Source organism: Nitrosovibrio tenuis (assembly GCF_900109785.1).
In the GTDB taxonomy this organism is placed as follows: domain Bacteria; phylum Pseudomonadota; class Gammaproteobacteria; order Burkholderiales; family Nitrosomonadaceae; genus Nitrosospira; species Nitrosospira tenuis_A.
In genome coordinates this window covers 1-57,671 of the sequence record NZ_FOBH01000008.1, presented here as the reverse complement: position 1 = coordinate 57,671, position 57,671 = coordinate 1, and the positions used below count along the sequence as shown (strand labels likewise).

The 57,671-nt window shown below is 52.6% G+C and carries 53 protein-coding genes and 1 tRNA gene (1 of these 54 running past the window's edge); 20 read left to right on the top strand and 34 right to left on the bottom strand.

All coding sequences use genetic code 11. The features are described 5' to 3' along the window. The 11 genes from BMX00_RS10510 to BMX00_RS10465 all read right to left on the bottom strand — a co-directional run. Window positions 1-1,782 carry the 5' portion of a type I restriction endonuclease subunit R gene (locus tag BMX00_RS10510; protein WP_090829022.1) on the bottom strand. Its footprint begins 1,074 nt before the window's first position, so the window shows 1,782 of its 2,856 coding nt (coding positions 1-1,782); it begins with the start codon at window positions 1,780-1,782; the stop codon falls past the left edge of the window. 10 nt (window positions 1,783-1,792) lie between these two features. Then, the gene (locus BMX00_RS10505; RefSeq protein ID WP_090828978.1) at window positions 1,793-3,028 is read right to left on the bottom strand and encodes a restriction endonuclease subunit S; all 1,236 of its coding nucleotides are present in this window, start codon (window positions 3,026-3,028) and stop codon (window positions 1,793-1,795) included. Next, complete coding sequence (locus tag BMX00_RS10500) at window positions 3,025-4,050, bottom strand: virulence RhuM family protein (RefSeq protein WP_090828977.1); 1,026 nt, start codon at window positions 4,048-4,050, stop codon at window positions 3,025-3,027. Before BMX00_RS10500 ends, BMX00_RS10505 begins: the two co-directional genes overlap by 4 nt. Before the next feature lie 9 nt (window positions 4,051-4,059). Further along, window positions 4,060-4,257, bottom strand: coding sequence for a hypothetical protein (locus tag BMX00_RS15140; protein WP_425433894.1), 198 nt, complete (start codon window positions 4,255-4,257; stop codon window positions 4,060-4,062). Beyond that, on the bottom strand, window positions 4,187-5,653 hold the full coding sequence (locus BMX00_RS10495) for a type I restriction-modification system subunit M (RefSeq protein ID WP_425433893.1): 1,467 nt from the start codon (window positions 5,651-5,653) through the stop codon (window positions 4,187-4,189). The genes BMX00_RS15140 and BMX00_RS10495 overlap by 71 nt, the downstream gene beginning before the upstream one ends. 62 nt (window positions 5,654-5,715) lie before the next feature. Beyond that, window positions 5,716-6,837 carry a tyrosine-type recombinase/integrase gene (locus BMX00_RS10490; RefSeq protein WP_090828976.1) on the bottom strand — a complete coding sequence of 374 codons (1,122 nt, stop codon included), beginning with the start codon at window positions 6,835-6,837 and terminating at the stop codon, window positions 5,716-5,718. Further along, window positions 6,834-7,319 (bottom strand): helix-turn-helix domain-containing protein, encoded by a 486-nt coding sequence (locus BMX00_RS10485; protein WP_090828975.1) that lies wholly within the window; start codon window positions 7,317-7,319, stop codon window positions 6,834-6,836. The genes BMX00_RS10490 and BMX00_RS10485 overlap by 4 nt, the downstream gene beginning before the upstream one ends. A gap of 5 nt (window positions 7,320-7,324) precedes the next feature. After that, entirely contained in the window at window positions 7,325-7,552 is a 228-nt protein-coding gene (locus BMX00_RS10480; protein ID WP_090828974.1) for a helix-turn-helix transcriptional regulator, read from the bottom strand. A 107-nt stretch (window positions 7,553-7,659) separates the two neighbouring features. Next, window positions 7,660-8,367 carry a hypothetical protein gene (locus tag BMX00_RS10475; protein ID WP_143053092.1) on the bottom strand — a complete coding sequence of 236 codons (708 nt, stop codon included), beginning with the start codon at window positions 8,365-8,367 and terminating at the stop codon, window positions 7,660-7,662. 168 nt (window positions 8,368-8,535) lie between these two features. Next, complete coding sequence (locus tag BMX00_RS10470; RefSeq protein ID WP_090828972.1) at window positions 8,536-9,804, bottom strand: tyrosine-type recombinase/integrase; 1,269 nt, start codon at window positions 9,802-9,804, stop codon at window positions 8,536-8,538. A 179-nt stretch (window positions 9,805-9,983) separates the two neighbouring features. Continuing rightward, window positions 9,984-10,838 (bottom strand): YicC/YloC family endoribonuclease, encoded by an 855-nt coding sequence (locus tag BMX00_RS10465; RefSeq protein WP_090828971.1) that lies wholly within the window; start codon window positions 10,836-10,838, stop codon window positions 9,984-9,986. A 198-nt stretch (window positions 10,839-11,036) separates the two neighbouring features. On the opposite strand from BMX00_RS10465, the gene rph reads away from it, so the two are divergent. The 3 genes from rph (at window position 11,037) to hemW (ending at window position 13,686) form a co-directional block, all read left to right on the top strand. Next, window positions 11,037-11,756: a ribonuclease PH gene (gene rph / locus BMX00_RS10460; protein WP_090828970.1), complete on the top strand. Its 720-nt coding sequence runs from the start codon at window positions 11,037-11,039 to the stop codon at window positions 11,754-11,756. Window positions 11,757-11,766: 10 nt separating this feature from the next. Next, a complete protein-coding gene (gene rdgB, locus BMX00_RS10455; protein WP_090828969.1) occupies window positions 11,767-12,360 on the top strand; it encodes an RdgB/HAM1 family non-canonical purine NTP pyrophosphatase in 594 nt (197 codons plus the stop codon). Window positions 12,361-12,456: 96 nt separating this feature from the next. Then, window positions 12,457-13,686 (top strand): radical SAM family heme chaperone HemW, encoded by a 1,230-nt coding sequence (gene hemW / locus BMX00_RS10450; protein WP_090828968.1) that lies wholly within the window; start codon window positions 12,457-12,459, stop codon window positions 13,684-13,686. A 22-nt stretch (window positions 13,687-13,708) separates the two neighbouring features. Here hemW and trmB read toward each other — a convergent pair whose 3' ends face one another. The 3 genes from trmB to thiS all read right to left on the bottom strand — a co-directional run bounded on the left by trmB (window position 13,709) and on the right by thiS (window position 15,723). After that, a complete protein-coding gene (gene trmB / locus BMX00_RS10445; RefSeq protein WP_090828967.1) occupies window positions 13,709-14,380 on the bottom strand; it encodes a tRNA (guanosine(46)-N7)-methyltransferase TrmB in 672 nt (223 codons plus the stop codon). A 265-nt stretch (window positions 14,381-14,645) separates the two neighbouring features. Further along, on the bottom strand, window positions 14,646-15,461 hold the full coding sequence (locus BMX00_RS10440; protein WP_090829021.1) for a thiazole synthase: 816 nt from the start codon (window positions 15,459-15,461) through the stop codon (window positions 14,646-14,648). A 16-nt stretch (window positions 15,462-15,477) separates the two neighbouring features. Next, window positions 15,478-15,723 carry a sulfur carrier protein ThiS gene (thiS, locus tag BMX00_RS10435; RefSeq protein WP_090828966.1) on the bottom strand — a complete coding sequence of 82 codons (246 nt, stop codon included), beginning with the start codon at window positions 15,721-15,723 and terminating at the stop codon, window positions 15,478-15,480. A 316-nt stretch (window positions 15,724-16,039) separates the two neighbouring features. On the opposite strand from thiS, the gene BMX00_RS10430 reads away from it, so the two are divergent. From BMX00_RS10430 to BMX00_RS10420, 3 genes are all read left to right on the top strand, one after another. Next, a tRNA-Gly gene (locus BMX00_RS10430) sits at window positions 16,040-16,113 on the top strand. A gap of 41 nt (window positions 16,114-16,154) precedes the next feature. After that, window positions 16,155-17,240: an A/G-specific adenine glycosylase gene (gene mutY / locus BMX00_RS10425; protein ID WP_090828965.1), complete on the top strand. Its 1,086-nt coding sequence runs from the start codon at window positions 16,155-16,157 to the stop codon at window positions 17,238-17,240. Window positions 17,241-17,245: 5 nt separating this feature from the next. After that, entirely contained in the window at window positions 17,246-17,917 is a 672-nt protein-coding gene (locus tag BMX00_RS10420; RefSeq protein WP_090828964.1) for a 5-formyltetrahydrofolate cyclo-ligase, read from the top strand. Here BMX00_RS10420 and BMX00_RS10415 read toward each other — a convergent pair. The 12 genes from BMX00_RS10415 to BMX00_RS10360 all read right to left on the bottom strand — a co-directional run bounded on the left by BMX00_RS10415 (window position 17,866) and on the right by BMX00_RS10360 (window position 28,812). Then, complete coding sequence (locus BMX00_RS10415) at window positions 17,866-18,480, bottom strand: flavin prenyltransferase UbiX (protein ID WP_090828963.1); 615 nt, start codon at window positions 18,478-18,480, stop codon at window positions 17,866-17,868. The genes BMX00_RS10420 and BMX00_RS10415 overlap by 52 nt on opposite strands. Window positions 18,481-18,495: 15 nt before the next feature. Continuing rightward, window positions 18,496-19,335: an RNase adapter RapZ gene (gene rapZ, locus BMX00_RS10410; RefSeq protein ID WP_090828962.1), complete on the bottom strand. Its 840-nt coding sequence runs from the start codon at window positions 19,333-19,335 to the stop codon at window positions 18,496-18,498. Between the two features lie 79 nt (window positions 19,336-19,414). Further along, on the bottom strand, window positions 19,415-20,362 hold the full coding sequence (gene hprK / locus BMX00_RS10405; RefSeq protein WP_090828961.1) for an HPr(Ser) kinase/phosphatase: 948 nt from the start codon (window positions 20,360-20,362) through the stop codon (window positions 19,415-19,417). Window positions 20,363-20,585: 223 nt separating this feature from the next. Next, window positions 20,586-20,921 (bottom strand): ribosome hibernation-promoting factor, HPF/YfiA family, encoded by a 336-nt coding sequence (gene hpf, locus BMX00_RS10400; protein ID WP_090828960.1) that lies wholly within the window; start codon window positions 20,919-20,921, stop codon window positions 20,586-20,588. Between the two features lie 19 nt (window positions 20,922-20,940). After that, on the bottom strand, window positions 20,941-22,413 hold the full coding sequence (locus BMX00_RS10395; protein ID WP_090828959.1) for an RNA polymerase factor sigma-54: 1,473 nt from the start codon (window positions 22,411-22,413) through the stop codon (window positions 20,941-20,943). A 45-nt stretch (window positions 22,414-22,458) separates the two neighbouring features. Further along, window positions 22,459-23,181 (bottom strand): LPS export ABC transporter ATP-binding protein, encoded by a 723-nt coding sequence (gene lptB / locus BMX00_RS10390; RefSeq protein ID WP_090829020.1) that lies wholly within the window; start codon window positions 23,179-23,181, stop codon window positions 22,459-22,461. A 38-nt stretch (window positions 23,182-23,219) separates the two neighbouring features. Further along, the gene (lptA, locus tag BMX00_RS10385) at window positions 23,220-23,759 is read right to left on the bottom strand and encodes a lipopolysaccharide transport periplasmic protein LptA (RefSeq protein ID WP_090828958.1); all 540 of its coding nucleotides are present in this window, start codon (window positions 23,757-23,759) and stop codon (window positions 23,220-23,222) included. A 45-nt stretch (window positions 23,760-23,804) separates the two neighbouring features. Beyond that, the gene (lptC, locus tag BMX00_RS10380; RefSeq protein WP_090828957.1) at window positions 23,805-24,380 is read right to left on the bottom strand and encodes an LPS export ABC transporter periplasmic protein LptC; all 576 of its coding nucleotides are present in this window, start codon (window positions 24,378-24,380) and stop codon (window positions 23,805-23,807) included. Continuing rightward, complete coding sequence (kdsC, locus tag BMX00_RS10375; protein ID WP_090828956.1) at window positions 24,377-24,901, bottom strand: 3-deoxy-manno-octulosonate-8-phosphatase KdsC; 525 nt, start codon at window positions 24,899-24,901, stop codon at window positions 24,377-24,379. Before kdsC ends, lptC begins: the two co-directional genes overlap by 4 nt. Window positions 24,902-25,350: 449 nt before the next feature. Then, entirely contained in the window at window positions 25,351-26,295 is a 945-nt protein-coding gene (gene ispH, locus BMX00_RS10370) for a 4-hydroxy-3-methylbut-2-enyl diphosphate reductase (RefSeq protein ID WP_090828955.1), read from the bottom strand. Window positions 26,296-26,525: 230 nt separating this feature from the next. After that, window positions 26,526-27,500, bottom strand: a complete 975-nt coding sequence (locus BMX00_RS10365; RefSeq protein WP_245728014.1) for a cobalamin-binding protein — start codon at window positions 27,498-27,500, stop codon at window positions 26,526-26,528. Window positions 27,501-27,687: 187 nt separating this feature from the next. Next, window positions 27,688-28,812, bottom strand: coding sequence for a 3-deoxy-7-phosphoheptulonate synthase (locus tag BMX00_RS10360; protein WP_090828954.1), 1,125 nt, complete (start codon window positions 28,810-28,812; stop codon window positions 27,688-27,690). Window positions 28,813-29,001: 189 nt separating this feature from the next. Between BMX00_RS10360 and miaA the strand changes: the two genes are divergently transcribed. The 7 genes from miaA (at window position 29,002) to BMX00_RS10325 (ending at window position 39,333) form a co-directional block, all read left to right on the top strand. Beyond that, window positions 29,002-29,967 carry a tRNA (adenosine(37)-N6)-dimethylallyltransferase MiaA gene (gene miaA / locus BMX00_RS10355; RefSeq protein ID WP_090828953.1) on the top strand — a complete coding sequence of 322 codons (966 nt, stop codon included), beginning with the start codon at window positions 29,002-29,004 and terminating at the stop codon, window positions 29,965-29,967. A 95-nt stretch (window positions 29,968-30,062) separates the two neighbouring features. Then, window positions 30,063-30,422, top strand: a complete 360-nt coding sequence (locus tag BMX00_RS10350) for a BON domain-containing protein (RefSeq protein WP_245728013.1) — start codon at window positions 30,063-30,065, stop codon at window positions 30,420-30,422. Between the two features lie 80 nt (window positions 30,423-30,502). Continuing rightward, complete coding sequence (locus BMX00_RS10345; protein ID WP_090828951.1) at window positions 30,503-32,833, top strand: acyl-CoA dehydrogenase; 2,331 nt, start codon at window positions 30,503-30,505, stop codon at window positions 32,831-32,833. Between the two features lie 152 nt (window positions 32,834-32,985). Next, window positions 32,986-34,827: an AMP-dependent synthetase/ligase gene (locus tag BMX00_RS10340; RefSeq protein ID WP_090828950.1), complete on the top strand. Its 1,842-nt coding sequence runs from the start codon at window positions 32,986-32,988 to the stop codon at window positions 34,825-34,827. A gap of 80 nt (window positions 34,828-34,907) precedes the next feature. Beyond that, the gene (locus tag BMX00_RS10335) at window positions 34,908-35,321 is read left to right on the top strand and encodes an acyl-CoA thioesterase (RefSeq protein ID WP_090828949.1); all 414 of its coding nucleotides are present in this window, start codon (window positions 34,908-34,910) and stop codon (window positions 35,319-35,321) included. 49 nt (window positions 35,322-35,370) lie between these two features. Further along, window positions 35,371-37,884: a 3-hydroxyacyl-CoA dehydrogenase/enoyl-CoA hydratase family protein gene (locus BMX00_RS10330; RefSeq protein WP_177171843.1), complete on the top strand. Its 2,514-nt coding sequence runs from the start codon at window positions 35,371-35,373 to the stop codon at window positions 37,882-37,884. Window positions 37,885-38,130: 246 nt separating this feature from the next. Next, window positions 38,131-39,333, top strand: a complete 1,203-nt coding sequence (locus BMX00_RS10325) for an acetyl-CoA C-acyltransferase (protein ID WP_090828948.1) — start codon at window positions 38,131-38,133, stop codon at window positions 39,331-39,333. Window positions 39,334-39,362: 29 nt separating this feature from the next. On the opposite strand, the gene BMX00_RS10320 is transcribed toward BMX00_RS10325, so the two are convergent. Then, window positions 39,363-39,548, bottom strand: coding sequence for a DUF3460 family protein (locus BMX00_RS10320; RefSeq protein WP_090828947.1), 186 nt, complete (start codon window positions 39,546-39,548; stop codon window positions 39,363-39,365). Between the two features lie 290 nt (window positions 39,549-39,838). Further along, a complete protein-coding gene (locus tag BMX00_RS10315) occupies window positions 39,839-40,606 on the bottom strand; it encodes a polyamine aminopropyltransferase (RefSeq protein ID WP_090828946.1) in 768 nt (255 codons plus the stop codon). 227 nt (window positions 40,607-40,833) lie between these two features. Here BMX00_RS10315 and BMX00_RS10310 point away from each other — a divergent pair, with 227 nt between their 5' ends. Together BMX00_RS10310 and BMX00_RS10305 are read left to right on the top strand one after the other, a co-directional pair. Next, entirely contained in the window at window positions 40,834-41,325 is a 492-nt protein-coding gene (locus BMX00_RS10310) for a hypothetical protein (protein ID WP_090828945.1), read from the top strand. 300 nt (window positions 41,326-41,625) lie between these two features. Further along, window positions 41,626-42,993 (top strand): SEL1-like repeat protein, encoded by a 1,368-nt coding sequence (locus BMX00_RS10305; protein ID WP_245728012.1) that lies wholly within the window; start codon window positions 41,626-41,628, stop codon window positions 42,991-42,993. Between the two features lie 194 nt (window positions 42,994-43,187). Here the strand turns inward: BMX00_RS10305 and BMX00_RS10300 are convergent, their stop codons facing one another. Beyond that, window positions 43,188-43,373 (bottom strand): hypothetical protein, encoded by a 186-nt coding sequence (locus BMX00_RS10300; protein WP_090828943.1) that lies wholly within the window; start codon window positions 43,371-43,373, stop codon window positions 43,188-43,190. A 212-nt stretch (window positions 43,374-43,585) separates the two neighbouring features. Here BMX00_RS10300 and BMX00_RS10295 point away from each other — a divergent pair, with 212 nt between their 5' ends. Together BMX00_RS10295 and BMX00_RS10290 are read left to right on the top strand one after the other, a co-directional pair. Next, on the top strand, window positions 43,586-44,053 hold the full coding sequence (locus BMX00_RS10295) for a hypothetical protein (RefSeq protein WP_245728011.1): 468 nt from the start codon (window positions 43,586-43,588) through the stop codon (window positions 44,051-44,053). A 351-nt stretch (window positions 44,054-44,404) separates the two neighbouring features. Then, window positions 44,405-44,899, top strand: coding sequence for a hypothetical protein (locus tag BMX00_RS10290; RefSeq protein WP_090828942.1), 495 nt, complete (start codon window positions 44,405-44,407; stop codon window positions 44,897-44,899). A gap of 129 nt (window positions 44,900-45,028) precedes the next feature. On the opposite strand, the gene chaB is transcribed toward BMX00_RS10290, so the two are convergent. Both chaB and BMX00_RS14395 read right to left on the bottom strand, forming a co-directional pair. After that, window positions 45,029-45,256: a putative cation transport regulator ChaB gene (gene chaB / locus BMX00_RS10285; RefSeq protein WP_090828941.1), complete on the bottom strand. Its 228-nt coding sequence runs from the start codon at window positions 45,254-45,256 to the stop codon at window positions 45,029-45,031. Window positions 45,257-47,068: 1,812 nt separating this feature from the next. After that, window positions 47,069-47,452, bottom strand: a complete 384-nt coding sequence (locus BMX00_RS14395; protein WP_143053091.1) for a hypothetical protein — start codon at window positions 47,450-47,452, stop codon at window positions 47,069-47,071. 622 nt (window positions 47,453-48,074) lie between these two features. On the opposite strand from BMX00_RS14395, the gene BMX00_RS10270 reads away from it, so the two are divergent. Then, window positions 48,075-49,697: a dihydroxyacetone kinase subunit DhaK gene (locus tag BMX00_RS10270; protein WP_090829016.1), complete on the top strand. Its 1,623-nt coding sequence runs from the start codon at window positions 48,075-48,077 to the stop codon at window positions 49,695-49,697. A gap of 290 nt (window positions 49,698-49,987) precedes the next feature. Here BMX00_RS10270 and BMX00_RS10265 read toward each other — a convergent pair whose 3' ends face one another. From BMX00_RS10265 to BMX00_RS10255, 3 genes are read right to left on the bottom strand one after another with little or no spacing between them, the layout of a single operon-like run. Continuing rightward, window positions 49,988-53,296, bottom strand: a complete 3,309-nt coding sequence (locus BMX00_RS10265; protein ID WP_218141537.1) for a P-loop NTPase fold protein — start codon at window positions 53,294-53,296, stop codon at window positions 49,988-49,990. After that, on the bottom strand, window positions 53,220-53,693 hold the full coding sequence (locus BMX00_RS15135; protein ID WP_090828937.1) for a TIR domain-containing protein: 474 nt from the start codon (window positions 53,691-53,693) through the stop codon (window positions 53,220-53,222). Before BMX00_RS15135 ends, BMX00_RS10265 begins: the two co-directional genes overlap by 77 nt. A 50-nt stretch (window positions 53,694-53,743) precedes the next feature. Next, window positions 53,744-54,304 (bottom strand): recombinase family protein, encoded by a 561-nt coding sequence (locus BMX00_RS10255; RefSeq protein WP_090828936.1) that lies wholly within the window; start codon window positions 54,302-54,304, stop codon window positions 53,744-53,746. A gap of 418 nt (window positions 54,305-54,722) precedes the next feature. Between BMX00_RS10255 and BMX00_RS10250 the strand changes: the two genes are divergently transcribed. Further along, complete coding sequence (locus tag BMX00_RS10250) at window positions 54,723-56,714, top strand: tetratricopeptide repeat protein (protein ID WP_090828935.1); 1,992 nt, start codon at window positions 54,723-54,725, stop codon at window positions 56,712-56,714. Between the two features lie 10 nt (window positions 56,715-56,724). Next, window positions 56,725-57,327, top strand: a complete 603-nt coding sequence (locus BMX00_RS10245) for a hypothetical protein (protein ID WP_143053090.1) — start codon at window positions 56,725-56,727, stop codon at window positions 57,325-57,327. Window positions 57,328-57,671 lie beyond the last annotated feature (344 nt).

Genomic DNA, 57,671 nt, shown 5'->3' with positions numbered 1-57,671 from the left:
ATACGTCTGGCTATCGCTGGTGCTGTATTTCGTGCCGAACATCGCGTTATAGTCGCCGATAAATTCGTCTAGCTTGTCGCGACTACGTTTGTCTATTTTTGCGCCTTCAGGTATCGGGTTTTCTTCCGGGATCAAGCCATTGGCCAGACCGTTTGCGTTGGGATCTTCTTCGTTGGCGGCATAGCTGAAGATCGTGGCAACCTTAAGCGGCTTGTCTGCGCCTTTCTGCTTATCCTTAAACAGCTCGTAATACTTGATTAAGGTCTCAACACTGCTGACGCAAAACATCGCCGTAAAGTCCGGTGCTTTGGTTTTCTGGGCATGGTAGGCCAGAATGTAATCAGTGATCTTCCCAAGCCGTTGCGGGCTATCCAATAGCGCTTTGGTATCAATCGCCTCGACTTCTATATCCATCTCGTTGAGGCTGTCCTTGCGCTTGTATTTGCCCACATACTCCACGGCAAAGCGCAGCACATTCTCATCCTTGATGGCATCCACGATCACATATTTGTGCAGGCATTCGCCAAATAAGTCTTTGGTGGTTTTCTGCTGGCCGGTGCTGCCCGTCGCGTTATCCGCAAAGATAGGCGTTCCGGTAAAGCCAAACATCTGCGCGTTCTTGAAGAACTGCTTGATGTTCTGGTGCGTATCGCCGAACTGGCTGCGGTGACATTCATCAAAGATAAACACAAACTTCTTGTCTTGCAGGTGGGTGACCTTGCTCAAATAATGCTCTTTAACAATGGCATTGTTGAGCTTTTGAATCGTGGTCAGGATCAGCTTGGTACTGTCGTCATTAAGCTGCTTGACCAGCTTGCGGGTGTTGGTGGTCTCATCCACACTGCCCTTGGCAAAACCATTAAATTCCCTCGCGGTCTGGTAGTCCAGGTCTTTCCTATCTACCACGAACACCACCTTATGCACCTTGGGTATACGCTGGATGATCTGGCTGGCCTTAAATGAGGTCAGCGTCTTGCCTGAGCCGGTGGTATGCCAGATGTAGGCATTGTCATTACTGTTCTTGACCCGATCCACCAGTTCTTCCGTGGCATAAAACTGATAAGGCCGCAATACTTTAATCACCTGCTCTTCAGTCATCACCATGTAATGCGTCATCATCTTGGCGATATGACAAGGCTTCAGAAACTCTGCACTGAATTCGTGCAAATCCGATAAGCGTTTATTCTCTTTGTCCGTCCAGAAAAAGGCTTGCTTGAATGACTGCTGCTTGTTGTTGGCAAAATACTTGGTATTCACCCCGTTACTGATGATGAACAACTGCACGTATTGAAACAGCCCAACGCCTGCATCGTAAGAATCGTGGTGATAGCGGTTCACCTGATTAAATACCACCTTAAGCTCTGCGCCACGGCGCTTGAGTTCTATCTGCACCAGCGGCAGGCCATTGATAAGCACAGTTACGTCGTAGCGGTTTTTGCGCTTGTTCTGCATGGTGACTTGGCTCGTCACCTGAAACTCATTCAGGCACCAGTCGTCGCAGTTCAAGAAGCTGATATATACCGTCTCGTTGTTATCACGCTTCAGCGCAAATTTGTCGCGCAGTATTTTTGCCCGCTCGAACACACTGCCGGTATTGAGATGGTTGAGAACGCGTTCAAACTCGGTCTGGGTGAGCGTGATGCCCTTGTTATGAATTTCCAGCTGGTACTTGAGATTGGCGAGCATTGCCGCTTCATCTTCAATCGCCACACAGGCGTATTCCAAGCCCTTGAGTTGGTCGATCAGGGCGGCTTCCAAGGCATATTCAGATTGCCTATTCATGGCGGAATGGTTAAACAAACATCTGTTGTAACAAGCCTTGCTTGTATTGTTTCGCGGCGTCGAGCTGGATTTGGGTAGCGGTGATTTTATCGTCGATGGCGGTCAGGAAGTTAGCAATTTTGGCTTGCTCGGCCAGAGTGGGCGCAGCAATTGGCAGTTTTTCTATTTCCTTCTTACTAATCTCCATGAAGGTTGAACCGCTCGCCTTTTCCAAGAACAGCATTTTATTGTTTAGTATCCAATAGTAGATGAACACGTTATTGTTCTCTTTATTCACAAGTAGGGACTGGAATCCTTGATTGGTAGTGCATTCATTCGATGCAATACTCACATCCCCGACGGTGGCTCTTGAAGAAAAGAGGATCGTACCCGCAGGAAGTATCTTGGCGGATGAATTCTTAAAACCTGCTTCTGTAATTGTTCGCCGACTGTAAGTTACATATTTCGTCTTGAGTTCGGTCGGGGTGAACCATTGAATGTTTCCTCCCCAGTATTCTTTTACTCCCGTTTTTGGAGTTCCGCCCCCAACTATTTGGGCGACGTCCTTTAATTTTCGCTCTTTCCACTCCGGAAACTCCCGCCCCTCATCATCCTTAAACCGCAGTTCTTGGCTGAAAATCTGCTGTATCACGCCTTTTTTGTATTGCGCAAGCAGCTCGTATTTTTGCGTGAGCTGGGAGATTTTTTCATCGACCACCGTGAGGAAGTTGGCGATTTTGGTTTGTTCATCAAGCGAAGGAAACGCAACCATCACGGCAGCGATGTCTGCCTGACCAATTGTAGTCATCGTTGCGGTTTTACCCCTAGCTACCAACTGCTTTCTTACTTTTGAGGTTCTTAGCAGGTAGTTCGCAAATATCGAGTTGAGCACGTTTTTCCTTGGACTCATCCTTATCAGATGCCCGTCGAATGTAATATCTTGAGAGTGCCCAAGATAAACATTTGAATATGCGATTCCCTCTTTGACCAAAGATGAACGGGTAAAGAAGATTTCACCGTGTTCAACTTTGTTTTTCTTGAACTCCGCCTCACTCAACTCGACAAGAAATAATCTTTTTTCATCAATAGTTGAGTCAATGTACATGTCCAGCACATTGACTAACTTGTAACCCCGCCCGGTTTTATTCGGGTCGTTAAATACGCCATTAGTGAAGCCGTTCTCGCTTAGGTTGAGTAATGTATTCTCACACCAATCTGGTTGCAACCGTCCATCCTCATCCTTGAACCGTAACTGCGGCGCGCTCACTTTTTGCCCCTCTTTTTCTGCGTGACAGCTTTAGCCACATCATTCAACTCTTCCAAATCCTGCGCATCGGCGGCAATGGCTTGCTCGGTTTTCCGCCGCGCATCAAATTGGTCATACAGCGCGTTGACCTGTTGTTCCATTTGCGCGTGGCTGATGCGCCCTGTGCCGGTGAGGATGGGCTTGTCGTTGAAGGTGAGGAGCTTGTCCACGTTGCCGCGCCAAAACGGCAAGGTGAGGTCTTTGCGCTCTTTGACTCGCAGTTCTGCGGTTTCCAGAAAGATAATGGTCAGGCGGTTGAGGCTATCCACTTCATCGGCATTCAGGTAGTTCTTGGCGGTGGTGATGTCGCCCTTGCGCACGACGCGCCCCTTCCATGAGAGGAGGTTCATATTGGGGGCGTTGGCGTCGGCGCGCTGCGTAATGATTTCGGCGGCAGTGTGGCGGGTTACGGCGTACAGCAGTTTGTTTTGCGTTTCGGCAAAGAACATCTGCGTGGCTTTATCGGTAGCATCGTAGTCGCTCGACAAGGCGAGCAAGTCGCGCACTTTTTGATAAAAGCGCAGCTCGGAGGCGCGTATGTCGCGGATGCGCGCCAGCAGTTCATCGAAGTAGTCGGCGCGGCCATCGGGGTTTTTGAGCCGTTCGTCATCCATCACAAAACCTTTAATCAGGTATTGTTTAAGATGGGTGTTTGCCCACTTTCTGAACTCTGTCCCGCGTGGGCTGCGCACGCGGAAGCCTATCGCCAGAATCATATCCAGTGCATAAAAAGTGATGTTGTACTGCTTGCCATCGGCGGCAGTTGTCAAGTAATCCTTGATAACTGAATCCGCCTGCAATTCTTTTTCCTTCAATATATTATTGATGTGTAGGCTAATGTTTTGCTTTGAGGTGTTAAAAAGTTCTGCCAACTGGCTTTGGTTCATCCAGACATTGCCATCTCGGGCGTACAGCGACACGGCAGCCTTGCCGTCGTCGGTGTGGTAGATGAGGAGGTTTTGTCCGCTGGGCGTGTTTTCCATGACTTCCCCTTACGCCGCTGCAAAAGGCGGCTTGATGCCCAGCTCTTTGCAAAATGCCGCAATCATGGCATCTGTGGCATGGCTGGCCTTGTCCAGTTTGACCAATTGCGCCGAGATTGCATCCAGATCAATCGCCTCATCCGCCTCGAAGGTATCCACATAACGCGGGATATTCAGGTTGTAGCCGTTGGCCTTGATGCTGTCCATGCTCGCCACATGGCTGTATTTGTCTTTGTTGCTGCGCGCCTTGTACGCGGCCACAATCTTTTGGATATGCTCGGGGCGCATGATGTTCTGCGTTTTCATCTTGTCGAAGTGCTGGCTGGCATCTATAAATAAAATGTTGTCTGGGTTTTTGCGGCACCTTTTGAACACCAGTACGCAGGTAAGAATGCTGGTGCCGTAGAAGATATTGGCAGGAAGGCCGATCACGGCATCCAAACAGTTCAGTTGTTCGATGAGGTATTGGCGTATGTGGCCTTCGGCTGCGCCCCTGAACAATACGCCATGCGGCAACACCACGGCCATGGTGCCTTCTTCGGCGAGGTGGTAGATTGTGCTGCACAAAGGCCATGTCTGCCTTGCTGCTGGGGGCGAGCTTGCCATAGACGCTAAAGCGGTCATCGCTTATGTGTAGCTGGCTGGCGCTCCAGTGCGCCGAAAAGGGCGGATTGGCGACGATGGCATCGAAGCGTAAATCGCGATGCTGTGGGCGCTCCAGCGTGTCTTCCTGGCGGATGTCGAAGTCGGCGTAATGCACGTCATGCAGGATCATGTTCATGCGTGCCAAGTTGTAGGTGGTGCGGTTGAGTTCCTGCCCGTAAATCTTGTCCACTTTGTTGGCTTCACGCTTCACCCGCAGCAATAGCGAACCGCTGCCGCAGGTGGGGTCATACACGTTCTTGAGGTTTTTGTTGCCGCTAGTCACCAGCTTGGCAAGCAGTGTGGAAACGGGTTGCGGCGTGTAAAACTCCCCGGCTTTTTTTCCTGCGCCGCTGGCGAATTCACCGATCAGATATTCGTAGGCATCGCCCAGCACGTCGGCGGTTTTGTCCGACAAGTTGAAGTCGATCTTGTCGAGATGCACCAGCACTTTGGCAACCAGCTCATTCTTTTCCTTTTCGGTTTTTCCCAGCTTGGATGAGGTTAAATCCAAGTCTTCAAACAGGTTCACAAAGTCATCGGCACTGTCGGTGCCCATGGTGCTTTGCTCGATGTTCTTGAGAATCTTGGTCAGGTCATCCAGAATGAAATTATGGCTTGCCCCTTCGTTGTTGGAATCTTGCTGGTTGCTGCCCTTCATGGCGATGGTATGAAACAGTTCGGAAGGCTTTAAGAAGTAACCCAGCTCGCTCAGTGCGGCATGTTCCAGCGCGGCGATATAGGCATTGCCTTCCTTGGTGTTTTCTTTGAGGTCGGCGAATTTAAGGTTTTCCTGCGCCAGCTCGGCATTGGCAAAGCACTGGATTTTTTCGGACAGGTATTTGTAAAAAATAAAGCCAAGAATATAATCCCGGAACTCATCAGCACCCATCTTACCGCGTAATGTGTTGGCGATATTCCAAAGCTGTTGTTGTAATCGGCGGCGCTCTTCTTCTGACATGGTTTTTCTTTAAGTTCGGTGTAGGCGCGACAATGCCAAGGTTGTTCAACAATAGAAACAGATTATGTCGAGCTGTTGGCTTGGCCTGTTTTGCGATGATTGATGAGTAATTGCGCAATCGCCCCAGCAAGCTCTTTTTCGCTAGTTTGCCCAATTTTCGACGGGGTTGCCAAGTCTCTCAGTATATCCGCTTGACGCTGCCGCCCGACCTCTCCATAGCAAGTCAAGGTCGTCAAAACGTTCTCATGCCCGAGGTTCTGGCTCCAAGCCTTGAATTGTTCTGGGGTCTTGCAGACATCTTGGCCGAGTTGGACAAGGGTATTTCTAAAGCTGTGCGGGTTGAAATAAAGCAAGCCAGCAGTGTTGAATGCTTCGCGAAATATCGTGCGTATGGGCGTGGCGCTGCTCCAGTGGCTCCGATCCAAGCCGGCCACTTCAAATTGTCGAGCCTGCCCAAGCACAATGCGCGTTGCCGGGAAAAGCGGTTCGTCATTTCCCCAGAGTAATTCTTGTCGTAAATACCGCACCCATTCCGCTACGATTTCGAGAATTTCATCACCCACCGGGAAGAAGAAGGTGGTGAAGGTTTTTCTAAACTTCGTTTTTACATCACGCGCATCTTGATTGACGCAATTCGCAATTAAATTGACATGCTTCAACTTCATTGATGCAATGGCGCTGTCCCGTGCGCCGGTCACGATCGTGAAGGCGAAGAGGGCGCGATTACGGCGCTCTATATCCGTACTGGCTGGTATCGTATCGAGGACACGCTTGATTTGCTCCAGTGTCGGCCATCGCTGCTCCCGTTGCGCGGTTGCGATATGCGTGTCATTCCTGGACAAGTTGAAATACTCAGCATCGGAATACTGAATGCGGGTTTTGTAGCCGGGTTCCCGCGAAAGCCATTGGAAGAACTGCTTTAGTTGATTGAAAGTCGCGTGCAGGGTCGCCTTGCTGAGGTTTTCACCCGTCCGCTGGCCTTTCTGTTCGGCGAGGTGTTTTTTGAACGCAATCGCCTGTTCAAAATGAAACGCCTTGAAGTCGCGATGCTTGATGTAGGTCTCAAAGCGATTGATGGCGCTTGCCACCCCGTCAACCGACTGCTCACTGAGGCGTTTCGCATCCTTCAGGAATGCGAAATACTTGCGCTTGATTCGTTCATTATCAGCATTGTGTTTTGTCATGTCGCCATACTCCTGTTCAAGTCACTGTTCACGCTGGGTCGGTTACTCTCAACTATGTGTTGCAGTGGTAGCGGCAATGTGATGTTCATTTTTCCACGAACTTGATCCAGCTTGGCCAAGCTGACGCGCCTGTTCATGGTCGAGTAGCAGTCCGGGCAGATCGCGACAAGGTTCCCTATTTTCTCGGTTACGGTCTCATAGTCCACCATGTTGCCGTCTGGTTCTTTTGGCGCATGGCATTTGACGCAATACATTTCGCCCGGCTTGCAGGTCTGTTTGTTTTTCGTCTTCCGTGCTTTGTGAAACGCGGCAAGGTCGCTGCCAAGGATTAGCATTGGCCTCTTGTCATTGAGAACAGGGAGTCCGGCCTTGATCCATGCACGTACAGTTCCCTTATATACGGCGTACAGGCTGGAAACCTCTTCCACGGTGTAGTTGCGGTGTATTTTGGCGAGGTTGGGGTTGTGGCGGCGTTTCTGCATATTGGCTACTCTGCCAACGCTTTGCGCAATTCGCCCACGTTCCATGTGGTAACGCGTTCTGATAGCTTGCGGGGGGCGGGTAGTGAGCCACGCTTGACCATGCGCCAGACTGTTGCTGCAGAACAGCCGACAAGTCCTTGGACTACGGATTGCCGGACATTCGCTGAATCAGGAAGTGAATCGAAGTTTTTGAGAGCATCGGGGATCGTGCTCGTGTCGGTGCGTTGTGCCATGTTGTGCGCCTTTCTGAGTTAAGACGCTTCGCATGGTATGCTCTTGATTTTATGAAAAATATATTGCTATGCTGGCTCAGTGCTTACTTTGCTGGCTAAATGCTCACTCAGCCAGCAGGGTTAGGTTTTTCCCATTCCCTGCACCAGTCCTCAATCTTTTTCTGGCTTGCCAAGTGTTCGCACTTTTCCAGCATGTCTCTAGCGAATGCTGCTTTCGATGAGTAAATAGTAGGTGATTGTTGCCATTTCTGCCAGCAATCGAAGACAAAGCTTTTTTCTTTTTGCTTGGGATCGCGCTTGATTCTCGCAATGGCCCCTTGATAAGCCATCTCTTGCCTAGCTTTTTGAAGTTTATCGCTTCCAGATTCAATTGCCATTGCGTTGGATAGAGCATTGGCCGCTTCAATTGCCGCAGAGACAGCATCAGTCGAACCGAGATCAATGCAGATGAGCGCATTATCAATTTCAATTAGGGCATGAAACAAAAACAGTTCGGTGTATGCCTCTTTCTCGAAAGTATCGGCTGTTGCCTGGTGTTTGGAAAAAATCTGCCAAGCCACATCCACTATCTGATGATCTTGAACATCACTCCAATCAATCTCTAACATGTTCCCACTCGAATCTTTACACTTAAATTTCATCTCCTGAAACGCTAAGCGAAGCTTATCGATGAACTTGAAGAAACCCAAGTGAGCGTTGTCAAAGTTCTCTTTTGATTTAGCTTCAGGAAGTTGTTTGTATGCTTCTCTACCGATGCGGAAAAGCGCTCCCGTGTCCGAATTCAACTCTTTTCGCTGTTTGCCGTTAGGCTTCACAAAGTGGGTAGTGTTGAGCGGGTCCGAAAATGTTAGGTATGGGTGGTAGGTAAGAAATTTGTGAGACATCACGCGCCCCTATTCACGTTCACCCTTGAATAGATGCCGCAGCAATATGGCAAGAGTATCCATACGTTCGCCCCGTCAGGCTAGGTGCCGCGAACTCGATTACGCCGTCTTCTGCTTTTCTCGTAGCGGCACTACGTTCCAATCTTTCCCGGCCTCGCAGGCATCCAAGAAGCTCGCCCATTTCGCTAATGCTTCACGCCGTTCTGGAAAGTAGTCGTGTCGATTATAGATGCCTTCCACCCCCTCGATTTTGTGATTCAGGCAGCGTTCAGCAATGTGCGAATCGACACCCAGCGCAGCCAAGTGCGTGCGAGCAGTTCGCCGGAAGTCGTGAATAGTAAAGTTTTCCAAATCTTTAAGCTGCGGCTTGGCCTTGCTCATGGCAACATTCAATGTATTTTCGTGGATATGCGGCAACATTCTTTCCTGACGCTTACGCGCAGGTAGTAGGTAATCACTGGAGCATCCCAGCGCGATCAACTTGCGCAGGCATTCCACGGCGGGCTTGGATAAAGGAATGTCAATCGCAGCGCTCGTTTTTGTTCGTTCGGCTGGCAGATACCAGACGGCTTTATCAAGGTCAAATTCTGCCGCCTTTGCAGCCGTCAATTCCTGTTTACGCACCGCCAGCAACAGCAGCAGTTTGACTGTCAGGAAGTTTTCCACGGTAAAGCCTTTGGCGTTGCGCATAGCCTCGAACAGCCGCACCAGTTCATCCCGCGTCAGCCAGCGTTTGCGGGCTTCTTCCTTGCCGCCCGCATCAGATACATTGAATGCCACGGCCGGGTTATATTCCACCATATGCCGCTTCATTGCGTAGTCAAACATACGCCGCACCCAGCGCAGCACGTCATTCGCCGTGGTCGGTGCGCCGCGCTTGACGATGGTTTGCAGCATCACGTCAATATGCATGGGCTTCACGTCTTGCACTGCCAGTTTGCCGATGTTCGGCTTGATGTCCCTTTCGATCCTGCTGCGCACGATGTTGGGGTGTTTCCAGTGCCCGACAATCATCCGCTCAAAGTATTCATCAGCAAGCTGCCCCACGGACAGCGCGTTCTTTTCGGCTTCGATCTTGGCTACAGCTACCCGCTTGCGTTCCTGTTTCTCACCCGCCACGTCATGCCCAAGTGCAACACGCGCCCGCAGTTCCTTGATGGTCTTTCTGGCACCGGCTAGGGATAAATCCCCATAAGTGCCAATGCCCATGCTTCGAGATTTTCCTGCAAAGCGATAACGGAAGAGCCAGCGGGGGACTGCAAATTCTTTCCGATAGGCCAGGTACAAACCATCACCATCGCCTTTCCCCTCAAAGCGTTCACCAGCCTTGATCCAGCTGCGGATTTGAACATCACTTAGCTTTCCCATATCTAGCCCCGCGAATAGCGTGTACCAAAAACATCTGTATGTGTGTACCAAAACTACATGCCTTGGTACAAACAAATTATGCGCTTTGGTGACATGACATGCAACAGTAAGATATGAAAAAGTCGCATGGTACAAGGCTATTACTGGGTTATTGCGACGTTGTGCATCAGAGTAATATATTACTCAATATTCTGCACCTGCTCCCGCATCTGCTCGATCAGCACCTTGAGTTCCACGGAAGTTTTCGACACTTCCGCATCCACGGATTTCGCCGCCAGGGTGTTGGCTTCGCGATTGAGCTCTTGCATCAAGAAATCCAGGCGCTTGCCGATGGCGCCGCCCTTGAACAAAAATCGTTCCACCTCTTCCAGGTGCGCTCTCAGGCGGGACAGCTCCTCGTCCACATCGATCTTGCTGGCAAATAGCGATAACTCCAGCCGGATCCGGTCATCATCGCAATTTATCATGGCTTCGTGAAGCCGCAGCTTGAGCTTTTCCTGAAACACCGCAAGCAACGCGGGAATACGCGGGGCCACTTCCTCTGTGAGTCGGCGCATCCTTCCGAGGCGTTCCAATAGTATGGCCCTGAGTTTTTCCCCCTCGCGGGCGCGAGCCGCCGCGAAGTCGTCCAGGGCAGCGCGCAGCAATTCGATGCAAGGTTCGTTCAGATTCTCCGCGGGAAAGGAGTTGGCGCCGAGTATTCCCGGCCAGCGAAGAATATCCGCTACCTCCAAACCCCGAGCATTGGGCAGCGCTGATCGGACGGTGCGATCCAGTTCCAACAATTTTTGGAGCAGATCCGAGTTGATAAGCTGGAGATCCTCAGTGCCTCCAACCCTGGAAAAATTTACGCGGCAATCGACTTTTCCGCGATTCAGCCGTGAAGCCAGAAATTCCCGCATCGCGGCCTCCAGCGAACGGAGTTCGTCTGGCAGGCGAAATTGGATGTCAAGGTAGCGGTTATTGACCGAGCGCAGCTCCAGATTGAGCGAACCGTACGGCAACTCCCGGGTAACCACGGCGTAGCCGGTCATGCTGTAGATCGTGGTTAACTTATCCACTGACCAGTCCTCAATACGTTAAAATATCGGCGATTATGCCACAGCGCATAGGCATCCCGGCGCGCCTCCGGCTGATTGCAGCGTAAATCTTGTGGTTACCCGCGCCGGAGGCGCACCAGAGCCAAAACACAGCCAATTACCCATCATTAATGAAAAGGTTGATCACGTTCAATGCGCCCCAGTCACCGCACCCCCGCTCAACTCCGCCCTGTAGAAATTATCCGGCACTACACCAAATATGCAGAGGGTGCTGTGCTCATCGCATGCGGTGATACCAGGATATTGTGTACTGCCAGTGTGGACGAGAACGTGCCTCCGTTTCTCCGCGGCAAAGGGCAGGGCTGGCTTACCGCGGAGTACGGTATGCTCCCGCGCTCCACTGGGGAACGGATGAAGCGGGAAGCAGCAAATGGCAAGCAATCGGGACGTACCATGGAAATCCAGCGCCTGATCGGGCGTGCGTTGCGCTCCGTAGTGGACCTGACAAAGCTGGGGGAACGTACTATCCAGATTGACTGCGATGTGATTCAGGCCGACGGCGGCACCCGTACGGCCAGCATTACCGGCGCTTTTGTCGCATTGCACGATGCGGTAGACAACCTGTTGCGCCGGCAGGTGATATCGGCAACGCCCATATTTTCACATGTCGCGGCGGTCTCGGTAGGCATTTTTGAGGGGATACCAGTGCTTGATCTTGATTACCTGGAGGATTCCAGCTGCGATACCGACATGAACGTCGTCATGACTGGCGATCTTGGCATGGTTGAGATGCAGGGAACCGCCGAAGGCGCTCCGTTCAGCCGCGAGAATCTCGACGCCATGGTCGATCTGGCACAGCAGGGAATACGGGAACTGATCCAGATCCAGAAAAAAGCGCTGGCGGCCGGATAGGGCGCAAAAAATGCAGAAACTTGTCATTGCGAGCAGTAACGCGGGCAAATTGCGAGAAATCGGCCATTTGCTGACGCCCTTGGGAATCGAAGCCGTTCCACAAGCCGTATTCAATATAACCGAAGCCGACGAACCGCACTGCACGTTTATTGAAAACGCCCTCGCTAAAGCACGCCATGCCTGCAAGCACACTGGCCTTCCATCTCTGGCTGATGATTCCGGCATTTGCGTGAATGCGTTGAATGGTAATCCGGGTGTCTTATCGGCGCGCTATGCGGGAGAACCCAAGTCCGACGAGCGAAACAACCGTAAACTGGTTGACGCAGTAAGAGACCAGCCCGACCGCACGGCTCATTATTATTGCGTGATAGTGCTGGTGCGCCATGCCCAGGACCCGCAGCCCATCATCGCCGACGGATCCTGGCACGGCGAGATCATTCTGGAGCCGCGCGGGGAAGGAGGATTTGGTTACGATCCTTATTTTTTCCTGTCTGGTTTGGGAAAGACCGCGGCGGAACTTCCGATGGAGCAGAAAAATCAAATCAGCCACCGAGGAAAAGCGCTGGCGCGGCTGGTCGAAAGCATCAGGGAAGAAATTTCTTAATGGCTTGGCGTGAGCGTCCTCTTAACGCAAACCTGGCAATTTTCGTATAGCTGAAGCGGCGTCTTTTCCGATTAAAAGCTACCGCTCGGCCCAGTCATGACAACAATCATTTCGCCCGCATCCATATCCGGCGGTCAATCATCGAGGCTGAAATCGCTGCCTCCGCTGAGCCTCTATGTTCATATTCCGTGGTGCATCAGAAAATGCCCTTATTGCGATTTCAATTCGCATGAGGTTCGCGGTCAGGTTTCCGATTTGCCGGAGAGTGAATATGTAGCGGCACTCATGCGCGACCTCGAGGCAGCACTGCCTCGGGTCTGGGGGCGCAAAGTAGTTAGCGTTTTTTTTGGGGGCGGCACCCCCAGCCTGTTGAGCGCCCAATCCATCGACACCATCCTTTCGGCCGTACGCGCTTTGCTGCCGTTGGAACTTCTTGCAGAGGTGACGCTGGAAGCTAATCCGGGGACGTTCGAAGCACAAAAATTCGCCGATTTCCGTGCGGCGGGAATCAACCGTTTATCCATCGGTATCCAGAGCTTCAACCCCAGGCATCTGCAATCGCTGGGTCGGATACATGACGCCGATGATGCATATCGAGCGGTGGAAATCGCCCGAAAGAATTTCGACAACGTGAATCTCGATCTGATGTATGCGCTGCCAAATCAAACTCCTGAAGAGGCACGCAGCGATATCGAGACCGCAGTCACATGTGGAGTCGCGCATATCTCAGCTTATCAGCTGACCCTTGAGCCGAACACATTGTTTCACCGTTATCCTCCGCCACTGCCTGATGATGATTCAGCTGCGGAAATGCAGATAATGATTGAGCAAACACTCGCGAACGCCGGCTACATCAACTATGAAACCTCGGCATTTGCGCAAGCGGGGCGACAATCACGCCACAACATGAACTATTGGCTATTTGGCGACTATCTGGGCATCGGCGCGGGAGCGCATAGCAAGATAAGCTTCCCCGATAAAATCATCCGCCAGATCCGCTATAAACAGCCAAAAGAGTACCTTGCCAAAACAGCGCCGGGGATGGTCGCTGCCGAGCCCCCTCTCATGGAACAACATGAAGTGGCGCGCAGCGATCGGGCATTTGAATTCATGATGAATGCGCTGCGTCTTACGGAAGGCTTTACAACTGAGACGTTCGTGGAACGTACTGGCCTGCCCATCACCACCATTCAGCGCGAGCTGGACGAGGCTGAGCGACGCGGCCTCATAGAGCGCGATTATCGACGCGTCGCGCCCACCTTTACTGGCAGGCGCTTCCTGAATGATCTGTTGCAGATATTTCTTCCAGAGAAGAGCAAGGCATAACAAGGCGTAAAGGCCGTTCGGTTTATTTTTTTCGAAAGATCAGGTCCCATACGCCATGCCCTAACCGCAAACCGCGCTGTTCGAACTTGGTCGAAGGACGGTATTCCGGTCGTGGCGCAAAATCCGCAGCAGTATTGGTCAGGTGCGGCTCATTGCTCAATACGCCCAGTATTTGCTCCGCGTAATCTTTCCAGTCCGTCGCGGCGTGGATATAACCGCCATGCTTCAGGTGGCGACAGAGCAGCTCGATGAACTCGGGCTGTATCAGTCGGCGTTTGTGATGGCGCGTCTTGGGCCATGGATCGGGGAAAAAGATATGCACGCCATCCAGACACTCGGCTGGCAGCATATATTGCAGCACTTCCACAACATCATGCTGTATAACGCGCACATTTGTTAATCCAAGCTCATCGATCTGTTTAAGCAGGCTTCCCACCCCAGGCGTGTGAACTTCAACAGCGATATAGTTATGCTCCGGATGCTCCCTGGCGATCTCAGCGGTCGTTTCACCCATGCCGGAGCCGATCTCGAGAAATATGGACGCACTCCTCCTGAAGATGCTATTCAGATCAAGCAGTTCTTCTTTGAAGGAAATGCCATATTTCGGCATTAGCAACGCATGGGCGCGGTGCTGGGCGTTGGAGACCCGGCCTTGACGAAGGACAAAGCTGCGGATGGGACGATGCTCTGCCATTTAACTTAAATCCGGCAGCTGGACAGAGTGAAGTGCGCGGTTTTTGAGGTGCAGGACAAGGTGCAGCGAAACGGAATGGTCATTCCCATTCCAAGAAGGTGCAACGCAGCCATGTGTCGGGAATATAGTTCAATCCGCCCTGTAGCGAACTCACCAAAAAGGTAAAGGTCAGGTAATGCAAAAAGTCTTTGCGGATCATGGATTAAACTGAAAATAAGCGGCCAACTGCGGGATTTAGTTTAACGCACCTAGAAAAAAACCGTGATTAGGAAGCTTTGTGCCCGTCTTTGTGCGTATTGCTGCTGGCAATAATCCCGCTGACCGGCGAACTGGGGCTGGCACTATAAAGTTTTTTTGCCATGCGTCCGGCCAGATAAGCTTCACGGCCGGCCTCGACCGCTTTTTTCATGGCCGAAGCCATCAATACCGGGTTTTGCGCGGCGGCAATGGCAGTGTTCATCAATACTCCATCGCAGCCCAGCTCCATGGCGATGGCCGCATCCGAAGCCGTGCCGACACCTGCATCCACAATCACCGGAACGGTGGCGTTCTCGATGATGATCTGCAGATTCCATGGATTCAGGATTCCCATGCCCGAGCCGATCAGTGAAGCCAGGGGCATTATTGCGACGCAGCCGATTTCTTCCAGCTGCCGAGCCAGGATAGGATCATCCGAAGTGTAAACCATCACCTGAAAATCTTCCTTTACCAGGATTTCAGCGGCCTTGATGGTTTCAACCATGTTCGGATAGAGGGTCCTTGGATCCCCCAGAACCTCCAGCTTTACCAGGCTGTGGCCATCCAGCAATTCACGCGCAAGGCGCAAGGTCCGCACCGCATCCTCCACCGTATAACAACCGGCTGTGTTGGGTAACAATGTATAACGCGAAAGCGGCAGCACATCCAGCAGGTTAGGCTCATCGGGATTCTGGCCGAGATTGGTGCGGCGGATTGCCACTGTGATGATCTCCGCACCGCTGGTATCAACCGCAGCGCGAGTCTCGGCAAAATCTTTGTATTTTCCGGTGCCAACCAGAAGCCGGGAAGAATAAGCCTTGCCGGCAATGATCAGATTATCCAAATAGCTTATCCTCTGCTTACCCGCCGCCAACAGCTACCACGATTTCAATCCGGTCGCCATCTGCCAGAATTGGCTGGTCGAATTTGCTGCGCGGGACGATTTCGCCATTGCGCTCGACCGCAATACGCTTTCCCTGCAATGCCATGTGTTCCAGCAACTGCGCGACGGTCAACTTTGCATTGTTTGAATCCTGAGTTTTCCCCTCTGCTAGATTTGAGAAGGGAAAATGCTGGGGTTGACCATTAACGATGAGCTGTGTCATTTAACGAGCCGCCCTGAAGCGAATGCACGCGTATAACGGTCCTTTAATGAACCTGGGTAAAAAATCGGTTCGATAAAAATGTTCATACAGGGGATTATACGGTGGTGCGATTTTATAGTCGACAATGAGGAACACACGCTCTTATCATCCTGGTTTTGTATTTGGGAGACTTTAAGTGGTGTTACATTGGCGGTACGCGGTCTTCGGCCACGCTGCATGCCTTTCCACCCATAGCCGCGTCCTTCCCACTCAGCCTCTGTGGCAACACTAACAAGGCCATTTCCATCGTATAATCTCGCTGTAATCTGGCTGCATGGCGGGTGTAGCTCAATGGCAGAGCAGAAGCTTCCCAAGCTTACGACGAGGGTTCGATTCCCTTCACCCGCTCCACCTTTCCCCATCATAAAAGGCAGAAAAGCGTCCGGGCGAGCATGAGTTCATTTGCGGAGAAAATGATCCGCTGGCAAGAGAGTTACGGACGTCATCATCTGCCGTGGCAGAACATACGCGATCCGTATGTCATTTGGGTGTCCGAAGTCATGTTGCAGCAGACTCAGGTGACTACAGTTATCCCGTACTACCTTCGCTTTCTGCAACGTTTCCCCGATCTCAACAGCTTGGCCTCGGCCTCGCTTGACGAAGTGCTGGCGCAATGGAGCGGCCTGGGATATTACAGCCGTGGAAGAAACCTGCATCGGACAGCGCAGCTTATCGTCAGAGACCACCAAGGCATATTTCCAGAAAAGGTCGAAGTAATTTGCCAGCTTCCAGGCGTCGGCCGCTCGACTGCCGCGGCGATCGCCGTGTTTGCTTATGGGGCGCGTTGCGCGATACTGGACGGCAACGTCAAGCGAATTCTTGCGCGCTGCTTTGGGATCGAAAGGTATCCCGGAGAAAGAAAAATAGAAGCATTACTATGGCAAAAAGCACAGGAACTGCTGCCTGAGCAAGGCGAAAAGGACGTCAATGGTGGAATTGAAGCTTATACTCAGGCCCTGATGGATCTTGGCGCAACCGTTTGCACGCGCATCAAGCCTAAATGCGCGATATGTCCGTTGCAATCGGATTGCACCGCCTTTCGAAATGATGCGGTGGGCAGATTGCCCGCTCCCAAGCCCAGGAAACCAATGCCCGAAAGGGAAACCGTTCTGTTGATGCTCATGGCGCAAGGAAAAATCCTGCTGGAAAAGCGCCCGGCCAGAGGCATCTGGGGTGGCCTGTGGTGCCTGCCTGAAATGCCCGTAAGCGAAAACGCAATCGAATATTGCGCCCGGCACTTCGGCATGGAAGTTCAGCCGTTACCGCCGCGCATACCGTCTTTTGTTCATATTTTTACCCACTTCAGACTTCGAATTCATCCGCATCCTCTGCAATTGAATTTATCTTCATCCGCTACAACAGGAGATCACATTGGGGTAGAGCGCATGTGGACAACACTCGCCGATGCGTTGACAGTAGCCATTCCGGCGCCGGTGGCCAAACTGCTCAATATGGCTGTTGCCTCGCGGAACGCTTGAAAGGCATGGATAATTGGAAGGAATGGCGGAAACAGCAACGTGCAGAGCTGATGGCCCTGAGGGAGACTATTACCGAAAACGATCATCGTTGCTGGAGTTCGGCGATTACGGAATCGCTCAAGCAGGGCTTCCCAGTTTTGCATAGCCGAGCGGTAGGGTTTTGTTGGCCTCACCGGGGAGAATATGATCCCCTTCCCTTGATGGATTTTATCCATGAGCGCGGCGCGATACTTGCGTTGCCTGAAGTCGTGAATCGGCATGAACCGCTGCGCTTTCGCAAATGGTGGCGTGAAGCGCCAATGAAAAATGGCGCTTACAATATCCCCGTTCCAGACAATACGGATTCGGTAGCGGTTGGCGCGGTGGTCATACCGATGATTGGATTTGATAAGCGGGGCTTTCGGCTGGGATATGGCAGTGGTTACTTCGACCGTACCCTGGTTGCAATAAAGCCCCGTCCGCTGACAATTGGAGTAGCGTTCGAAATTTTGCGGCTGGATAACTTACATCCTCAACCTCACGATATCCCTATGGACTTTATCGTGACGGAGGTTGGGATCCATTGCGTTACAGCAGCCGGACTGGAGCTCATCTCCGCCGAGGCCTGCACGGAATTACTGAAAAATCAGGGTTCTGCGCCCCAGCGGGGCATGAGGGAATGCACGACGCCAAGATGATCGAGTATACGCGCCACGATGAAATCCACCAGGTCCTGCACATTCCCGGGGTGATGATAAAAACCGGGGTTTGCAGGCAAAATAATGGCTCCGCTGCGTGCAAGTTTTAGCATATTTTCGAGGTGAATTGCGGAAAACGGCGTTTCGCGAGGGACCAGGATAAGTTTGCGATTTTCCTTCAGCATCACGTCGGCTGAACGCTCGATTAGCTTTTCACTCAGGCCTGCAGCAATTGCGGCAAGCGTCCCCATCGTGCAGGGGCATACTACCATCGCATCCGCAGGGTTGGAACCCGAAGCCACCGGGGCAAACCATTCCTCCCGACCGAATACGCGCAGCTGTCCTTCAGCGGCATTAAAGCGGCGACTGAACAGTTCCTCGGCTTCTTTAGCGCGGGATGGCAATACAAGTTGCATTTCCTGGTGTGCGACAATTTGCGCCGCTTGTGAATACAGTAGATAAACCCTATGGCCGGAAGCCAGCAATGATTCGAGCAGGCGCAGGCCGTAGGGCATGCCTGATGCACCAGTATAAGCAAGTGTAATTGTTTTTGATGTGTTCATAAGTGGCTCGACCGATCAGGCATCCAGTTCCCGATGGCGCAGCAGAACCTGATTCTCTTTCCGGAAGTGTTGTGCCAGTCTCTCCACAAAATATACCGAACGGTGGCGTCCACCGGTACAGCCAATTGCCACGGTCAAATAATTGCGATTGTCGCGAATGAAACACGGCAACCAATCATCAAGAAACCTCTTGATATCGCCCAGCATTCGATTGACATCGGCATTGGCATCGAGATAGTCGATCACCGCCTGATCTTTTCCCGTAAGAGGTCGCAGCAGTGCTTCGTAGTGGGGATTGGGAAGGCAGCGAACATCGAACACCATATCGGCATCCAGCGGAATCCCGTGTTTGAAGCCAAAGGACTGGAACAGGAGTGTCAGGTGTGCATGGTTGAGCCCGACAAAATCTCTGATCCATGCCCGAAGCGAATTGGCGCTCAAGTCGCTCGTGTCGATGCGATTCGCGAGATCGTGAATTTCGCGCAGCATTTCGCGCTCCAACTGTATGCATTCCGGCAAGGTCATGCGATTGTCGCTAAGCGGATGGCGACGACGCGTTTCTGAAAAACGCTTTACCAGCGTATCTGTTTTGGTTTCCAGGAATAACAGGTGTACATCCATTCCCTGCAGACGCAAATCAGCCAATTGTTGCGGCAAAAGGTGCAAGGTTTCGCGGCTGCGAGCATCAATGCTGACGGCCATGCGCTGATGGCCGGACTGGTTTAAATAAACTGTGACCTCTCGCAACAGGATTGCCGGAAGGTTGTCGACGCAATAGTAGCCGCTATCCTCCAGAACGGTGAGCGCGATGGTCTTGCCGGAGCCGGAGAGACCGCTGATGACGATCAGTTGCATGTGCTTCCTGAATTTGGGGATGGGTGAGTCCTGGGGAGACTCGCGTCGCAGTTCAATAACGCAACTGACTTTTCATTTTTTATTCGTTCTGGCCGTTTTCCATCTCTTGCTGGTGCCGTGCGAGAAACTCCTTTGCGCTGTCAATACCGCGTAACTGCAATACATAGTTACGTACCGCCGCTTCGACCAGCACCGCCAGGTTCCGCCCCGCCGCGACCGGGATGATTACCTTTCGAATATTCACATCTAGAATATTTTCGGTGACATCATTGATCGGCAACCGTTCTAAGGAATTAAAATCAGTACTGCTAGGTTTTTGCAGATGCACGATCAGCTTCATATTTTTCTTCCGTCGCACTGCCGTCTCACCGAAGATGGTACGAATGTTGAGCATTCCCAATCCGCGAACTTCAAGAAAGTCACGCAGCATGGAAGGGCAGCGCCCTTCCAGGGTTTCGGGCGCGATGCGGTAAAGCTCTACTACATCATCGGCAACCAGCCCGTGGCCACGGCTCACCAGTTCAAGCGCCAGCTCGCTCTTCCCAACGCCGCTTTCCCCCGTGATCATCACCCCCATTCCAAGAACGTCCAGCAACACACCATGCTTGCTGGTGAATGGAGCCAGCGCACGTCCCAGATAGAGGCGTAATAGCCAAATCACCTCCAGGCTGGACTGTGGGGAGCAAAACAGCGGGGTATGACAGGAATCCGCAACCGCCCGAATCGACGCCGGTACCGGGGCACCGCCCGTCACAATGATGCACAGCAGGTTGCTTTCGGCAAGCCGCTGCATGTTTCGCTGGAGGGAGACCTGGTCCAGCTGGTTGAGATAATTGACTTCAGTATCGCTCAGTACCTGAATCCAGTTAGGATGGATGAAATTGAGGTGGCCTATAATCCCTTGTGTTGAGTGGGCAACCGCATCATCATCAAGGCATTTGCCACCACCATCCCTGCCCGCCTCCCAGGTCAGACACAACTTCTGTTTCTTGTCATCAAATAACTGGGCGACGGTGAGACGGGACATTCGAATGGATCGCCTTCTGCATGTTTGTAAAACGGCGGCGGCTTGCCGCCCTTTCATTTAAAGCCGGACCTACCGTCCGAGTCAGCCCCGTTGATGAACGACTTCCGGACAACTCTGTTGTCCCGGTGATTCTCAATCAAGATGAAAAAACGAGCTGCCAACCAAGCTGATGATATTGAAAATGGCAACGGCGCTGCCGAACCCCGGGTTTGTGTAAATTTGACTAAGCCTGTTCCGCTTCCTGATCCTTTGGCCCACCATTAGTGTGATTGCGATAATCCGTACTTTTTTCCTTGCACCTGAGTATCTGGCGATCAAGCTTGTCCACCAGGTTATCTATGGAGGCATACATGTTAACGCTTTCGGTTTCGACGAAAATGTCCTTGCCCCGCAGGTGTACGTTGGCCTCAGCCTTTTGCCTGAGCTTTTCTACCGACAGGATCACGCTAACATCAATAACATTATCGAAATGGCGTGTAATCCTGGTCAGCTTCGACATGACATAATCGCGCATTGCAGGGGTGATTTCGACGTGATGACCGGTGAGATTGAGATTCATTAGACCTCCTGGGCTTGGGTTAAAAAGATTTGCGAAGGTTAACGGGCGGAATTTGGATGGATTCTCGATATTTTGCCACAGTACGGCGGGCGACCATAATGCCCTGCTGACCCAGAATCTCCGATATCTGACTATCGCTCAGCGGTTTCTTCGAATTTTCGGCATTTATCATTTGCTTGATCAGAGCCCGAATCGCAGTGGCGGAACAGGCACCGCCGGTATCGGTCGCTACATGACTACCGAAAAAATACTTTAGCTCGAATATGCCACGGGAGGTTCGCATGAATTTCTGCGTCGTGACGCGAGAAATGGTGGATTCATGCAACTCAAGGGTATCCGCAATCTCACGCAATACCATCGGGCGCATAGCCACCGCACCGTGTTCGAAAAATTGCTGCTGGCGCTCGACAACGGCAGAAGACACTTTGAGAATAGTGCTGAACCGCTGGTGCACATTCTTGATAAGCCATTTGGCTTCATGTAATTGGCTGGCTAAACGCCGTGAGGAATCGTCATGGCAGCGTTTCAGAATTTCGGCGTACAAGCGGTTGATCTTGAGGCGCGGCATTGCCTCCGGATTAAGGTGGGCTACCCACGCGCCGCCGATCTTTACCACGATGACGTCGGGTATGATGTAGCGGGCGACCGTAGAGCTGAACGCGGTGCCAGGCCTCGGATTCAGGTGGGTGATCATATACTGGATAGCACGCAGACATTCGTCGTCGCAATGCAACTGCCTTTTAATAGCGCAAAAATCCCGCGCCGCAAGACTTTCCAAGTGATTGGACACCAGGAGCAATGCCGGCTCGCGATAGGGCGTATCGTCCGGCAAAGCGCTCAATTGCATAACCAGGCATTCCCTCAAGTTGCGGGCGCCGACTCCGGGAGGATCCAAGTGCTGCAGGTGTTCGAGGGCGACGTGCAGATCGTCGATGTCTATCCCAAGCTCGGGCGGTAATAAATCGGCAAGCTCGTCCAGATCCTGCGCAAGATATCCATCATCATCCAGGCAGTCGATCAGTAAACCAACAATTCGCCTGTCGCGTTCGGGAATCTGGCTAAGGCAGAGCTGCGAATTAAGATGGTCTCGTAGACTGGGCGGCTCTGCCGCCTGCTGCGAAAAATCACGCTCATCCTCGTCATCCCGCGTACCGCGAGATGTACCTTCTTCCCGGAACCAGTCTGGTTCATCATTCGCATTTTTTTTAATGTCGGAATCAACATCAATTGCAAGCGAGTTCCCCGCTTCGTCCGAAATCCCCAGAGGATCCGCGGATAAGGATTCTAACCGGTTGTCGACCGGGTTATTCCGATAATCGGCGGTGTCATTTACCGATATATCGTCGAGTTCCAGAAGGGGATTTTCCTGTGCTATGCGTTCGATTTCCTGGTTCAGCTCGACAGTAGAAAGCTGCAGCAACCGTATGGATTGTTGCAGTTGAGGAGTAAGCGTCAAATGCTGCGACAGCTTGAACTGCAGAGTAGGCTTCATAATTTGGAAAACAGCGATGAACCCGGAGCGCTGATTAAACCCTGTTCACAACCGAAAATGTTCTCCCAGATATACTTTTCGCACATCTTCATTATAAATGATTTCAGCGGGAGTACCGTTGGCCAGCACTGTGCCGTCGTTAATAATGTAAGCATGATCGCAAATGCCCAGTGTCTCCCTTACGTTATGGTCGGTAATGAGCACGCCGATCTCCCGTTCTCTGAGGAAATGAATGATTTTCTGTATATCCAGGACAGCAATAGGATCAACACCTGCAAAAGGCTCGTCCAGGAGAATAAAACGCGGTTCAGTAGCCAACGCCCGGGCAATTTCCACACGTCGACGCTCACCACCCGACAAGCTAATGGCTGGATTGGTGCGTATATGCGTGATATGTAGATCATGCAGCAGATTATCAAGGTGCTCCTGCATTTCGCCACGTGAGTAGTTTTTTAACTCCAGTACCGCACGAATATTGTCAGCGACGGATAGCCGCCTGAAAATGGAAGCCTCCTGAGGCAGATAACTTAACCCCAGGCGCGCACGCTGGTGCATCGGCATCTGGCTCAAGTCACGCTCATCCAGGCATATGTTGCCGCTATCCAGCGGCACCAGCCCTACCATCATGTAAAAGCAGGTGGTTTTGCCAGCACCGTTGGGGCCGAGCAGACCGACAACCTCGCCGCTGGCGACAGCCAGCGACACGTCCTTCACCACGGTCCGTGATTTATAGCTTTTTTTTAAGTTATCGGCTTTAAACTCGCTCATTTTTTTTCGTAAACCGAATGAACCGAATGACATTCATCTCATCGACTCTCGGCGTTCGGATTCTGCTCCTTCTTTTTTGGCTGAATGACGGCCCGGACCCTCCCTTCGGACCGGGCTTGCGGAGCGGTTTGATTATTGCCCCCAATCACCTGGAAAAACTCATTAATCGCATCGTAGGAAATATAATCCCCGTATACCTCGTCCTGACCCCGCCTCAGTTTTGCCTTCTTGAAAAGCTCCACTTTGTCGGCTTTGCTGTCATATTCCATGCGTTCGCTCCAGCCCTCGACATACTCATCCTTGCCGTCACGCTTCTGCCGAAAACTGGCGAGATTGCCAAAGGCCGTCGCATGCTGGAACCCGTTGGTATCTTCCTTCACTGTCATCTTATCCGCCCGTATAATCAGTGTCCCTTGAGTGAGCACTACGTTACCGGTGAACGTGGCAAGCTTGTTGGCATCCTGCACGGTTGCACGGTCAGCCTCCAGATGGACTGGCTGATCGCGGTCTGCTTTTTCGGCCAGAACGGATCCTGTGAAGAGCATGCCAATGAGAAATATGATCAGGGCCTGTTTCATATATGTATGACAAACGAAAAATTGGAGCGTGATGCTGCGTGATGCTTAGCGTTTCTTGTTATGAAGAACTTTTACCTGTGACAATAACTGGGTAACATTGCTGCGGTTGTTCATTTCCATGCCAACGGCCCTTATAACCGCATAAGGCTCGGTAATCACCACTGGCTTATCGGTTTTCGCAATATCATCTTTTGGTACGAGATGCAGCAAGCTGGTAGTCAAGCTTGTTTCCGCGCGGCCTTTGCCCGCATTCCGCAATAACATGACGTTACCGGTCAGATAAATGTTTTCGTTGTTGCTGGATAATTTCGCGTGGTCAGATGTTATTTGCACAGCAGGCTTGCCGGGCTCAGTTTCAATGAAATAGGGTTGCTCCAGGTCAGTCGTATCATCATCCGGGTAATGCACCATTCTCTTCGCCAGGAGCATATGGCGGGCAATCCCATCACTGTCCATCTCAACACTTGAGAAGTTTTCAGCCACATAATCGGGCATGCGGCCCAGGCCGCCTTCCTGCGATGGGGAGGGCGTACGTAATGACGGGTTCAGCCAGAAGGGCGCCGCCAATACCAGCAGCGCGAGCAAGACGAGAGGAAACGTGATAATCAGTCGGCGGATCATTTAAGGTACATCGCCAATTGAGGCTCCAGTGTGTCCTGCGCCTCCATAATCATCTCGCAAATTTCACGCGCCGCACCGCGCCCGCCCCCCAGATGTGTAACATAATGCGCGTGCTTTTTTACTAGAGCAGGCGCTGCAGGCACGCAGATGGCAAGGCCGCAGCGTAACATCACCGGCAAATCTATCAGATCGTCACCTACGTATGCGCAGGACGAAGCGTCCAGCTTCTGTTCGCTCAACAACGCTTCGAATGCAGGCAACTTATTCTTCGCGCCCTGGTAGACGAGCGTAATGCCCAGGTCTATCGCCTTCAAATCCACACAGCGCGATTCCCTGCCGGTGATTAAAGCCACCTTGACCCCGCTGGCCTTTAGCATTTTTATGCCATGCCCATCAAGGCTGTTGAACGCTTTGATCTCCTCTCCGCCATCGGTGAGATATAGGCTTCCGTCCGTGAGCACGCCGTCCACGTCGAAGATCACCAAACGAATCTTTCTGGCCTTTTCCAGGATATGTTGCATGAGTATTAATGTGTCATAAACTTATAATGTTTTATGCCTGACGCAAAATGGAAGCCGCATCATCAACGCGCGATCGTTGCTCAACCCTCTTTACGGTAGCGGTTAAAAACTCTGAATGCTCCCCGTAGCGCTCAAGTACAGCTGAGGCTTGACAGCCGAGTTCCAGCTTGTTTGACAGATGAGTTATCAACCTTGATCGCCACACGGCAAAACAAAGGCTGAACCGTGCCCTGATAAATGGCAGTGTCAAGAAGATGGAAGAAGGAAGCGTTCAGCTCAATTGCCCATGCAGTTGCCAGCGAGTTCTCAACCAGGCACTCTGCGGGATATTTGTTCAGAGTTCCTTCACGCTAATGCGGTTGCGTTCAATGTCCTCGGAGGTAGACTGCAAGAAACACAGTCGATAGAGGTTACAGATGTATGGCGCAACTCTGGATATTTTTCTACGGTCAATTTTTGGGCAATGGAAATACTACCGATTCAACCACGCCACTGAGTTCTTCCACCATTACTTCTCTTCCGGCTTGCCCGGCGCCTATCTGCCTGAGGCGTGATATGACTTCCTGTACCAGCACTTCGGGAGCGGACGCTCCGGCCGTGATACCGATCCTGTCTTTGCCCTCCAGCCAGACTTCCTGCAATTGCTCAGCCCGGTCAATCATGTAAGCATCCACCCCGGCGTTTCTTGCCACTTCACATAACCGGTTGGAGTTCGAGCTATTGGGTGAACCCACTACGATGACCAGATCGCACTGCTTCACCATCATTTTGACAGCGTCCTGGCGATTTTGTGTGGCATAACAGATGTCGTCCTTTTTCGGACCGGTAATTTTGGGGAAGCGTTTTTTCAGTGCCTTTATCACACGTGTTGCGTCATCCACGGATAAAGTCGTTTGGGTGACGTAGGCCAGATGAGTAGGATCCTTGACCTTCAAATTCTCCACATCCTCTTCTGTTTCGACCAGATACATCGCCGGACCATCCCCTTCAGCCTGCCCCATGGTGCCTTCCACCTCCGGGTGCCCCGCGTGGCCAATCATGATAATTTCCCTTCCCTGCTCCCGCATTTTCGCCACTTCGATATGAACCTTCGTCACCAGGGGGCAAGTGGCATCGAATACCTTGAACTGTTGCGCCTCGGCTTCTCGTCTCACCTCGTGGGAAACACCATGAGCACTAAAGATCAGAATACTTCCAACGGGCACCTCATCGAGATTTTCGACAAATACGGCCCCTTTTTTTTCCAGATTCTCCACCACGAAGCGGTTATGCACGACCTCGTGGCGTACGTAAATGGGCGCGCCATGCATGCTCAGCGCTCGCTCAACAATTTCAATGGCGCGATCCACGCCGGCGCAAAAACCTCGGGGATTTGCAAGCAACACCTTGATCATTGGTCGTTCTCCATAAAAACTGTTATTTAGTAACGGCATTGTTCACTCAAAGCATTCAATTATTAACGGATCCCCTGTGGCAAATTCGCGGATGGAAGCATAGCCCCGGGTAAAAGCCAAGGTAAAAATGGATAAACCGCCATTTTAGAGCATCCTTTTCCTCAAGAGAACTTTTCTTTCAAATTGTTACAGCGCGCATGAGTGTTCGCTGTGCGTGTCCTCCGAGGGCATCACCCATCCCCCTGCGCTCCTAGCGTCAAACGGGCACTCTCCAACTGCGCGCAGACTATTTTCGCGGCCTGGATCACGCGCGCTGTCTGGCGGTGCATGAGATCGGGGTGCACGAAATACAAATTGTTGCGCCTTATCGCGCTGATGTGCGAAAAGCGGCCCAACAGGGCCTTCACTTCGCTTTCAGAAAATTCCTGCGACATACTGCTGATGATGACCTGGGGATCGGCTTCGAGCAAATTTTCCACGGATACGAGTGGAGTTAAAGAGGGCGCGGACCCAAATATGTTGACACCACCACATAGCTCGAGAATATCGCTGATGACATGATTGCCATTTACAGTCATAAGCGGCTGATGCCAAATTAACTGAAAAACTCTGATCTTCGAATGACTGCCATAGCTGCGCCTGATTTGATGTAGCGTCTCTTCGAAAGCGCCCGCAGTCGATTCAGCTTGTGTTGACGTGCCCGCCAGCTGGCCAGCAATGCGCAGCAACCGTGGAATGTCGTTCAGCCTGGCTGCCTCGATAGCAAAAACAGCCAACCCCAGCTTTTCAAGTTTTTCAATATCCGAGATGGCGTTTCCGCTACGCCAGGCAATAACCAGGTCTGGCCTCAAAGCGACAATTCGCTCCAGATCGAGATTGGATGCATCCCCAATGTTTGGAATGGAGCGGGCGGCCTCCGGATAATCACTGTATCGGCTGACCCCCACAAGTTTGCTGCCAGCCCCCGCCTCGAACACCAGTTCAGTGATACTGGGTGAAAGCGACACGATACGCGAGGCGTGCCGGTTTAACCGGATGTTGCGCCCGCGATCATCCATCAGCACGAGCGGCAGGGTTTGTGTTGAAGCTGGCGACGACACTTGTCCGGCAATACTGGCGGAGCCGGCAGCCCCAACGGGGGCGTAAAAGGAAACCCAGAGCGATAGCATTAATACGAGCAGAGGCCCTAAAATGCGGAGCTGCATTTTAGTCGGGTTACAGGGTACAGAGGAGCCAGAGAGATCACAAAATTGTTGGCAAGGGCCAGAGAGAGCGGAGGAATAGTAGAAGTCACAGAAGTCGTACCGGCCTCAGCCGAGGTGTACAAAACTTTCTGAAGCAAGCGCTCACAAGTTTGCTTTGAGCGAGCGTATGGGGATTGAGGGTTCCGAATCAGGCTATGGTTTCCTGGTAACGTCCAGCCAGGGCCACACGTTGTTCGTAGGATTCCCTTGCTATGCGAACGTCTTCCAGAAAAAGCGGCAGTTCCCTGATCAGCAGGGCCTGAGGTCCATCCACAAGCGCTTTGCCAGGCACCGGATGAAAATCCACCAGTATCATGTTGGCGCCAGCGATCACCCCTTGGGCAGTCGCGTTCACGATATCCAGGATTCCCTCAGGAGAAGCAGCGCGCATGCCGACAGAATGAGAAGGATCTATACAAACCGGCATGCGGGTCAGACGTTTGACCACCGGGACATGGGCAAAATCCACAAAATTGCGGTGAGGATCCGCCATGTTGGTCTTCATGCCGCGTAATCCGAATACGACTTTGCGGTTGCCCTCCGAAGCCAGATATTCGGCAGCGTTGAGCGACTCGTCCAAGGTAATGCCGAAGCCGCGCTTGAGCAGTACCGGAAAGTCCTGCTGACGCCCAACGATTTTCAGCAGTTCGAAATTTTGCGTGTTGCGCGTGCCGATTTGCAGCATAACCCCGGTAGAGTTGCCCGTCCGGTAAAGCGCCTCGCAAATTTCTTCCACGTGCGATTCATGGGTGATTTCCATGGCAATCACCTTGATGCCATATTTCCCCGCCAGCTCGAACACGTAGGGCAAGCAAGCTTTGCCATGGCCCTGAAAAGAATAAGGACTGGTGCGCGGCTTATAAGCGCCCATGCGCGTGCATACCTGCCCATTGTCGCGCAGTGCCTGCATCATGAGCTCGACATGCTCCAGCGTATCCACGGCACAAAGACCGGCAAACACATTTAGCGTATCCTGACCGAAGCGTACACCGTTATAATCAAAATGGGTGGGCCTGTGGTCGTTCTTGTGCCTTCCGAGAACCCGATACTCTTCCGAAATCCTGACCACATGCTCGACGCACGGCAAACTTTGCATATCCTCGATGGGTAACGCCTTGGTATTGCCGATCAAATACACCTCAGTAAGCGTCTGCTCACTGCCGACTTCGGTATGAATACGCGTGGAAATGCCGGGCAGATTGGCAAGATGCGCCATTAACTGCTTGTATTCGGCACTATCAGATCCCGTAGCCGGGTTCAGGACGAGAATCATGAAATGGATCGGTCTCGGAAAACTGGCGCGCGGAAGACGCCAAGGCTGTGGAAGACTTTAATTCTAACCGAAAAAACCGATCCTTGCCATTCGATCGAATATGGCGTTTAATGCTTTTGAAGGAAGGCCTCAACAATAGCGGCCCATGGCCATGCGATCAAATAAGTCAACTGCACGCCTCGTTCATGCATGACAGAGCGACGTCCCCAACCCCGAGATAAGAAAACCGAGTCCTATCCGCCCGCCATTTTTCTAATGGGGCCTACAGCTAGCGGAAAGAGCGGTGTTGCGCTGGAAATTGCCAGGGACTTGCCCGTGGAAATTGTCAGCGTGGATTCAGCCCAGGTCTACCGGCACATGGATATCGGCACGGCGAAGCCGGATGCGCAAACCAGGGCGGCATTGCCCCATCACCTTATTGATCTACGCGAACCGCACGAGCGCTACTCCGCTGCAGAGTTTGTCGGCGATGCGCTTGCCGCAATGCGAAAAATAACGGAGCGCGGCAATACCCCGCTGTTGACGGGCGGGACCATGCTCTATTTTCGCGCACTGTTGGAAGGTCTGTCTGAACTGCCTTCTGCAGACCATGGCTTGCGCAGCGAAATTGAAACCAAAGCCAAAAAAATCGGCTGGCCCGCGATGCATAATGAACTGCTACGACTTGACGCCGCCAGCGCGGCGCGCATTCACCCCACCGATAGCCAGAGAATCCAGCGCGCCCTGGAAGTCTGCTATATCACCGGCAAGCCCATGTCGGAGATTTTCAAAACGCCCAGGGTCTCCGGCCTTCCCTACCGTATTGCTCACATCGCCCTGATTCCCACCGATCGCAAATTATTGCATCACCGCATCGCACGACGCTTTGAGGAAATGCTCAAGCTGGGATTGATCGACGAAGTCCGTGCAATCCGTGATAAATTTCCATTAAGCAACACAAGCCCTTCGATGCGCTGCGTCGGTTATAAACAGGTATGCATGTATCTGAGCGACCAGGTCGATGCGACGGAAATGCGGGAAATGGCTCTTGCCGCCACACGGCAATTGGCGAAGCGCCAGCTTACCTGGTTGCGTTCCATGAAAGGATCAATTGAATTCGATTGCCTGGACGATAACCTGCCGGAACAAGTGCTGAGGTATCTAAAAAATTTCTGAACTGGTCCAGATCGGTTCGATAGGCGCAGGATATATTTGCTTGTCGATGCTCAACTCGTTTGTCATTTTTTTATCAACTCTGGTTGGGAAACATCATGAACGGAAAATACAAATCTATAGTTTTGACAGTAATGCTCGTCGGCGTTCTCTGTGTTGCCGGCTGTACAAAACATGAGGATAAGGTGCATGAATCGTGGAAAACTCCTGAGCCAAAGGCGCAAGTAGACGATAATACGCTCGCCGATACCCTGAGATCGGCGGTGCGGGCGGACCCGGAAGTCAAAAATGCGGATGTAAAGATCGAGGCACACAATGGCGAGTTTATGCTAAGCGGTACAGTGAATAGCCAGGCTCAGATGGATCGCGTGATGATGCTCGCCTGGATGGCTGAAGGTGTTCAAAAGGTGCACAATAAGATGAGCCTGAGCGGTGCGGCCGCGCCGACGGCTAAATAATCGTTCCGCACGCCTTGCGCATGCTTCCGTTCCATGGAAAAAGCGATGGAATTAATGCAAACTGACGCAGGAATATTATCTTGATCTCTTCTCTGCTGACGATACTGGTTCTGGTTCTCGGCGTTGTCCTTTTCGTCCCGCCAGTGCGGCGCGCTGTTGTTTCAAACCGTCTGCTTAAAGTCTTCCGCAGGATCCTGCCCCAGGTTTCGCAAACCGAACAGGAAGCGCTGGAAGCGGGTACTGTCTGGTGGGAAGGGGATTTGTTCAGTGGCAGGCCGAATTGGAACAAGCTGCTGGCTTATCCAAAACCGAAACTGACCGCGGAAGAAAAAGCCTTTCTCGCCGGCCCGGTTGAGGAGTTATGCGCCATGCTGGACGAATGGCGCATCACGCGCGAGCTGCACGATCTGCCCCCCGATGTCTGGCAGTTCATCAAGGACAACGGTTTCTTCGGCATGATCATCCCCAAGCAATACGGTGGCCGTGGTTTTTCAGCGCTGGCACATTCCGAAGTGGTCATGAAAATCAGCTCGCGTAGCGGCACTGCGGCGGTATCGGTGATGGTTCCGAACTCGCTGGGGCCAGCAGAATTGCTGCTGCAGTATGGAACGGAAGAGCAAAAGAACCATTACCTGCCGCGCCTGGCAAAAGGGCTGGAAATACCCTGTTTTGCATTGACCGGGCCGGACGCGGGATCGGACGCGGGCTCTATTCCTGATTCAGGCGTCGTATGCTATGGCGAATTCAACGGCGATCCGCACGTGCTGGGGATGCGTATCACCTGGGAAAAGCGCTATATCACCCTGGGGCCTGTCGCGACACTCCTGGGGCTCGCGTTCAGGTTACATGACCCGGACGGACTACTGGGCAGCAAGGAAGACCTCGGCATCACCCTGGCTCTGATCCCCACCAATACGCCCGGCATCAGCATTGGCCGCCGCCATTTTCCGCTCGATGCGGCGTTTCAGAATGGCCCCAACTCCGGAAAAGACGTATTCATCCCGATGGAATGGGTGATCGGGGAGCGTGAAGGGGTGGGTTGCGGCTGGCGCATGCTGATGAATTGCCTAGCCGCTGGACGCTCAATTTCGCTGCCCGCCACGAGCACTGGCGGAGCCAAGCTGGCGGCACGCACGAGCGGTGCATATGGCAGGGTACGTGTTCAATTCAAGACACCGATTGGACGCTTCGAAGGAGTGGAAGAAGCGCTGGCCCGTATCGGGGGAAATACTTATATGATGGATGCGGCACGGGTCATGACGGCCGGTGCGGTAGATATGGGCGAGAAGCCCTCAGTCATCTCGGCCATCGTCAAATATCATCTCACCGAACGCGGACGCCAGGCGATCAACGACGCGATGGATGTGCATGGCGGCAAGGGTATCTGCATGGGGCCCAGCAACTACCTCGGACGCAATTATCAGCATATTCCCGTGAGTATCACGGTCGAGGGTGCGAACATTCTTACGCGTAACATGATTATTTTCGGTCAGGGCGCAATACGCTGCCATCCTTATGTACTGAAGGAAATTCAGTCAGCGAACGACGGCAATTCCACATGGGCTTCAAGGCAATTCGACCAGGCATTGATACGCCATGTAGCGTTTACGGTCGGCAACGGTACGCGGTCGCTATTGCATGGACTGACCGGCGCGTCGCTTGCGAGCGCTCCCGGCAGCGTCGGCCCTGAAACGCAACGTTATTATAGTCAACTGACGCGCTTTTCCGCGGCGTTCGCTTTTCTCGCGGATATTTCAATGCTGGTTTTGGGCGGTTCGCTGAAGCGAAAGGAAAGGTTATCCGCCCGCCTTGGCGATATTCTCAGCATGCTCTATTTATGCTCGGCGGCACTGAAACGCTTCAAGGATGACGGACGTCCCGTGGCAGATGCGCCGCTGCTTCACTGGTCGATTCAGGATGCGCTTTATCGCATGCAAGAGGCATTCGATGGCTTGCTGGATAATTTCCCCGTCCGCGCTGCATTGAGGGGGCTCCTGCGTTTTCTGATATTTCCCTTGGGAAAGCCATTTTCACCACCATCGGATGAGATCGGCCACAACGTGGCAACATTGATGCTGACGCCCGGAGAAGCGCGTGATCGCCTGACTGCCGGTATTTATATGCCGGCGTCCCCTGATGAGCCGCTCAATGTCCTGGAACAAGCGCTGCAGTGCGCAATGGTAAGCGAAACAGTGGAGGCCAAACTGCGCGCGGCGGTGAAAACAGGCCAGATAAACGCTCAGGCTGACGATAAAATTGCGGAGGCTCTCAAGCAAAGAGTCATCACCAACGGCGAATTGGAGCTCATGGGAAAAATGAAATCGCTGCGCCGCCGCGTCATCATGGTAGACGATTTTCCTTCGGATTTCGGCAGTGCATCGGATAGAACGCAACCAGCCGCCCAAAGCTGAGCGGGGGGAGAAGGTGCGGACAACGCATGAACTACAGGCCATGAAAGTCTCCGAATAAGCTCTTGAGCCTGAACGCGCCGCTTATCCATGGATTTTCAAGTCAATAATAACAGCTGTAATAATAGCTGCAGATACAAGAGGGCAGAGACACCATGCAAACCAGGGAACAGGACCCGGAGGATATTATTCCGGTGGAGGTGGCGGAAACGCTCGACGGATTGTTCCGCGAGCGCTTGCGCCGTTCGCCCCAGAATATAGCCTATCGCGATTACGACCGCTCCAGCGGCAAGTGGCGTGATCTCACCTGGTCACAAATGGATGAGCGCATTGCCCACTGGCAGGCCGCTTTCTCGCGAGAAAATCTATCGCCCGGCGACCGGGTAGCCGTGATGCTCAGGAACTGCCCGGAATGGGTCATATTTGAGCAGGCGGCGATGAGGCTGGGACTTGTGGTCGTACCGCTCTATACAGCCGACCGGCCCGAAAACGCCGCTTATATCCTGCGGCACGCGAATGCAAAGGTGTTATTACTTGAAGAATTGGCCCAATGGCAAGCCTTTTCCGATGTCCGCGAGCAGATGAGCGATCTTGTGCGCGTCATCACGATCCAGAGGGAGCCCGACAAGACGGATGACGGCGTGGTGCGGGCGCTGTATGACTGGCTCCCCGAAAGGGGAGCTGAGCAACCGCCTGGAGAGACTGGAGCGGTACCGCATGTCAACCGCGATCCACATCAACTGGCAACGATCATCTATACCTCCGGCACTTCCGGCCGGCCGAAGGGGGTAATGCTGAGCCATTACAATATACTCACGAATGCTCGCAGCAGCCTGGAGGTCGTGCAGATACGACCGGATGACCTGTTGCTTTCATTCCTGCCGCTATCGCACACTTTTGAGCGCACGGGCGGCTACTACGTCCCGATGATGCGCGGCGCAACGGTCGCCTACGCCCGCTCGGTTCATCAGCTACAGGAGGATTTGCTGACCATCCGTCCCACCATTCTGGTTTCGGTACCGCGAATCTACGAGCGTATTTATGGCGGGATTCGCGCGAAACTGGTGGAAGGGCCGGCGCTGAGCAGGAAGCTGTTCCATATGGCGGTCGAGATCGGCTACAGCCGTTTTGAACATCAGCAGGGACGAGGCCCCCGGCGCGCTTCCCACCTGCTATGGCCGTTGCTCGAAACCCTGGTCGCAAAAAAAGTAATGAGCAAGCTCGGCGGGCGGCTTCGCGGAGCAATGAGCGGCGGAGCGGCATTATCCAGTGGAGTTTCGCGCATTTTTATCGGACTGGGGCTGCCTATCCTTCAGGGATACGGCATGACCGAAAGCAGTCCGGTGGTATGCAGCAATACCTTTGACGACAATGTCCCGAGCAGCGTAGGACGGCCTATTCCCGGGGTGGAAGTGAAACTCGGCGAAAACGACGCGTTATTGATTCGCGGCCCCAATGTAATGCTGGGTTACTGGAAGGATACGGAAGCCACCCAGGCAGTCATAACGCCGGACGGCTGGCTCAATTCCGGAGATATCGCGCGCATCGATGAAACGGGCCGGATAACCATCACCGGGCGGCTGAAGGAAATCATTGTCATGTCTACCGGCGAAAAAGTCCCGCCAGCGGATATGGAGGCGGCAATCCTGCATGATGCACTGTTCGATCAAGTCATGCTGATCGGCGACGGTCGATCCTATTTAAGTGCCCTGGTCGTCCTGAATTCGCGCAATTGGCAAAACATCGCGGTGCAGTATGATCTTGACCCCGACTGGCGCCAGCTATTGCGCGACCATAAGTTTGAAGAAATCCTGCTGGAGCGAATTGCTCATCAGATACGGGAGTTTCCCGGCTATGCCAAAATATACCGCGTGGCGCTCGCGCATGAGCCCTGGACTATCGACAATCATATGCTCACACCAACCTTGAAGCTGCGGCGAACGCGCGTGCTTGACCACTACAAGGCCGAGGTGGAAAGACTTTACGACGGCCATTGAACCCCTGCTACTGGCAAGTTTACGGCTGCCGATTTCGACAGGAGTAGCAGGGTATGGCGATAAGCTGAGACAGGGATAGAATGGATAGCCAACCGGAAAACCAGGTATCACTGCCTGATGATGATCCGATACTGCGCCTGGTACCCATGCCCACGGACACCAACTATGCGGGCGACGTATTTGGCGGCTGGATCATGGCGCAGGTGGACATTGCTGGCAGCCTCCCCGCGATCCGACGCGCACGCGGACGGGTAGCCACTGTGGCGGTGAACTCATTCGTATTCAAGCAACCGGTGTTTGTAGGGGATGTGGTGAGCTTCTATGCCAATATCGTAAAAACAGGCCGCACATCCATCACCGTGGACGTTGCTGTTTATGCCCAGCGCGGCCTGCGCCAGGGCAGTGATGAAGTATGCATAAAGGTTACGGAGGCGGTGCTTACTTACGTAGCGGTGGATGAGCATCGCAAACCGCGCGTCCTTCCGGACGAGTAAAAAAAGCGGCTCACAAGAGGAGGGTGCGAAATTGAATAACAGCAAATTCATGGTGCGCAAAGTCGCAGTGCTCGGTGCAGGCGTCATGGGGGCGCAGATTGCGGCACATCTGGTTAATGCCAATGTGGAAACACTGTTGTTCGAGCTTCCCGCCGAGCAGGGGGACCCCAATGCCAGCGTGATCAAAGCGGTGGAAAATCTGAAAAAACAGGAGCCCGCGCCCCTGTCGGTCCCGGCCCGCGCAACCTCCATTCAACCTGCGAACTATCGGCAGAATCTTGCATTGCTCAAGGACTGCGATATCGTAATCGAAGCGATCGCCGAGCGCGTTGACTGGAAAACGGGTCTATATCAACAGGTAGCGCCGCATTTGGGCGAACACACGATTTTCGCCAGCAACACATCCGGACTCTCGATCAATCAATTGGCGCGGGCTTTCCCTGAAAACCTGCGCCATCGTTTTTGCGGCATTCATTTTTTTAATCCGCCGCGCTACATGCATCTGGTGGAGTTGATTGCCTGCCAGGAAAGCGACGCCGCGATGCTCGACAGCCTGGAAGAGTTCCTGGTGACTTATCTGGGTAAAGGCGTCATACGTGCGAAGGATACGCCCAATTTTATCGCCAATAGGGTGGGCGTGTTTTCCATTCTTGCCACAATGCATCATGCCAGGGAATTTGCCCTTGGATTTGATGTGGTCGATGCGTTGACGGGTCCACTGATCGGCCGCCCCAAAAGTGCCACGTTCCGTACCGCCGACGTGGTGGGACTGGATATCCTCGCGCACGTGATCAATACCATGCGAGACGCATTGGCTGGCGACCCCTGGCACAAACATTATGCCGTGCCCGGCTGGTTGCAGACTTTGGTAGACAAAGGTTCGCTCGGGCAGAAAACCAAACGCGGGATATATCAGAAGGTGGGCAAGGAAATCCGGGTGCTAGATGTCGGGCGCCAGGAATACGTCCCGTCCGCGGGCGAGGCTGACAACGACATAAAGGAATTGCTCAAACGCAAAAATCCTGCGGATAAACTCGCCGAGCTGCGCGCCAATGCACATCCACAGGCCCAATTTCTATGGGCAATATTTCGCGACCTGTTCCACTATTGCGCCGTCCATCTTGGCACCATCGCCGACAATGCGCGCGACCTGGACTTTGCGATGCGCTGGGGTTTCGGCTGGAATCAAGGCCCGTTTGAGACCTGGCAGGGGGCGGGATGGAGCAAAATTGCCGGATGGATAGACGAGGACATCGCGGCAGGCAAAAGCATGAGCACGACGCCGCTACCCGAATGGGTGCGCGACCTTGGACGGCAAGCCAGCCCGGCCGTAAATACAGATATAGAGGGTGTCCACCGGGTGCATGGCTCGTACGCGCCCGCCACGAACACCTTCCATCCACGCTCGACTTTACCCGTGTACCGGCGGCAACTGTTCCCGGATCGGTTGCTCGGCGAGCCAGCGCAATACGGTGAAACCATCTTTGAAACCGATGCAGTACGGATGTGGCACACCGTTGATGATACCCGGCATGATGGCGTAGCCATTCTCAGCTTCAAGAGCAAAATGCATACCATTGGCAGCGATGTGCTGGATGGGGTTCAGCAGGCTATCGATGAAGCGGAGCGCAATTGGCGGGCGCTAGTGATCTGGCAGACCGAACCGCCCTTCTCCGCTGGAGCCAATTTGCAGAAAGCCACGGAGCGCCTGAAAAGCGGTGAACCCCCCTCCGCCTTCGGTCTATTGGCAAAAAAGCTTAAAAAAACGGCTCAGTCCGCCGTCCTCAAGGCCGCGCGCAGCCTGAATCTCGCCGACGCCCTGATGGCGGGAAAACTTGCCGAAGTGGAAGCAATGATAGCGCAGTTCCAGCAGACCTCGCAGGATCTCAGGTATTCGATGATCCCGACCGTTGCAGCGGTGGATAGGCTTGCCCTGGGGGGCGGCTGCGAATTCGTGATGCACTGCGATCGCGCGGTAGCCACCCTGGAAAGCTATATCGGCCTGGTGGAAGCAGGCGTAGGCCTGTTACCCGCAGGGGGCGGCTGCAAGGAACTCGCGTTGAGAGCAGCGCAGGATGCAAGGAATGGTGATCCGTTTCCTCTGCTGAAAAATTACTTTCAACTTGTCGCGACCGCCCAATTGTCAAAAAGCGCGGAGCAGGCGAAAGAACTAGGATACCTGCGCCGCGCGGACCCGATAGTAATGAACCGGTTTGAACTGCTGTATGTTGCCAAGGCGCAGGCGCTCGCGCTGGCTGAAGCGGGCTATCGTCCCCCGCTCAGGGCACGCGATATCCCGGTCGCCGGCTCGACCGGCATTGCCACCATCAAGGGCATGCTGGTGAACATGCGTGAAGGGAACTTCATTTCCGAACATGATTACCTGATCGGCAGCAAGATCGCCTACGTAATGTGCGGCGGCGACCTGACACCCGGCAGCCTGGTCGATGAAGACTGGTTCCTCGAGCTCGAGCGGACCGCGTTTATAGAATTGCTGGCGACGGAGAAAACGCAAGCGCGCATCGCGCATACTTTGAAAACTGGCAAACCGCTGAGAAATTAGCGCGAAAATGACATTCTGCTGAATACAGCATGCCCGATGGCTGGCGCGGTCTCGTGAACCATGCCTCATCTACCCGCGTCTAATTTACAATGGGATGGAGAACAAGGCGGGGAGAAACACGGCGGAAAGACCAAGGCGGGGAGGACAGTACATATAGTATGAGTACGAGTACGGCGAAGAAGCCGCAGAACGAAGCCAACGCGAGTATCGTTTCCGCTTTATTATGAATTAGCGTTAAAGGAATTTATGACAACCAGACAAACTCAGGATGCCTACATTGCCGCTGCCGTGCGTACTCCGGTAGGCAAGGCACCACGCGGGATGTTCAAGACCGTGCGGCCAGATGACATGCTCGCGCATGTGTTGAAAGCTGCGTTGGATCGATGCCCCGGACTCGACCCGGCAGCCATTGACGACGTGATTGCCGGTTGCGCCATGCCGGAGGCGGAACAGGGCATGAATGTCGCGCGTATAGCACTCTTGCTGGCAGGACTACCAAATAATGTTCCCGGAATGACGGTCAATCGTTTCTGCGCGTCGGGCCTCCAGGCAGTGGCGCTCGCCGCAGATCGCATCCGGCTGGGCAATGCCGATATTATTATCGCTTCCGGCACGGAAAGCATGAGCATGGTGCCCATGACAGGAAACAAGATGTCGCTGGACCCGGCGATATTTGAGCATGATGAGAACGTCGGCATTGCCTACGGCATGGGCATAACCGGAGAAAAAGTGGCGCAGCGATGGCAGGTCAGCCGTGAGGCACAGGATGAATTCGCCGTGACCAGCCATGCCAGGGCACTAAAAGCCATCGAGGCAGGTGAATTCAAGGATGAAATTGCACCTTATAAAGTGGAAGAGCACCGGCCCGACATTGCCTCGCATGAAGTCCGCAGCGTATCGGCCATAAGGGACACCGATGAAGGCCCGCGCCCCGGCACCAGCGAAGAAGTTCTATCCAAGCTGAAACCGGTGTTCGCGGCCAATGGCTCGGTAACCGCCGGCAACAGCTCTCAGATGTCCGATGGCGCCGGCGCGGTCGTGGTCGCGAGCGAAGCGGCACTGAAGCGCTTCAATCTTACCCCCATCGCCCGTTTCCTTGGCTACTCGGTGGCCGGTGTTCCCCCGGAAATCATGGGTATCGGCCCGGTCAAAGCCATACCCAAGGTCCTGCAACAGGTTGGCTTGAAGCAGGATGACCTCGAGTGGATCGAACTGAACGAGGCCTTCGCAGCCCAGAGTCTTGCGGTCATCAACGAGCTGGGGCTTGACCGCGCCAAAGTCAATCCCCTGGGCGGGGCTATTGCACTGGGCCATCCCCTCGGCGCAACCGGTGCCATACGGGTCGCCACGCTGATGCACGGCCTGCGCCGGCATCAGCAGAAATACGGCATGGTTACAATGTGCGTGGGAACCGGCATGGGCGTCGCGGGTGTGTTCGAGGCGCTTTGAAGCAAACGCCGGGACGTTAAACTGCCGGGTTACTTCCCGAAATAGACGTACGCTTTCTGGGGTACCCCTGATTCCTTGAAACGCTTGCGCTCGTCCGGATCCAGTTTTTTATCCCACCAGATGGCGCGCGCTTTTTTTTGCTCCTCCGGCAGTTGCGGATTTTTTTCGAACAATTCGCGCATGAACTTGGTGTGGTCAGATTCATATAGTTTCATTGTCTGATTATCCTTTCGTTGATTTATGCGTAGAACCGCCGATTATTACGGGCTTGGGTACCACGAACTTTACCATACTGCTTCATGCTCGCACAGCCCAGCATGGATAGCATCGGTAGAGGGAGGAGCGTAGCGCAACCCATCGGCAATTGATGGGTGCAGCTTGCAGCTTCACCGTCTGGCGAGCTACCTACCCTTCCTACCCGAGGCCTTGATGAGCTGTGCTTTACTTATCCGGTGCTTGTTTCCCAGGCCACACAATACACCGCATGCTCAAGGTTTGGGTCGCTCTATTTGGGCCGCTCTAATTTCCTGGCGAATTCCGTAAAAGGCAGCGCAAATTCATTTTCAAGTTTTTTTGCGCGCTCCGGCAAAGCTGCCCATACACGTTTGCCCGGGTTCTGCCTGAAAGCGAAAGCGATCAGATTGCCAGGCGGGTCAGCCGCCAATGTTGAGACGTGGCCGGAAAAGCTGGTCTTGATGCGGCTCAGGTAGTTTTGACAGCTCTTGTCTCTGCTGAGCAGATTAACCACTAGTAACCCACTGCGTTTCAATACCGCGTGGGCGTGGTTGTAAAAGTCCTGCGTGCAAAGCGAAGCAACCTGACAGCCATCGTCGAAGCCGTCAACCATCAGCACATCCGCGCTGGCGGGATGGCCGGCGATATATTCGCCCCCTTCCCCGATCACCACTTGCAGACGCTCATCATCGGGCGGCACAGAGAAATAATTACGCGCGGCTGCAATGACTTGTGGATTGATCTCAACCACGGTGGTTTTTGTACGGGATAGCCGATGGTAGACAAATTTCGCCAAAGAGCCTCCCCCTAACCCAATCATCAGGATATTTTCCGGATGAGGATGGAACAGCATAAAGCCCATCATGCAGCGCGTGTAAGCCAGTTCCAGTTGATTGGGAACGGTCAACCTCATGGCACTCTGTACCATGCTGTTGCCCAGGTGAAGCGAGCGAACGCCATTCCGCTCGCTCAGATGAACACATGATTCTTCCCGGGGACGCCGGGCGTTCAGCGTTGAAAAGCCTTGTGTCAAACCCATGCGGTTATCCTGATTGCGCCCTGGTGATGCCGCGAGTTTTGCTTTACAACTCGCTACATTTGACCTACTTTAATGAAACCCCGGGAAAGGGTGAAAACCCCGGAAAGGGCAGATCATCAATTGAGGCAAGATCACCCTTCAGGGAAATGGTCCGCCCTCTTTGATGGATTATTCCGAATTGCGGGTTCACAATCGCTCTAAAAGCGTCGAGATTCAAGGTTCAAGCCATGAATAAATCAATTGTAGTCTTCCTTGCGTCATCCTGCCTCTTATCGGCCTGTGCGAGTATCGGGTTAGAAGAAAAAACGGAAACGTATGGGGCAAAATTCACGGGAAACCATAATACTCTGGCGCGCTGTGTCGTCAACAGCCTGCAGTCGGACAGCCGGTGGCTTATCCGGGGCCTGCAATATGACGTTCGGCAATATCCCGGGATCGAGGCCACCGAAATTTATGCCTACCCGTCTGGCTCACTGCCGGGCACCTATGCCCGTAACTCACCAGAAAACCCTGACGCCGTGATCAGTTATAACCCACCTGTACCTGTGACCCATACGTTTTCGCCGGCTGCCAACTACAGCCGCAAGGCGGCCCCCGGTTATTCGTTCCTTTTAACGTTAAAAAGGACCGATAATTCGACAGTGGTCGCAACACTTGCCGGAAAGCGCTACGAGGCCCGCATCGCATGGGAAAAGCTGAAGGCGTGCTCGGCTGATTAAAACCCTTTAATGACGCCGGTCGATTCCCCGCTTATCCAGTCAGTATCTTTTCAAACCCAGCAAAACGGGAAAATGCCTCCGGCCTCCGGCGCATCGTCATTTTACGTGCTGTTCGCGATAAAATGCATTTTTGGAAAACTCCGGGTCTACTGAAATAATGATGGGTAAATGATGTACTTATCCAAGTCCCCAAGGAAGTCCCCGAGGGCGATATCCGCGCTGCGAACAGCTGGGCTGGCATTCATATTGCTCGTTCTCCCGATGCCTTTACCCGTGCTGGCGGGAGACTTTGAGGATGGAATGCAATTCATCCTCGCCAAGGACTACCCCAAGGCCGTGGAATCCTTCAAAAAAGCCGGAGCCCAGGGTAATGCGGATGCGCAGTTCAATCTGGGCGTTCTATATTCTCAAGGGCGCGGCGTTCCCCAGGACCATGAGCAGGCTGCGAACTGGTTTCGCAAGGCTGCGGAGCAGGGAGATGTGCCAGCAGAGTCGATGTTAGGCTTCCTATACCTCAAAGGCCAGGGGGTCAAGCAGGATTACCAGCAGGCAATGTTCTGGTATCTCAGAGCCGCGGAAAAAGGGTATGCCATAGCCCAGCACAATCTGGGTGTCATGTACGCAAAAGGGCAAGGGGTTGCCCAGGACTATCAGAAAGCGCTGTCGTGGTACCTCAAGGCGGCGGATCAGGGCCACGCCCCCGCGCAGGCCATCCTCGCTTTCATGTACCTCAAGGGACAGGGTGTAGAACAGGACGATAAACAGGCAGCATCCTGGTATCAAAAAGCCGCGGAAGGTGGATACGCGGAGGCGCAATATGCGCTTGGCGTTCTCTACGCCAAAGGCCGCGGTGTGCCGCAAAAAGATCAGGAGGCGGTATCCTGGTACCGTAAGGCCGCTGAACAGGGGAACCCGGACGCTCAATTCAATCTTGGCATTTCATACGCCGCCGGCACGGGCATTGCGCAGGACGACCAACAAGCCACGTCCTGGTATCTCAAGGCAGCGGACCAGGGAAATGTAAAAGCCCAATTCAAGCTTGGCGTGGCATATGCCCGAGGCCGCGGCGTCACGCAGAATGATTATGATGCGGTGACCTGGTACCGCAAGGCGGCGGAGCAAGGCTATGCGCCCGCTGAATTCAATCTCGGGACCATGTATGCCACCGGAAAAGGGGTCATGCCGGACGATCATCAAGCCGTGTCCTGGTACGCCAAGGCCGCCGAGCAGGACGATGCGGACGCACAATACAATCTGGGCGTGAGGTATGACACCGGCCGGGGCGTAGCCAAAGATGATCAGCTGGCTTTGTCCTGGTACCGTCAGGCGGCGGACCAGGGATATGCGCGTGCGCAATACAGCCTGGGGGTGAAATACGACAATGGGCAAGGCGTCGCGCAGGATTATGCACAGGCGCTGTCCTGGTATCGCAAAGCTGCCGAGCAGGGTCATCGCGGAGCGCAAACCAACCTGGGGATTCTATATTACAAGGGCAACGGGGTGAAAAAAGATTATGTGGAAGCGGACAAGTGGTTCAGTATCGCCAGCGCAGGTGGTTATGAGGATGCGAAAGAGAACCGGGAACTCATGGAAAAGCTCATGACGCCGGTACAGGTCGCTGAAGCGCAGCGATTAGCGGACGAATGGGCAAAGGTGCATCAGAAGTGAATAGGATATGAATCAGTTGCAGCGCAACGGCAGCGCATAGGTAGCCCATAGCCGCCCACGGCGAGCTCCCAGCCGCGTATGGCCGCCCCAGTCTTTGGGACTGGGGAAAAAATAAACGAGAACCAATAAATAAAATGGCCGAGCGCGTGTGGGTGCTTTGCGTGTGTTCGCCTTTGCCCCGCCAAGCTACCAAGCTATTTGGCCTGTTGAGCCGTCCCCTTCTCCTTGGCGATGGGACTCTGGACCGTGTACCCCTTCTCTTTCATCTTGTATCCTCCATAAGCTCCCGCTCCTCCCGCGACCAGATACCAGCAGCCCGAGAGCATCGGAATCAACGCGAGAAGTATGCCCAGCCGAACTATTTTCTTCTTCATCTTCATTGCAATTCTTCTTATTGGGGTAGAAACTGCAATTTTAATCCATAAATCACTCTTCAGAACAGGGGGTTGTAAACTTGAATCCTGCCTCGCGCCAGTAGTTGGTGATGATTCGGCGTGCCTTCGCAGAACGGTATCGATGAGCCCCAGGTGGAGGGTCCTGGCTCGGATATAACCAGATTGTTCGGCTAGAATAAAATTTTGGAGGGACTTTCATGAGTACAGTGTCGGAATCCATGCCGCGGATCAGGCGGTTGCTGGTTGTTGCACTGGTCATGCTTTTGCCGGCATGCCAATCGACGGATACACGGCAGGTTGGCGGGCTGCTCGGCAGCATAGGTGGTGCTATTGGAGGGAGCTACCTGGGAAGATATATCGGGGGCGGTACAGCGGGCAGTATCGCGGCGTCTGTCCTAGGGGGTGTGGCGGGTTGGTATGTGGGCGCCGGGATTGGGGAGCGTCTGGGAAAGAATGACCAGCAAAAGATGGTCGAGGCATCGCAACGAGCATACGATACCGGGCAACCGCAGACTTTCAGTAGCCCCGATAGCGGCGTGAAAGGCAGGGCTGAGATTGTGTCACCGGCCCAGCAAGCTCAAAATCCTGAATGCAAGACCATCAGGCAAACCGTCGTACTCAAGGATGGGAAAACGATTACCGAGGACGTCAATAACTGCAAGTAATAGGTCCTGATGCGCGTGTGCATGCTGGATATTTTCAAGTGAATCCGATACGCCGCCGTTAATCTCACCGTGGCGGCTCACTGTGGCGATCGTGGCGGAATCAGAAACCTGTGCCATGCTCTAGGGGGCCTTGCCTGACAAGCTCAGCGGTCGTCTCATAAATACCTCTACCATACCTCTACGATCGGTCGCCAACGGAGGCTCAGCTCCCGTTTTAATTTATGATCAGCCTTGCGAACGCATGTGTCGGGCTTAAGGCAAGGGACCGCAAGAATGGTATTATTCTCATTAATTCGATAATGAAGCCGTTATTGTTGAAATGGTTGGTTTAGGAAGTTTAACTGCATTGCTATGAAACAGAAAAAAGGGAAACCGTCCCCGAAGATAATATCGCTCAGCCAGAAAAACTCGAGCACCGGGCTTGAAGAGCTTAGGCAATCTCATTCCGTTCTTCAAGCCCTTATTGCGCTAGTGCCTGCCGGCATCCGAAGCGAATTTGTTGAGTTGCTGCAATCTCTTGCCGAAGATGGCAAATCTCCAGAATCGTCTGATTCTGAACGTCGGCGCGCTCTCCAGATTGTGGAAGAAATCTGCAGGCAAGAGCCTCCCGTCGGGCAAACTGCACGGTATGAACTCGAGCGCAGAGCGGGAGATAGACGACGGGGTGATAGACGACAACCCAATAATTTCGGAAGACCCTGGACGTTGGAACAGCTGCAGACCTTGGAAACCCTTGCCAATCAGAACACGCCGATAAGACGAATTGCGCTCAGGCTGGGCAGGACTTCAACCGCAATTCAGTCCAAAGCCAGGGAGATCGATCTGCCCCTCAAGCTGATCAGTTAGCTTCAGCCCACAGGCAGGTGGATTGAGAAATTCGGCGCGGTAATGTTCGCAGCCATTCGCGGGAACAACCGGAATCATCGTAAATCTCCCAGTCAGGAGCGGAAGGTTTTACGACGTGATCGAAGAAGATCATGACTTCCGGCGCCATTCGTCGCCGACTTTTTCATATTCCTTCTTTACCGCCGCCCAGGCTACCTTATGGGCGGTTTCCTCTCGAGACGCATGGCCTTTGCGCTCCTCCGGGTCCTTGTACTCATCCCAGGCATTATTGAAGGCCGCCCGGTAAATCTCCTGGGCATGCTTCGGCAACACGTTTTTAACATTCTCGGGAAGGTCATCCAGTGTTCGGTAGGGCATGGTGCGTCTCCTGAAATCCGTCTCTTGAAATTTATTAGGAAAGACGTCGCAGCAGCTAAACCAAGGAAGCGGGTTTAGCTTATGAATTCGGTTGATAGGCACCAGGATTCTATTTCCTATGTGTCTAACGCTGGCAGCTCTGCCTATAGCAATAGCTTGGAAGCCCTTTTTAACTCCCCGTAGCCCCACCTTAAGCTCGACTGTGCGGAATGCCACCCGCTAAATAGAGACTTCGGGCGCAAAATGAGCAAGGACTAATCCGTGTTTCCGTCAACGATCCTCGGATACACCAGGTTAACCGGCTTGCCTAACGGTCAAGAAGAAGGGGCCGTATTTAATACCCCCCTGATCCTGCTGACGTTCCAGAGGTGCTCGAGCCCTGCGAGGAACTCGATCCCATCCCCGTAGACTGCCCGGTTGAGCGTGGTCCTTCCGACCTTGAGTAATAGTAATCTCTTGACGAGTCTTTTCCGTACGTGTGCGAGCCTGACCCTTGGGACTTTGCATAGTCGGCTGATTGGTCTTTTCCATATGCATGTGAGCCTGACCCTTGCGAGATTGCATAGTCGCGTGCCGCGTCTTTACCGTATGTGTAGGTGCCCGGGTTCGAGATGGAGCTGGCTGATTTTTTGGCTGTGCTACTTTGAGCTTGAACAGTGCCTACTGCAGCAAACATGGCGGTAACGATAAGGATCGATCGAGCCGTATTTTTCAAAGCGAAAGTATTTTTCATGGCCGTTTCCCCATTTCAATTCAGCAAAATTGCTGAATCAAAATAGTACGCCAGCGCGAGAGTTGTTCCGTACGTTGCCGTACCAAGCAAACGCGCGAAATTAGCTCATGGATCGCATCTAACCCCCGGCCTGTCACGGAGCCTAACAATTTGCTCACCCGTATATCCTTCTTCGGGGCCGTTCCACTCTCGAATGGAAGAATTGGAGGCTGATCCTAATTTCTCGTATGTTTGATGGCGGGATAGTTTCGAATATGCATGGAGAGCCCTCGGCTATTTTTGTTAAGCATTTGAAGGAGCGCTGTGCGAAATATTTTAGTACCGCAGGGCCTGCTTTCTTAAGCAAAGTTATCAACTACTTCGGGGGTCATGAACAGGCAATGCGCGAGGTTTGTGAAAGCGTGCAATATTGGGTAACAGCGGTTTCCCACCAGCAGGGTGCGTTAACAGCATTGCAAGAACGCGTTACATCGTTTTGCGCTTGTGAAAAGTGCGGGAATTCTTGCCGCCGAGTTTGAAATACTGCCCTCCAATATAAGGGAAATTAACGAGTCGGTTTTAAGTGTGTGGAGAGCGTGGCTAGATGACGCCCGTAAGCTGAGTGACGGAGATCGTGGAGTGAGAAATGTACGCGAGTTTCTGCAAAAGCATGCTATGTCGAGATTCGATGCTGGCAGAGGCCATGCCTCTCTAATTAGAGATTGTGCTGGCTATCGGAATAAAGATTTATTTCTTTTCAACGATGCCGGTTTTAAGGAGGCATGTGGCGAATTTGACCCGCGCCTAGTTGCAGCCGAACTACTAAAGCGTGGGGATGTTGGTCGTGGACGATCCTGGGCGGTATAAAAGCAAGCGCTCCATACCGGGCGAACTGGGACGTCAGCGATTTTATGCAATAAGAGAAGCTGTTTTAGAAAGTGATTAACCAGCCGTAGAAGGAGATGGTTTAAGCAACAATCGATGCGAATAAATTGGCCTTTTCCTCTTCATGCGTAACAAACCGTTTGTAATCCGCGAGCAGGGAATTCAGGCGACTCGCCTCTACTGTTACTATCCCCCTCAAGTTTAGCTCTATTTTTTTAATTTGGTCCGGCGTGGCCACATCTGCAGCTTAATTGAAAATTCCTCTCGCCCTTGGTGCGATTCAAAAGCGGCTCAATCACATCACGAAAAAATTGGGGTGACGTAAGCTGGTTAACGCATTTTATAAGCAGACCTTCTGAAAAATAGGTTTCAGAAGGTGGAGCATACGGCCCAGTGTGTGTTAGTTTGTACTGTTGGCTTTCTGCTACTCTTCGGTAATTGCCGCCAACTTTAACAAAAATCCGATTTACCAATTCACTCAGCAATTCACTCTCGATGACGCCATCAACGGCGTTAAGATTGACTAAATTCTCTTCTATTGTCGGGATAGCGAAATGTCGGGCGAAGCGATCCTTGTCAATGACGGATAGAAATTGCAAGGTGGCGCGCCAGGGTTCCCAATTTTTCGCAATCGCTTTATAGATTTTTTCTGCTTGAGCTTCCGTGCAACTCCTAATAAATTCTGCCGGGAAAAAATCTAGGAGGCTTTTATGTATGAAGGTGATATCTCACCCGTCTTCTTGAAGCAAGCACGCTACTTTTACAATATCGTGTTTAAAACCATCCTGGTCGCACTTTTCATCTGTAAATTTCAAAGCATCAGAAAATGCGGTATTAAATTGTTCAAGTTTTAACGTGACGGTAAAATTCCGGCTTAGAACGGAAAAACAAAAAGCTGCGAATAATTGGGCAAGTTGTCCTTCCGCTAATCCGGATTTATGAGTACGTTTAAAAGCCGGCTTCGTTCCCTGCTGGAAACACGAGCATATCCGTAGAGCGCCATGGATCAGTACTTGTCTCGTTAACCTTTAGAGCCTTGAAAAATAGCATGCCGGAAATCGCAAAACAACCCTATTGAGACACGAGAAACGTCTCATGGCGGCTACCCGTTTGGGTATATCGATACGGTACAATTTGAAATGTCGGTAAATGCTTGTTGAGCAACGGATGTTGCGTGCGCAGCTTTTTGATCCAGCAAAAATTCAGTCAGATAGGGAAAACATGGCCCAGTTCATCAACACCAAAGAAAACATCGTCACCGAAGCCGTCGATGGTCTGGTCGCGGCGTCTGGCGGTAAGCTGGCGCGGCTCGACGGCTATCCGCATATACGGGTGGTCGTACGCAATGACTGGGACAAGTCCAAGGTCGCGTTGATCTCGGGAGGCGGATCGGGCCACGAACCGGCACATGCGGGTTTCGTCGGGGAAGGGATGCTGACGGCTGCGGTGTGCGGCGACATCTTCGCCTCGCCGACAGTCGACGCGGTACTGGCAGGCATCCTTGCCGTGACGGGATCGTCCGGCTGCCTGCTCATCGTCAAGAATTATACCGGTGACCGATTGAATTTCGGGCTGGCGGCCGAACGCGCTCGCCAGTTCGGCTTGAATGTCGAGATAGTCATCGTCGACGATGATGTGGCGTTGCCCGACTTGCCCCAAGCCCGCGGCGTCGCCGGCACGCTTTTCGTGCACAAGATAGCCGGCGCGTTGGCCGAGAATGGTGCCGACTTGGCGCAGGTCGCCGCGGCCGCGCGCAAGGTCGTGTCAAAGACAAAAAGCATCGGCATGTCGCTAAACACCTGCACCATCCCAGGTTCGCCAAAGGAGGATCGCATCCCGCCCGGCATGGCCGAGCTTGGGCTTGGCATCCACGGTGAAGCCGGGGTTGAGCAGGTCGAGTTCAAGGACGCGAGCGAAGCTGTCGCTGCCCTGGTCGAGCGCCTGTCAGCTGCAATGGAAGAAAAGCCGCATGTCGCTATGGTCAACAATCTCGGCGGCACGTCGGTCATCGAGATGTCGATCATCCTCAACGAAATCCGGCGGTCAGCGATTGGCGAGCGGATAACCCACGTCATCGGGCCGGCGGCCATGATGACATCGCTCGACATGCATGGCTTCTCGATTTCAGCCTATCCTGCCGACGATGCCGAGATCGCCCTGCTCAAGCAGCACACGCCGCTGGCAGCATGGCCGCGGGTCTCCCGGCTAGGCCAGGTCGCGATTCAGGCGCTTCCGGACGGCCTGACGCCTGTCGTTCCGATGCCCTCGATGCACAAGCCGACCAGGGAGTTCCTGACCAGTTGCTGCGAGGTTCTGATCGCCGCCGAGAACGACCTCAACGCGCTTGACGCGAAGTCAGGCGATGGCGACACCGGCAGCACGCTAACCGGCGCGGCACGCGCCCTGATCAGCGCCGTGGACCGATTGCCACTTGCCGACCATACCCAGCTCTATCGAGCCATTGGCTTGGAGCTTTCCCAAACCATGGGAGGCTCGTGCGGTGTGCTCCTCGCCATCTTCTTCGCCGCAGCGGGCGATGCCGCCTCAAGCGGCTTGCCAATGCGCGAAGCGTTGCAGGCCGGGTTGCGGAGAATGCAGGAGATCGGCGGGGCACGTCCGGGTGACCGCACCTTGGTCGATGCCCTTGCACCGGCCCTTGATGCCCTGGAAGAGAGCCTGCCCGAGGCGGCGAAAGCCGCGCGTGCGGGTGCCGATCGCACTGCCCACATGAGCAAGGCGAATGCGGGCCGCGCTTCCTATGTCAATGCCAAGCATTTGGTCGGTCACGCTGATCCAGGTGCTGAGGCGGTCGCGCGACTGTTTGAACACTTGGCCAAATTTTAGATTGTAAGCATCTATCACATATATAGAATATGGTAAAAACATTCATGAACCCGCTCTTACACGGCTGGAAGCCGAAGAAGAGGATCCGAAAGTCACCGAATTGCGCACGATGCTTGATCAACGCATCGCAGAGGCGCAATTGCCGGATCTGATTCTCAGTATCGCCGCCGAAGTCCGCTTCAGTTGGATCATTCTCGGACGCGAGCCGCGCTCGCACCAAGAACTCCTCATGGCCTATGCCGACATCCTCGCGGACTGTCGCACTGTCGGGGTCGATTTATGTCCCCGCATTAAGAGAAGCCATTCCTTCCGGTTATTTCTTCGCTGGCTACTTTGAATGAATACCTAGAAACTTTAGGGGCTACACGCACCATGGATGCAAACATGTTCTCCAACTTTATGTGATTCTCAAGAAACCCCTTCACCGCGTGCCAATCTGGAGACATGGCGATCTCTTGGTTTTCATCCAAACGATTGAGAAAAGTGTGTATCGTGTTTGATTCACCAGTTTTCAGTGGCTTCTCTAGTTCATTCAAGAAATACAAAGAAATTGATGGGTTGCCGGTAATCAGTGCGAGCAAAATCATAACCGCCTTGAACTCGCCGCTCTTTCCATCTTTGCCAATAAATACGGCTATCTCCGTTGGTTGTAACCCGGCACGAATGAGTCTGTAGCAATTCAGAAATCTCTTGACAGCTCGGGGCGAGCGACCGATCAGCTTAGTCAACTCTTTCATGTACTCGATTTCTGAGTCACTGAGCGTCAAGCTCTCGGGTGCTAAATCGATTACTTCTTCGTCGTTGATCTGTTGCTGTTCGAGTTTGATGTGACGGCTAGCTGGCTGGGCCGTAGGTTCGCCATTTCTCACCGCTGTCGCCTGTTCACTTTGCTTCTCCTCCTGCATCTTCACCCCCACCGTCTCTTGCTGCGCCGAGGCGATTTGTCGTGCAGCTAAGGCAACAGGTCCATCGGAAAAGGCTGAAGTCTCCTTCTGCTGCACCTTATCGGTTTTCACTTCACTTGCCCCTTTCTGCTTATCCTTGCCGTCCCTGCCAACAACCTTTATACGGCTGTCCCTCGTAAGCCCTTCCAGCAACGTCCTGCATGTAACGTCTTCCATTGGCTTCAGCCAAAATGGAATCTGAAAAATCTTCTCGAGGTAGTCGTGGGGCGTAGCAATTTGTCTAGTGCTGAACTCATGCGGGTTGTTCGGTCTTTTTTCTTCCCCATGTTCAACTGTACGCAACCACTCGTAGCTTTCTTGCAGAGAATGAATCATCCATCTTGGATCGACAGAAACAACTACTACAAAAAGCGGAAAGGCGAGAAGTAAGTGAATTGCCTGCAAGACTTGGACGACGCGCTCAGGCGGACAGCGATCTAGGTCATCAATATAAAGTACGATCCGATTAATCGTGTTGCCATCCGTGGCTCCGTTACCCCCGAGTTCTTCTGCACGTTGCTCCTCAAACAGCGTCGACAGTTGTTCGAAGTCACGCCGAATTAGCGCCGGCACCCCTAAGTGCCTCCTGTAGTCATCGGCTGCTGCACGGTCTTCGATGAACTCGGCGAGAAGCCTGCCTGTTGTCGTCCCGGCGATCTCTGCTTCCAGCTCCTGCACTTGTAGGTTAATAGTATCGGCTTCGCGCTCCGCCTCTTTATACTGCTGCGTCATAACATCGAGCTCGCTTGTTAACTCCAGAATTCGCTTTTGCCGCTCCTGTTCGATTGAGTCTGCTTTTTCTTGCAGAGCAGACAACACCTTTCGAAATTGCTTCCAATAAGGCGTTATGGCGATCAGCAAAGTAAGCAAAAAGGTAATGGACGACGTTAAGAAGGCGCCGATATTCGCGAACACCTCACCGTAAGCAGTCAGCATCTCACGGAAGAAGTTGAAAGTGCTTGGCATAAGTGCGAGGATTCCAACGCCTGCTAAAGCTACGATCCACTTGCGAAGCTGCTCTGGGTCACTTTTCCAAAGGTTCCAATTGGCGCGCACGCGGTGGTACCGGCCCTGCACCTCCAAGTATTGCTTTTTCACAGCTGCTGCCGACGTTAGGGAATTCTTTGGTACGCCTAGTTGCTCTAGCAGCGCCTGCTGTTCCGCCGTGAATTCGATGGATACACTAAGCTGATTCAAAACGTTTAACGCCAGCTCGTCACGCAGTCTACTTAGTTCTGTAACCGTGTCGTCCCGACTGCTTTTTGCTTGCACAGCCCGATCGCGTGCTCGCGTCTCCTTTATTTTTAGTTGGGCTTTTCGCTCCTCCGCTTTAGCCTTTACTTGTCTCTTTAAGTCCAGTTTCTCTATCAGAACTTGGCGGCGGGTATCCGCGAGACTGCTGTCTTCCTGATCGGAGAATTTCAAGTTCGTAAAAATATGCTCGACCAGACTGGCCCACAAGTTTCCCTCAATGTAGTGCCAAGCATTGAATTCAATCTGCACGATGTTCTTGTAGTAGCCAACCGCATTCTGCTGCAAGCCGGAATTTCTAGCCTCACGCGATAGCTTTTCCACTCGTGCCTTTAATTGCCGCATGAAATGGGTTTTTCCAGAGCCCCAGTAGCCAAACAGACCGATGGAAAGCGGCGGCTGAACGGTCCATGCTGCAATCAGAGAAGCTAGTGCATTGACGTCGCGAGTAATGTTCAGCAGGTCTTCTCCCTGCCAGCAATCGGTCAGAAATCCGGGTAGAGGAACTCGGGTATGCGATTGAGTTTGCTGGGTAGGCGGCTCCTTCGGTATAGCGTCGTCGAGCCCAATACCAAGTTCGCCAGACTGTCTTGCTTCTCCAGGCAGCAGTATTTCGTGCCACGCGTTATGATCATCGCCGGGCAGGGACTTGATGACAAAGTCTAAGAAATTTTTGCGCAGCCGCATGAGGTCTACCCCCAGCGACAATATCTTCGCCGCCACACCCGTAGTCGCGTCAGGCGGTTGGTAGAGAAGTAGCGCCGCAAAAAGGTGACGCGAACTTATGACCCCCAATTGATTTTTGGCGGGGCTTGAGAACTCAGAGGCCTTTTTCGACTTCGTCTCGATCTCTGGCCGCGTCGTTTTCACCGAGAAGCGGTGAGCAGCGTTCAATACCGCGAGCATGCTGGTGCTAGGCACCTGTGCCAGATCCTTATAAGCCCCAAAATCGATTCCATCGGTTGAAGAATATTGGACGCGCGGGAATTCACGGTTAAAGATTATTTCATAGATTTTCCGAGTTCGGCTTTCCCGGAGTTCTTCCCAAAGGAACTGCGGAGTTCGAAAGAAATCGGACGAGTCACGTCCGCCCTCCGCAATTGCGAAGAGCAAACACGACGTCGTTACGAAACTCGTGTTTTCTTTAAACGCAGCTAGGACTTGAGCGCGGTGAACAATTTTATTGGCCTCATTAGACAGTTGATACTTTTCCAGATGTTTGGCTAGAGACTGCTCGCTCGGCCGGTCATATGAATCTCCCATTGAGGTCGCAAAAACAGTTTCGTCATCCCCTTGCTCAGTGGTATCTTCATTGCTGGTTCGGTTATCATTTTCTAAGGCAGTTTGACCGGTGCCTAGCTGCGAGAGCCCACAGGCTTTCCTGCTCCTCCTCCATGTGTGCACTAATCGGTTCTCCATCTAAGGGGAACACCTGCGTTTCACTCAGCCACTTTACTTCCCTCCAACTGCATGGTCTCAGTAAAATCGGGAAAAGACGCAAGTCGCGGCGTGCTCGCTGTTCGACCAGTGCAAGAGCTTCAAGCGAACTAAAGTGTGACGTCAAATACTGGGGTGAAATCAGCAACACAGCAACATTTGCCCTTTCAATGACTGGGCGAAACAGCGGACCGGGTTCCTTATTGCCCTCTATATCAGGGTGTTCTGACATCGAAATTCGATTGAAACCTGGCTCACGACTCAGGAGCGAATTCAATTTTTCTTGAAAAGCGGAGTCTGCAAGGTTGTAACTGATGAAAACGAGCGGCTGGTTAGGTATCGGTACCACAGAAGCTTGTGACATATCAATATCGACTTTCCAAGAGGAAGATCAGCTGCGATTTGGCCCTTCTGTCATCGTCTTATATATTGGTAAAGGGTCTCTCGACTTATTCCGAACTCTTTCGCCAGAGCCGACTTTTGGGCCCCCTCTGCGACTCTATGGCGAAGTACCGCAGCCTTCTCAAGGCTTAATGCTGGTTTCCTCCCCTTATAGACATTTCCTTTGGCTTTCGCCAAGGCTATCCCTTCCCGCTGCCTTTCTTTGATGAGCGACCGTTCAAACTGCGCAAACGCGCTAAGCATTGTAAACATGAGGGTGGAACGCGGGTCATCACTGCCAGCAGTGAAACTCATATTCTCTTTAATGAATTCAACCGATACGCCTCGGTCCTTCATTTCCCTGACTAGCCTGAGCATGTCCTCGACGTTACGCGCCAGTCTGTCCATGGAATGGACTACAAGCGTATCCCCTGCCCGAATGTGATTTAGGGCAGCCTGGAGTTGTGGTCGGTTTGTGTCCTTGCCTGATGCCTTGTCAGTGAATACTTTGTCGAGGTGAACCGCGTCGAGCTGGCGCTCGATGTTTTGATCGAGCGAGCTTACACGGATGTATCCAATTCTCTGGCTGGTCATGACGTGATCCTTTCACAAATAATGTCCGGATAGAGTCTATAACCGCCGCGGTTGCCTGTCAATTAATAGCTATATGATCCTAACTTGACGCAAAAACAGGCAGAAAAGTGTCAGGCAGATTTGTAAAGCTGGGGTGTACTTCAGAATGACAAAGCCAAAGTCCTTCAAATTTTAAATTATGAAATTTAACCAAATTTAACTGTTTTGTTACAACTTTTGTCTTTCTCGTGCTTATCCTTCAGACGTGGTCTGTGCCGATCATGTCTCTCGTGCCCAACTGATCCAGCCATTGATCGATAAGCGATGCGCCGACGCGATCCCCTTGCCAATCTTTGTCGTTGCTTCTCCATATGACTGAACTGTATAGTATGCTACATAAATAGTTTATCCTTAAATTTTGAACCGATATCAGCGACACATGAAGAGGCTCCTACTTGCGGTAACGCTCTTATTTCCCCCTGCTTTACAGGCTGATCCTGTCTCGGCCTTGGCTGAAAAAGCTATATCGGAGCTCAGTTCCAGAAGCGATATCGTGATGGTTATATTTGAGGCAAAAGACGATGTGAATTCTGTTCTAGTCAACCTCAAGACGGCAATGCGTACTCTCGACCCAGGTGGTGTTATGAATCCATACTGGATTGTTGGTTTTCCTGCCGAAGCAATCAACGCAAAAACCAGCTGTGGCGTCATAACAGGCCAGTGGTACGCTGGAGGAATCCCCCATCGTGGCCCATGGGAAAGAATCATGAGTCGAGCATTGCAGCAGAACGCAAGAGCGGCAGCTCTTCTATACACTCAAAATGGCGAATTTAGATTGACAGAAGAAAGCCGAGCACAGATGGCGAAATTGAAAAACACCTGTTTTACTGGGAGCAAAATATTAGGAGCCAATTTCAGCACATTGGGTTCGGGAATTGGACAGAATCACCCTCAAACGTTGTCTTCAAGACAATCTTCGGCCCCGACTCAGTCAAAGCCGGTTCAACTAACCCCTCGGGATCTCACTGCAAAACAATTGGCAGGTGATACGCTCGTCGGACATGCCTGTAACAGAAAATTGGAGATGGAAGTTAACATAGCAGAGGTTTTTCTGAACAATCCTAATCAACCTATGGATCCGCTGTTCGCCATTCGTGGATCTGTAAAAGCCACTCCCCCATCCAAACAAACAAGTGTGACGCCGCTAGTCGGCGCCATTTCTCGATCCAGTGGCGTATTAAATCTTTCCCCCCCCTACGCCGCCTCAAACCCAACTAATCACTTGCTGATATCTCTATTCAGAGACCAGGAGGGTCAAGGATGGGAGGGAATGATAGAGGGAATGGGTGGTGGCGAGTGCGATGACGTTCGCTTGATAAGCAAAAATGGAAATAACCCGGTTGCGTTTCCCCCAATGACCGGTGATCTAGCTTTGAAACTATCGGATCCTAGAATGGCGCCAAACTCGGCGATGTATCGCCTGTATTGGCTAAAAATAGCGGAAGCACGAGGTAATATTGATGCGACTTACTATCTGGGCGACGAATACGAGCGGCGAGGAAAAGCCTCGCCCCAAAATTATGCGCGTGCCCATCAGTATTACCAGGCGGCCGCGCAAAAAAATGATGATGCACGGGCTCAGTCTGCATTGGGACGTATGTACGAAGAAGGGCTCGGGACACAAGCAAATACAAAAACAGCGGAAAAATGGAAAGGCCTAGCAAAGACGACCGAAGAGGCTGCAGCCAAAGCTTGCGCGTCCCCTAAGGTACGTGATGCGGTTGAACGCCATACACGGCGAGAAAAAAGATCAGCTAACAATATGGGTTTATTAACTCAGGCTATAACAGGCATTAATGTAGATTTAGGGGAAATTGCAATCAGAAAAATAACCGCGAAAGACGTGATTTCCATCAATAAGCCGTTTCTATGCAAAATTGAGGGTGAAAGGGTTAATGCAAGTGTTGAAAAACAAGAACCAAACTTCGTTGCTGCAACTGACCAATATGGGCGCACATATTACTATGACAATACTATTGGACAAGTTACATCCGCGCTTGCCTCCGGTATTGTTACCAATATGATCAAAGCTATGCCTTACAGCTATACAGCTAGGTTAAAACCGATGGGTAACGGGCGTTATACCTTTGAACATGGCGTTGACTCTGAATTATTAGATTTAGGTTATATAGAAAAAAGGCCCGTAGTTAAAGAATCTCAAGCTAAAACACCTACCCAGGTAAACAAACCGGAGAACAAGAAAGAAGATCTCGCTCGCGCGGCCGAAAAATTTAACAATTCGACCCAGGAACCATCTGGTAGTCAGGTACCAGGCAGTAGTCAGAAACCAGCCGATCAAAATCAAGAGGTAATTGCTGAAGAAATTCCAAATATAGAAGGGTGGGCTAGGGATTTCTTCAAAAAACAATAAGGAGCCAAATATGAGAAAACTAATGCCAGTAATAATGGTAATAGCAGTGGCAGTAGGTGGTTGTGCGAATACGAGTAAAGGTCAGCAGGCTGCGATGGGAGCAGCTTTAGGTGGATTGGCAGGGGCGGGCCTTGGCGCAGTCATAGGGGGAAAACATGGTGCCCTTATCGGTGCCGCGACGGGAGCGGCGCTAGCTGGAATAGCTACTTATAGTTTTGCCAGTGATCCTTATACGCAATCTGCAACCCAGCAAGCTGACGCTTGGAAAAAACAAACAGGGGTTGAACCGGCTCCAGTTAAAGTCTCTGAAGTCATCGAGAGCGGCAAAACCAAACAACAAATTGATGTGCAGAAAATGGCTTTGTCCAATACTCAATTCGTCACAAACAATCGTTTGTCGCCCCTCGTTAAACAACAATTAACCGCTGCAAAATCTAAATCAGAGGGAACAGGTGGAATCGTCCATGTTCTTTATCCCCCTAATACGCCAGTCGATGTTCTACAGGATCTGCGTAGTACCGGTGTCAGTATTGAGCGAGATAACACTCTCAAAGATGGCTATGTAATCCTTCTGGCTAGAAGTCAGAATGACCTGGATCTCTTCCGGGGCTAATTTCCAGCCTTTTCTTGATTGCCCCAAGTCTTCGTCGCCTATCCCACAATGGTTGCGACCTGCGCGAAGGCGATTCCAGCACAACAGTCTGTGAATTCTCGCCATTCGTTAAGGAAATAGAGTTATGACGGCTAGGAAGCCACGAATTTTTATTAGTTATTCCCATGATAACTCAACCGAACTTTTGGCCTTGTCTGCCTGACGTCCCCCCAATTCTGCTGGGATTCAAAACTAGAATCTGGCCGCTTCTGACGTCCCCCCAATTCTGCTGGGATTCAAAACTAGAATCTGGCCGCTTCTGGCAGTCTGACCTGCTTGGTTTTAACGTATTCGCTTGGGGTCAG

Coding starts and splice junctions, on each gene's coding strand:
- BMX00_RS10500 (WP_090828977.1), bottom strand. CDS start 4,050: ATGGAAAACACGCCCAGCGGACAAAACCTCCTCATCTACCACACCGAC.
- BMX00_RS15140 (WP_425433894.1), bottom strand. CDS start 4,257: ATGGACAGCATCAAGGCCAACGGCTACAACCTGAATATCCCGCGTTAT.
- BMX00_RS10495 (WP_425433893.1), bottom strand. CDS start 5,653: ATGTCAGAAGAAGAGCGCCGCCGATTACAACAACAGCTTTGGAATATC.
- BMX00_RS10490 (WP_090828976.1), bottom strand. CDS start 6,837: ATGACAAAACACAATGCTGATAATGAACGAATCAAGCGCAAGTATTTC.
- BMX00_RS10485 (WP_090828975.1), bottom strand. CDS start 7,319: ATGCAGAAACGCCGCCACAACCCCAACCTCGCCAAAATACACCGCAAC.
- BMX00_RS10480 (WP_090828974.1), bottom strand. CDS start 7,552: ATGGCACAACGCACCGACACGAGCACGATCCCCGATGCTCTCAAAAAC.
- BMX00_RS10470 (WP_090828972.1), bottom strand. CDS start 9,804: ATGGGAAAGCTAAGTGATGTTCAAATCCGCAGCTGGATCAAGGCTGGT.
- BMX00_RS10465 (WP_090828971.1), bottom strand. CDS start 10,838: ATGACCGGCTACGCCGTGGTTACCCGGGAGTTGCCGTACGGTTCGCTC.
- rph (WP_090828970.1), top strand. CDS start 11,037: ATGCGCCCCAGTCACCGCACCCCCGCTCAACTCCGCCCTGTAGAAATT.
- rdgB (WP_090828969.1), top strand. CDS start 11,767: ATGCAGAAACTTGTCATTGCGAGCAGTAACGCGGGCAAATTGCGAGAA.
- hemW (WP_090828968.1), top strand. CDS start 12,457: ATGACAACAATCATTTCGCCCGCATCCATATCCGGCGGTCAATCATCG.
- trmB (WP_090828967.1), bottom strand. CDS start 14,380: ATGGCAGAGCATCGTCCCATCCGCAGCTTTGTCCTTCGTCAAGGCCGG.
- thiS (WP_090828966.1), bottom strand. CDS start 15,723: ATGACACAGCTCATCGTTAATGGTCAACCCCAGCATTTTCCCTTCTCA.
- mutY (WP_090828965.1), top strand. CDS start 16,155: ATGAGTTCATTTGCGGAGAAAATGATCCGCTGGCAAGAGAGTTACGGA.
- BMX00_RS10420 (WP_090828964.1), top strand. CDS start 17,246: ATGGATAATTGGAAGGAATGGCGGAAACAGCAACGTGCAGAGCTGATG.
- BMX00_RS10415 (WP_090828963.1), bottom strand. CDS start 18,480: ATGAACACATCAAAAACAATTACACTTGCTTATACTGGTGCATCAGGC.
- rapZ (WP_090828962.1), bottom strand. CDS start 19,335: ATGCAACTGATCGTCATCAGCGGTCTCTCCGGCTCCGGCAAGACCATC.
- hprK (WP_090828961.1), bottom strand. CDS start 20,362: ATGTCCCGTCTCACCGTCGCCCAGTTATTTGATGACAAGAAACAGAAG.
- hpf (WP_090828960.1), bottom strand. CDS start 20,921: ATGAATCTCAATCTCACCGGTCATCACGTCGAAATCACCCCTGCAATG.
- BMX00_RS10395 (WP_090828959.1), bottom strand. CDS start 22,413: ATGAAGCCTACTCTGCAGTTCAAGCTGTCGCAGCATTTGACGCTTACT.
- lptB (WP_090829020.1), bottom strand. CDS start 23,181: ATGAGCGAGTTTAAAGCCGATAACTTAAAAAAAAGCTATAAATCACGG.
- lptA (WP_090828958.1), bottom strand. CDS start 23,759: ATGAAACAGGCCCTGATCATATTTCTCATTGGCATGCTCTTCACAGGA.
- lptC (WP_090828957.1), bottom strand. CDS start 24,380: ATGATCCGCCGACTGATTATCACGTTTCCTCTCGTCTTGCTCGCGCTG.
- kdsC (WP_090828956.1), bottom strand. CDS start 24,901: ATGCAACATATCCTGGAAAAGGCCAGAAAGATTCGTTTGGTGATCTTC.
- ispH (WP_090828955.1), bottom strand. CDS start 26,295: ATGATCAAGGTGTTGCTTGCAAATCCCCGAGGTTTTTGCGCCGGCGTG.
- BMX00_RS10365 (WP_245728014.1), bottom strand. CDS start 27,500: ATGCAGCTCCGCATTTTAGGGCCTCTGCTCGTATTAATGCTATCGCTC.
- BMX00_RS10360 (WP_090828954.1), bottom strand. CDS start 28,812: ATGATTCTCGTCCTGAACCCGGCTACGGGATCTGATAGTGCCGAATAC.
- miaA (WP_090828953.1), top strand. CDS start 29,002: ATGACAGAGCGACGTCCCCAACCCCGAGATAAGAAAACCGAGTCCTAT.
- BMX00_RS10350 (WP_245728013.1), top strand. CDS start 30,063: ATGAACGGAAAATACAAATCTATAGTTTTGACAGTAATGCTCGTCGGC.
- BMX00_RS10340 (WP_090828950.1), top strand. CDS start 32,986: ATGCAAACCAGGGAACAGGACCCGGAGGATATTATTCCGGTGGAGGTG.
- BMX00_RS10335 (WP_090828949.1), top strand. CDS start 34,908: ATGGATAGCCAACCGGAAAACCAGGTATCACTGCCTGATGATGATCCG.
- BMX00_RS10330 (WP_177171843.1), top strand. CDS start 35,371: ATGGTGCGCAAAGTCGCAGTGCTCGGTGCAGGCGTCATGGGGGCGCAG.
- BMX00_RS10325 (WP_090828948.1), top strand. CDS start 38,131: ATGACAACCAGACAAACTCAGGATGCCTACATTGCCGCTGCCGTGCGT.
- BMX00_RS10320 (WP_090828947.1), bottom strand. CDS start 39,548: ATGAAACTATATGAATCTGACCACACCAAGTTCATGCGCGAATTGTTC.
- BMX00_RS10315 (WP_090828946.1), bottom strand. CDS start 40,606: ATGGGTTTGACACAAGGCTTTTCAACGCTGAACGCCCGGCGTCCCCGG.
- BMX00_RS10310 (WP_090828945.1), top strand. CDS start 40,834: ATGAATAAATCAATTGTAGTCTTCCTTGCGTCATCCTGCCTCTTATCG.
- BMX00_RS10305 (WP_245728012.1), top strand. CDS start 41,626: ATGCAATTCATCCTCGCCAAGGACTACCCCAAGGCCGTGGAATCCTTC.
- BMX00_RS10300 (WP_090828943.1), bottom strand. CDS start 43,373: ATGAAGATGAAGAAGAAAATAGTTCGGCTGGGCATACTTCTCGCGTTG.
- BMX00_RS10295 (WP_245728011.1), top strand. CDS start 43,586: ATGAGTACAGTGTCGGAATCCATGCCGCGGATCAGGCGGTTGCTGGTT.
- BMX00_RS10290 (WP_090828942.1), top strand. CDS start 44,405: ATGAAACAGAAAAAAGGGAAACCGTCCCCGAAGATAATATCGCTCAGC.
- chaB (WP_090828941.1), bottom strand. CDS start 45,256: ATGCCCTACCGAACACTGGATGACCTTCCCGAGAATGTTAAAAACGTG.
- BMX00_RS10270 (WP_090829016.1), top strand. CDS start 48,075: ATGGCCCAGTTCATCAACACCAAAGAAAACATCGTCACCGAAGCCGTC.
- BMX00_RS15135 (WP_090828937.1), bottom strand. CDS start 53,693: ATGTCACAAGCTTCTGTGGTACCGATACCTAACCAGCCGCTCGTTTTC.
- BMX00_RS10255 (WP_090828936.1), bottom strand. CDS start 54,304: ATGACCAGCCAGAGAATTGGATACATCCGTGTAAGCTCGCTCGATCAA.
- BMX00_RS10250 (WP_090828935.1), top strand. CDS start 54,723: ATGAAGAGGCTCCTACTTGCGGTAACGCTCTTATTTCCCCCTGCTTTA.
- BMX00_RS10245 (WP_143053090.1), top strand. CDS start 56,725: ATGAGAAAACTAATGCCAGTAATAATGGTAATAGCAGTGGCAGTAGGT.